The sequence below is a fragment of the Acinetobacter sp. V102_4 genome, assembly GCF_031799005.1.
Classification (GTDB): Bacteria; Pseudomonadota; Gammaproteobacteria; order Pseudomonadales; family Moraxellaceae; genus Acinetobacter; species Acinetobacter calcoaceticus.
The window spans coordinates 171,343-221,946 of the sequence record NZ_JAVQNR010000050.1 but is presented as its reverse complement, the minus strand read 5'-3'; the positions used below and the strand labels follow the sequence as shown (position 1 = coordinate 221,946).

42 protein-coding genes, 1 tRNA gene and 1 pseudogene are annotated in these 50,604 nt (G+C 36.1%); 24 read left to right on the top strand and 20 right to left on the bottom strand.

Annotated features, from left to right (window positions below; translation table 11 throughout):
- Nucleotides 1-76 (top strand) — tRNA-Phe (locus tag RMB13_RS15840).
- 160 nt (nt 77-236) lie between these two features.
- Here RMB13_RS15840 and RMB13_RS15835 read toward each other — a convergent pair.
- The 5 genes and pseudogenes from RMB13_RS15835 to ompR all read right to left on the bottom strand — a co-directional run bounded on the left by RMB13_RS15835 (nt 237) and on the right by ompR (nt 4,744).
- Nucleotides 237-668: a GNAT family acetyltransferase gene (locus RMB13_RS15835; protein WP_004789884.1), complete on the bottom strand. Its 432-nt coding sequence runs from the start codon at nt 666-668 to the stop codon at nt 237-239.
- Between the two features lie 130 nt (nt 669-798).
- Nucleotides 799-2,313, bottom strand: coding sequence for an acetyl-CoA hydrolase/transferase family protein (locus RMB13_RS15830; RefSeq protein ID WP_005044101.1), 1,515 nt, complete (start codon nt 2,311-2,313; stop codon nt 799-801).
- 35 nt (nt 2,314-2,348) lie between these two features.
- Nucleotides 2,349-2,477, bottom strand: a pseudogene (locus RMB13_RS15825) (hypothetical protein).
- Nucleotides 2,478-2,504: 27 nt separating this feature from the next.
- A complete protein-coding gene (locus RMB13_RS15820; protein WP_005038215.1) occupies nt 2,505-3,962 on the bottom strand; it encodes an ATP-binding protein in 1,458 nt (485 codons plus the stop codon).
- Nucleotides 3,963-3,979: 17 nt separating this feature from the next.
- Entirely contained in the window at nt 3,980-4,744 is a 765-nt protein-coding gene (gene ompR, locus RMB13_RS15815; RefSeq protein ID WP_000060753.1) for a two-component system response regulator OmpR, read from the bottom strand.
- Nucleotides 4,745-5,412: 668 nt separating this feature from the next.
- On the opposite strand from ompR, the gene RMB13_RS15810 reads away from it, so the two are divergent.
- Both RMB13_RS15810 and RMB13_RS15805 read left to right on the top strand, forming a co-directional pair.
- Entirely contained in the window at nt 5,413-7,761 is a 2,349-nt protein-coding gene (locus RMB13_RS15810; RefSeq protein ID WP_311085725.1) for a Tex family protein, read from the top strand.
- Between the two features lie 297 nt (nt 7,762-8,058).
- The gene (locus tag RMB13_RS15805) at nt 8,059-10,245 is read left to right on the top strand and encodes a solute carrier family 23 protein (protein WP_311085724.1); all 2,187 of its coding nucleotides are present in this window, start codon (nt 8,059-8,061) and stop codon (nt 10,243-10,245) included.
- A gap of 67 nt (nt 10,246-10,312) precedes the next feature.
- Here the strand turns inward: RMB13_RS15805 and RMB13_RS15800 are convergent, their stop codons facing one another.
- On the bottom strand, nt 10,313-11,203 hold the full coding sequence (locus tag RMB13_RS15800; RefSeq protein ID WP_005038221.1) for an SDR family NAD(P)-dependent oxidoreductase: 891 nt from the start codon (nt 11,201-11,203) through the stop codon (nt 10,313-10,315).
- 274 nt (nt 11,204-11,477) lie between these two features.
- Nucleotides 11,478-12,755: an O-acetylhomoserine aminocarboxypropyltransferase/cysteine synthase family protein gene (locus RMB13_RS15795; RefSeq protein WP_132070491.1), complete on the bottom strand. Its 1,278-nt coding sequence runs from the start codon at nt 12,753-12,755 to the stop codon at nt 11,478-11,480.
- Between the two features lie 296 nt (nt 12,756-13,051).
- Between RMB13_RS15795 and ettA the strand changes: the two genes are divergently transcribed.
- Nucleotides 13,052-14,713 (top strand): energy-dependent translational throttle protein EttA, encoded by a 1,662-nt coding sequence (gene ettA, locus RMB13_RS15790; protein WP_017390934.1) that lies wholly within the window; start codon nt 13,052-13,054, stop codon nt 14,711-14,713.
- A 46-nt stretch (nt 14,714-14,759) separates the two neighbouring features.
- Here ettA and RMB13_RS15785 read toward each other — a convergent pair whose 3' ends face one another.
- On the bottom strand, nt 14,760-15,143 hold the full coding sequence (locus RMB13_RS15785; RefSeq protein ID WP_005038225.1) for a tetratricopeptide repeat protein: 384 nt from the start codon (nt 15,141-15,143) through the stop codon (nt 14,760-14,762).
- Between the two features lie 352 nt (nt 15,144-15,495).
- Nucleotides 15,496-16,188 carry a hypothetical protein gene (locus RMB13_RS15780; RefSeq protein ID WP_311085723.1) on the bottom strand — a complete coding sequence of 231 codons (693 nt, stop codon included), beginning with the start codon at nt 16,186-16,188 and terminating at the stop codon, nt 15,496-15,498.
- 158 nt (nt 16,189-16,346) lie between these two features.
- On the opposite strand from RMB13_RS15780, the gene RMB13_RS15775 reads away from it, so the two are divergent.
- From RMB13_RS15775 to RMB13_RS15755, 5 genes are all read left to right on the top strand, one after another.
- Nucleotides 16,347-16,745 carry a cation efflux protein, CzcI-like gene (locus RMB13_RS15775; protein ID WP_311085722.1) on the top strand — a complete coding sequence of 133 codons (399 nt, stop codon included), beginning with the start codon at nt 16,347-16,349 and terminating at the stop codon, nt 16,743-16,745.
- Nucleotides 16,746-16,799: 54 nt separating this feature from the next.
- Nucleotides 16,800-18,215, top strand: coding sequence for a TolC family protein (locus RMB13_RS15770; protein ID WP_311085721.1), 1,416 nt, complete (start codon nt 16,800-16,802; stop codon nt 18,213-18,215).
- Between the two features lie 2 nt (nt 18,216-18,217).
- Nucleotides 18,218-19,435 (top strand): efflux RND transporter periplasmic adaptor subunit, encoded by a 1,218-nt coding sequence (locus RMB13_RS15765; RefSeq protein ID WP_311085720.1) that lies wholly within the window; start codon nt 18,218-18,220, stop codon nt 19,433-19,435.
- Nucleotides 19,425-22,583 carry a CusA/CzcA family heavy metal efflux RND transporter gene (locus RMB13_RS15760; protein ID WP_311085719.1) on the top strand — a complete coding sequence of 1,053 codons (3,159 nt, stop codon included), beginning with the start codon at nt 19,425-19,427 and terminating at the stop codon, nt 22,581-22,583. The genes RMB13_RS15765 and RMB13_RS15760 overlap by 11 nt, the downstream gene beginning before the upstream one ends.
- Before the next feature lie 132 nt (nt 22,584-22,715).
- On the top strand, nt 22,716-23,660 hold the full coding sequence (locus RMB13_RS15755; protein ID WP_311085718.1) for a cation diffusion facilitator family transporter: 945 nt from the start codon (nt 22,716-22,718) through the stop codon (nt 23,658-23,660).
- A gap of 18 nt (nt 23,661-23,678) precedes the next feature.
- On the opposite strand, the gene RMB13_RS15750 is transcribed toward RMB13_RS15755, so the two are convergent.
- Nucleotides 23,679-24,017: a membrane protein gene (locus RMB13_RS15750; protein ID WP_003653848.1), complete on the bottom strand. Its 339-nt coding sequence runs from the start codon at nt 24,015-24,017 to the stop codon at nt 23,679-23,681.
- Nucleotides 24,018-24,291: 274 nt separating this feature from the next.
- Between RMB13_RS15750 and RMB13_RS15745 the strand changes: the two genes are divergently transcribed.
- The 4 genes from RMB13_RS15745 to RMB13_RS15730 all read left to right on the top strand — a co-directional run bounded on the left by RMB13_RS15745 (nt 24,292) and on the right by RMB13_RS15730 (nt 28,328).
- Nucleotides 24,292-25,239 (top strand): hypothetical protein, encoded by a 948-nt coding sequence (locus RMB13_RS15745; protein WP_311085717.1) that lies wholly within the window; start codon nt 24,292-24,294, stop codon nt 25,237-25,239.
- A gap of 323 nt (nt 25,240-25,562) precedes the next feature.
- Nucleotides 25,563-26,477: a hypothetical protein gene (locus RMB13_RS15740; protein WP_311085716.1), complete on the top strand. Its 915-nt coding sequence runs from the start codon at nt 25,563-25,565 to the stop codon at nt 26,475-26,477.
- Between the two features lie 148 nt (nt 26,478-26,625).
- Nucleotides 26,626-26,832, top strand: coding sequence for an AlpA family phage regulatory protein (locus tag RMB13_RS15735; RefSeq protein ID WP_311085715.1), 207 nt, complete (start codon nt 26,626-26,628; stop codon nt 26,830-26,832).
- Entirely contained in the window at nt 26,829-28,328 is a 1,500-nt protein-coding gene (locus tag RMB13_RS15730; protein ID WP_311085714.1) for a hypothetical protein, read from the top strand. Before RMB13_RS15735 ends, RMB13_RS15730 begins: the two co-directional genes overlap by 4 nt.
- A 72-nt stretch (nt 28,329-28,400) precedes the next feature.
- Here RMB13_RS15730 and RMB13_RS15725 read toward each other — a convergent pair whose 3' ends face one another.
- Entirely contained in the window at nt 28,401-29,549 is a 1,149-nt protein-coding gene (locus tag RMB13_RS15725; protein WP_311085713.1) for an N-6 DNA methylase, read from the bottom strand.
- A gap of 80 nt (nt 29,550-29,629) precedes the next feature.
- Here RMB13_RS15725 and RMB13_RS15720 point away from each other — a divergent pair, with 80 nt between their 5' ends.
- From RMB13_RS15720 to RMB13_RS15700, 5 genes are all read left to right on the top strand, one after another.
- Nucleotides 29,630-31,333 carry a helix-hairpin-helix domain-containing protein gene (locus RMB13_RS15720; RefSeq protein WP_311085712.1) on the top strand — a complete coding sequence of 568 codons (1,704 nt, stop codon included), beginning with the start codon at nt 29,630-29,632 and terminating at the stop codon, nt 31,331-31,333.
- Nucleotides 31,333-32,226, top strand: coding sequence for a hypothetical protein (locus RMB13_RS15715; RefSeq protein ID WP_311085711.1), 894 nt, complete (start codon nt 31,333-31,335; stop codon nt 32,224-32,226). Before RMB13_RS15720 ends, RMB13_RS15715 begins: the two co-directional genes overlap by 1 nt.
- Nucleotides 32,227-32,271: 45 nt before the next feature.
- Nucleotides 32,272-33,036, top strand: a complete 765-nt coding sequence (locus RMB13_RS15710; protein WP_311085710.1) for a hypothetical protein — start codon at nt 32,272-32,274, stop codon at nt 33,034-33,036.
- Between the two features lie 293 nt (nt 33,037-33,329).
- Entirely contained in the window at nt 33,330-33,959 is a 630-nt protein-coding gene (locus tag RMB13_RS15705; RefSeq protein ID WP_311085709.1) for a hypothetical protein, read from the top strand.
- 77 nt (nt 33,960-34,036) lie between these two features.
- Nucleotides 34,037-35,797: a hypothetical protein gene (locus tag RMB13_RS15700; protein ID WP_311085708.1), complete on the top strand. Its 1,761-nt coding sequence runs from the start codon at nt 34,037-34,039 to the stop codon at nt 35,795-35,797.
- 183 nt (nt 35,798-35,980) lie between these two features.
- On the opposite strand, the gene RMB13_RS15695 is transcribed toward RMB13_RS15700, so the two are convergent.
- The 5 genes from RMB13_RS15695 to RMB13_RS15675 form a co-directional block, all read right to left on the bottom strand.
- Nucleotides 35,981-36,361 carry a hypothetical protein gene (locus tag RMB13_RS15695; RefSeq protein ID WP_281836019.1) on the bottom strand — a complete coding sequence of 127 codons (381 nt, stop codon included), beginning with the start codon at nt 36,359-36,361 and terminating at the stop codon, nt 35,981-35,983.
- A 150-nt stretch (nt 36,362-36,511) separates the two neighbouring features.
- A complete protein-coding gene (locus tag RMB13_RS15690) occupies nt 36,512-36,940 on the bottom strand; it encodes a hypothetical protein (protein ID WP_281836021.1) in 429 nt (142 codons plus the stop codon).
- Between the two features lie 9 nt (nt 36,941-36,949).
- The gene (locus RMB13_RS15685; protein ID WP_281836023.1) at nt 36,950-37,606 is read right to left on the bottom strand and encodes a hypothetical protein; all 657 of its coding nucleotides are present in this window, start codon (nt 37,604-37,606) and stop codon (nt 36,950-36,952) included.
- A 9-nt stretch (nt 37,607-37,615) separates the two neighbouring features.
- Nucleotides 37,616-38,134, bottom strand: coding sequence for a PAAR domain-containing protein (locus tag RMB13_RS15680; protein WP_311085707.1), 519 nt, complete (start codon nt 38,132-38,134; stop codon nt 37,616-37,618).
- Between the two features lie 17 nt (nt 38,135-38,151).
- Entirely contained in the window at nt 38,152-38,580 is a 429-nt protein-coding gene (locus RMB13_RS15675) for a PAAR domain-containing protein (protein ID WP_311085706.1), read from the bottom strand.
- 323 nt (nt 38,581-38,903) lie between these two features.
- Between RMB13_RS15675 and RMB13_RS15670 the strand changes: the two genes are divergently transcribed.
- The gene (locus RMB13_RS15670; protein WP_311085705.1) at nt 38,904-39,647 is read left to right on the top strand and encodes a hypothetical protein; all 744 of its coding nucleotides are present in this window, start codon (nt 38,904-38,906) and stop codon (nt 39,645-39,647) included.
- A gap of 177 nt (nt 39,648-39,824) precedes the next feature.
- On the opposite strand, the gene RMB13_RS15665 is transcribed toward RMB13_RS15670, so the two are convergent.
- Nucleotides 39,825-40,184: a hypothetical protein gene (locus tag RMB13_RS15665; RefSeq protein WP_281832641.1), complete on the bottom strand. Its 360-nt coding sequence runs from the start codon at nt 40,182-40,184 to the stop codon at nt 39,825-39,827.
- 156 nt (nt 40,185-40,340) lie between these two features.
- Between RMB13_RS15665 and RMB13_RS15660 the strand changes: the two genes are divergently transcribed.
- A complete protein-coding gene (locus RMB13_RS15660) occupies nt 40,341-40,670 on the top strand; it encodes a hypothetical protein (protein WP_311085704.1) in 330 nt (109 codons plus the stop codon).
- 24 nt (nt 40,671-40,694) lie between these two features.
- Here the strand turns inward: RMB13_RS15660 and RMB13_RS15655 are convergent, their stop codons facing one another.
- A complete protein-coding gene (locus tag RMB13_RS15655; RefSeq protein WP_311085703.1) occupies nt 40,695-41,012 on the bottom strand; it encodes a hypothetical protein in 318 nt (105 codons plus the stop codon).
- 207 nt (nt 41,013-41,219) lie between these two features.
- On the opposite strand from RMB13_RS15655, the gene RMB13_RS15650 reads away from it, so the two are divergent.
- The 3 genes from RMB13_RS15650 to RMB13_RS15640 are packed head-to-tail and all read left to right on the top strand — an operon-like array spanning nt 41,220 to nt 47,416.
- Entirely contained in the window at nt 41,220-46,019 is a 4,800-nt protein-coding gene (locus RMB13_RS15650; RefSeq protein WP_311085702.1) for an RHS repeat protein, read from the top strand.
- Nucleotides 46,020-46,030: 11 nt separating this feature from the next.
- Nucleotides 46,031-47,080: an RHS repeat-associated core domain-containing protein gene (locus RMB13_RS15645; protein ID WP_311085701.1), complete on the top strand. Its 1,050-nt coding sequence runs from the start codon at nt 46,031-46,033 to the stop codon at nt 47,078-47,080.
- A 21-nt stretch (nt 47,081-47,101) separates the two neighbouring features.
- Nucleotides 47,102-47,416, top strand: a complete 315-nt coding sequence (locus RMB13_RS15640; protein ID WP_311085700.1) for a hypothetical protein — start codon at nt 47,102-47,104, stop codon at nt 47,414-47,416.
- A gap of 302 nt (nt 47,417-47,718) precedes the next feature.
- Here RMB13_RS15640 and RMB13_RS15635 read toward each other — a convergent pair whose 3' ends face one another.
- The gene (locus tag RMB13_RS15635) at nt 47,719-48,129 is read right to left on the bottom strand and encodes a hypothetical protein (RefSeq protein WP_272394848.1); all 411 of its coding nucleotides are present in this window, start codon (nt 48,127-48,129) and stop codon (nt 47,719-47,721) included.
- Nucleotides 48,130-48,910: 781 nt separating this feature from the next.
- Here RMB13_RS15635 and RMB13_RS15630 point away from each other — a divergent pair.
- Entirely contained in the window at nt 48,911-49,147 is a 237-nt protein-coding gene (locus tag RMB13_RS15630) for a hypothetical protein (protein WP_202724361.1), read from the top strand.
- 71 nt (nt 49,148-49,218) lie between these two features.
- Here RMB13_RS15630 and RMB13_RS15625 read toward each other — a convergent pair whose 3' ends face one another.
- Nucleotides 49,219-50,442, bottom strand: a complete 1,224-nt coding sequence (locus tag RMB13_RS15625; protein ID WP_311085699.1) for an integrase arm-type DNA-binding domain-containing protein — start codon at nt 50,440-50,442, stop codon at nt 49,219-49,221.
- Nucleotides 50,443-50,604: the final 162 nt, after the last annotated feature.

The following is a 50,604-nucleotide window of genomic DNA, read 5'->3' as shown; positions in this document are numbered from 1 at the left end:
GGCGTGATAGCTCAGTAGGTAGAGCAACGGATTGAAAATCCGTGTGTCCCCAGTTCGATCCTGGGTCTCGCCACCATATTCGAAAAGCCTCATACATAACGTATGAGGCTTTTTTCATGCCTATTGTTTTATCTGAACAAATCATTTTCTTACTTGTGGGTAAAATGAGATTTATCCACAAGCATTGTCACTTATCCCCAAGTTCTTATTATGTCAAAGCTATAACAAGTAAGGGCTTAATCATGTGAACTATCGTTAATTAGACGTTTTCCTAAACATACCGCTTCTACTTCGTCATAGCCGAGCTGTTCATAAAAATTCAGTACATTTAGGTTATCTTTACGCACCAATAATTGTAGTTTTGGGCAGCCCCGAGCAATCAGTCGCTTTTCAAGCTGCTGAACGAGCGCTGTAGCTATTCCTAAGCGTTGTTGGTGGGGGTGAACAGCCAAATAATTAATCCAGCCTCTATGGCCGTCGTAGCCACCCATAAGCGTGCCAATGAGTTGCTCATCTTTAATAGCAACCAAAAATAAATCATCTTGTTGTGAGACTTTTCTGAAAATATCGGTTTCAGGATTATTCCAAGGACGAGTCAGGCCGCAGCTTTCCCATAAAATAACGACATCTTCCAGATCCGCATTTGTAAATTGACGAATAATAAACATATAGATTTCTACTTTTTGTTTTGATGTGCTGAAAAGATAAAATAAAAATTCGGGCTTGAGCAGTATTTTATGAATAATTTAAACAAATAAAAAAGCACCCCCGTAGGAGTGCTTGAATTAAACCAGTTATTTAAGCTGATTTTGCAACTGGTGCTGCTTGAAGCATTTGACCTGTTTCTTCGAAGTTTGCATGCCAAGACAATGCTTCACGAAGTAAATGAGGCGTATGTCCACCTTTAGCACATGCACGATCAAAGTAATCATTTAATGCATCACGGTAAAGTGGGTGTACACAATTGTCGATAACAGCGCGAGCACGTTCGCGAGGTGCTAAACCGCGTAAGTCCGCCAAACCTTGCTCTGTCACTAAAATATCAACATCGTGTTCACTGTGGTCAACGTGACTCACCATTGGCACGATAGAAGAGATATCGCCGCCTTTAGCAATTGATTTAGTCACAAAGATCGCCAAGTGAGCGTTACGAGCGAAGTCACCTGAACCACCAATACCGTTCATCATTTTAGTCCCGCACACGTGAGTCGAGTTCACGTTACCGTAAATATCAAACTCAAGTGCAGTATTAATGCCGATAATACCTAAACGGCGAACCAGTTCAGGGTGGTTAGAAATTTCTTGTGGACGAAGTACTAATTTGTCTTTGTAAGCTTCGATATTGCCAAAAACTTTTTCGCCACATTTTGCAGAAAGTGTAATTGAGCTGCCAGAAGCAAATTTCATTTTGCCTGCATCAATTAATTCAAAAGTACAGTCTTGTAATACTTCTGAGTACATGATGAGGTCTTCAAAGTCAGAATCTTTTAAACCTGTTAATACAGCATTGGCAATAGAACCGATACCTGCTTGTAATGGGCCAAGGCTTTTTGGTAAGCGACCTTCAGCAACTTCTTTGTTAAAGAAAGCAATGAGGTGGTTTGCAATGCCTTGAGTTTCATCATCTGGCGGGGTTACTGTTGATGGTGAGTCATGCGTATCGTTAAATACAATACCAACAATCTTTGCAGGATCGATTTGGATTGCTGATGTACCAATGCGCTCATCCACTTTTGTTAATGGAATTGGGGTACGTGTTGGACGATAGGTGGGAATGTAGATGTCGTGCAAACCTTCAAAGCTTTCGCTTAAAGATGTGTTGATTTCAACAATTACTTTCTCGGCAAAAATAGCAAAACTTGCAGAGTTGCCAACAGAAGTCGTTGGAATAATGCCGCCATCTTCAGTAATTGCAATTGCTTCAATCACTGCAACATCAGGACGTTTAAGCTGTTGGTTACGCATTTGCTCAACAGTTTCAGACAAATGTTGGTCAATAAACATAACTTCGCCATTGTTAATGGCACGACGTAAAGTGTTATCCACTTGGAATGGCATACGACGAGATAAAACACCTGCTTCCGTGAGTTGTTTGTCTAAGTCGTTACCTAAGCTGGCACCCGTAATTAACGTGATTTTTAACGGATTTTTCTTTGCAAGTTCTACAAGTGCTTGTGGAACAGCTTTAGCTTCACCAGCACGAGTAAAACCACTCATACCTACGGTCATTCCATCTTCGATGAATTGTGCAGCTTGTTCAGCACTGATGACCTTGTCATGAAGAGAAGCTAGGCGAATACGACTTAAAGACATTGGACATCCTCAGAATTGTCAAAACATAGGGGATTTTAGCTATGAAAAATTGAAAAGTGCATAGGTGTTAGGCTAAGGTCTAATTTTGTAAATAAATGGTGGTATAAAATATATTTATGATTTTTATTTTATTGATTTTTAATTATTTTATTTGTCTTTGAAATGAGGCTTTTAATAACTAACTGGTTAAATTAAAAGCGCTCACTCAAAGTTTGTTTTATTTTTTCTAATGGATTGATCGAGCTATTTTCTTCAGTGCTTGGTTTCGGGATAGGTAAAGAAATAATAACTTCTAAACCGCCTTGTTCACGGTTATGAATTTGAATTTCACCATGGTGAATATCAACAATACGTTTGACAATCGCAAGGCCCAGACCGCTTCCTTGAACTGTTCTTGCCGAGTTTCCTCTAACAAAAGGTTGCATTAACTCTTCTATTTGATCTGCTGGAATACCTTCACCATGATCGGCAACAGTAATTAAAATATGTTCATTTTCAACTTTTGCACTGAGTTCTATTGGTTCGGCACCATAGCGTTTTGCATTGTTAATCAGGTTGGCAATAAGTCGCTTTAAAGAAAGACTACGTGCCGGAATAATTGGCACATCCTGCATCTCGAAGTGAATATCAAGTGGCTTAAACTGGATAACAAGTTCTTGCAAAAGCATATTGATATTGGTGTCTTTCAATTCTTCATCTGAGCCATCACGCATATAAGAAATGAACTGATTAAGAATTGCATCCATATCATCTACGTCATAGACCAGACCTTCACGTAAAAACTCATCAGGTAACATTTCCGCCGTTAAGCGAATACGTGTAAGAGGAGTTCTTAGATCATGTGAAATGCCGGCCAGCATAATACGTCGTTCACGTTCAGTTTGGTCAAGCGTATAAACCATGCGGTTAAAGGCTTGGTTCACCTGACGAATTTCTAAGGGACCGTGATTGGTATCTAAATAAGGTGCCGTTCCAGCTTTACTATATTCATTGGCAGCATTTTGCAAACGACGTAAAGGGCGGTTCATCTGCCTAACTAAAATCAGAATAATAATAGCTGAAAGTAATGGAACACCAACGATCCAACCAACCAGTAATTCAGGACTATAGTTGGCGTAAGTTTTTAGAGGCTCACGGACCCAGTTCCCATGCATTTCAGGTGTTTGAATCCAGATGCGTGGGCTAGGCTTAAACTGGAAGTAAACCGTAACATCCTTCGTTCCAATCTCATTTGCCAGTTTTTGTTCGATCTGATTGGTAAAAAACTCAGCAATAACTTTATCGCGGACGCTTGGATATTCTTTGGGATTGGTAACGTATTCAATACCAACACGATTACGTAACCACGTATCAACATCAACTTCGTTGTCACGATGGAAAATTCGTATATCTGGATTGTTGACGAGTTCAAGTTCAACTGCTAGATAACGGGCGTGTTGTTGAATTTCAGGTAAATAAAGAGTGCGCCAAAAGAACCATAACGACATAAATAAGCTAAAAAATACCACCAGCAGTACCAGAATGGTGGTACGCATGGCAGCAGAGCGTGGCTTAATCTTGTCGAGAAAACGTTCCCACCGAGTTCGTTTCCGTTCAGAGTAGGTGGCGTAGTCAGTAAAGTTTTGTGGCGCGATTGGTTCTAAACTCACTCTATCTTATCTCAAGCTTATTCCGCACCATCTGGAACAAATACATAACCCACGCCCCATACAGTTTGGATATAACGTGCACGTGCAGGATTATCTTCAATTAAACGACGTAGACGAGAGACTTGAACGTCAATTGAACGTTCCATTGCACCCCATTCACGACCACGAGCCAAGTTCATGAGTTTGTCGCGTGTTAATGGTTCACGTGGGTGTTGTACCAAGGCTTTTAATACTGCAAATTCGCCAGTCGTTAAGGTAACGATTTGTCCTTCGCGTGTCAGCGTGCGGGTAGACAAGTCTAAAGACCATGGTCCAAAGCTCACAACTTCAACTTGTTGGCTTGGAGCACCGGGAACTTCACGAACTTGGCGACGCAATACAGCACGGATACGGGCTAAAAGCTCATTTGGATTAAATGGTTTTGGTAAGTAATCGTCTGCACCAGCTTCCAGACCTGCAATACGGTCTGAATCGCTACCACGCGCTGTTAACATGATAATAGGCGTATCAATATTTGATTGGCGTAAACGACGGCAAATACTCAAACCATCTTCAACTGGCAACATAAAGTCGAGTACGATAAGTGAAAATAACTCACGTTGTAATAAACGGTCCATTTGCGAAGCATCGTGGGCAGTTTTTACAACAAAGCCTTTATCTTCCAAAAAACGTTGCAAGAGGGTACGTAAACGCACATCGTCATCGACCACTAAAATACGTTCGACACGATCCGTTTCGTTGTGTACGGTTTCAGGATGTTCAGCAGGTACAACTAAACTCATGATGTACTCCCTTTTAAAGTCATAATTTATATATTATTGGGTCGGTCAGGCTTATTGCCAGCAAGCCCTCAGTATAATGCTGATGTTCTCGTTAAGACTATGTATCAATTTGCTCAAAATTACAATTTTCAAGGTGGTTTGAAACCAAAAAACAACATCTTAAGCCCATAATTTAGCAAAGACTGATCTAAAAAAACAAATACTTAAATATTTGATAAATTTTTAATAATTAAATAGTAATAACTAATTGTTTCAAATAAGTTATTTTAGGTAAATCAACTTGGTTGTTATAAAGCTTTTAATTGTTGAGGTAAGCAGATGGTTGGGTTGGTTAAAAGATTGGACGAATAAAACCTTGTTGAATCGCTATGTTTTTAGCTTTTGAGGAATGTATCAATATGATCATTTTCTCATAATTTATAATAAATTTTTGTCACTTTCATGACACAAGGCCTACGTTTATATTTTATAAAGATTAAAAAACAGAGCTCAGCCTCAACTTTTTCATACTTGAACTCCTGTTTTTATGTGCTCTAGTAGTCGTAAAAACTATAAATATTCAGAGTCAATACAAAAAAACGTTTTGAATACGCAAACAAGTGTGGATTTTATGGGCTTGGTCTTTATAATCAGTGCTTTTAAACTTTATCCTTGTGGGATCAAACACGATGACTGACTTAGTTCAGCAGTTGGCAAGTGAGCTTGCCGTACGTCCAAACCAAGTAGAAGCTGCCATCCGCTTAATTGATGAAGGTGCCAGTGTTCCATTTATTGCCCGTTACCGTAAAGAAGTAACACAAGGTTTAGATGATACGCAGTTACGCCAATTAGATACTCGTTTAGCGTATTTACGTGATTTATATGAGCGCCGTGAAAAGGTTATTCAGTCATTGCAAGAACAGAATAAATTGAGTGATGACTTGTTGGCGCGGGTGAATGCAGCCGAAACAAAAAATGCTTTAGAAGAAATTTATGCACCGTATCGCCCTAAGCGTACAAGTAAATCTTTTAAAGCAAAAGAAGCAGGTTTAGGACCAATTGCTGAAAAAATTATTGCAGAACAAGTTGACCCGACAGAAGCATTAGCTGGTTTTAGTCACGAAGACTACCCAGATGTTGAAAGTCAGTTAGATGCGATTCAGCACATTCTGATTGATGACTGGGCGCAAAATATTTCACTTACTACAGAATTAAAAACAACTTTTGCAAAAAGTGCCGTTTTAAAAAGTGCGGTTGCATCTGAAGAAAAGAAAGAAGTTGGTAAAAAATTCCGTGACTACTTTGAATTCTCTGAAGGTCTAAACAAATTACCTTCTCATCGTTTATTGGCGATGTTACGTGGTCGTCAAGAAAACGTATTGGGTTTGAAAGTAGATGGTGAAGATGATGCTCCATTGGCGCGTATTGAAACTGAATACAACCTTGAGCAAATTCAACCTCAAGCACGTCAAGATTTCTTAAAGCAAACTGCAAAATTATTCTGGTTAGGTAAGATTCGTCCTCAAATCGAACATTCATTGCTGACAGAAAAACGTCTTACTGCTGAAGCAGAGGCAATGCAGGTGTTTGCTGAAAATCTTCGTCATTTATTATTGTCAGCGCCAGCTGGTAGCCGTACGACTTTGGGTGTTGACCCTGGTATTCGTACTGGTGTGAAACTGGCAGTAATCAGCGATGCAGGTGATGTACTTGCTCACAGCACGATTTATCCATTTGCTCCCAAAGAAGATAAAGAAGGCTCAATCGCTGAACTTGCACGCCTATGCCGTGAATATAATGTAGAGCTCATTGCAATTGGTAATGGTACAGCTAGCCGTGAAACAGAAGCTGTTGTTGCTGAAATGATGGCTGCGAATACTGATCTGAATTTAACACGAATCACTGTAAGTGAAGCGGGTGCATCTGTTTACTCTGCAAGTGAACTTGCGTCGGCAGAACTTCCAGAACTTGACGTTTCAATTCGTGGTGCAGTTTCTATTGCTCGCCGTTTACAAGATCCACTTGCTGAACTTGTTAAGATTGATCCGAAATCAATTGGTGTGGGCCAATATCAACACGATGTGAACCAGACTGGTTTGGCAAAAACACTTGGTGCAGTGGTAGAAGACTGTGTGAATGCTGTAGGCGTTGATGTAAATACCGCTTCACCAGCAATCTTGGCTTATACCGCAGGTTTAAACAAAGCAATTGCTCAACAAATTGTTGAATACCGCAAAGAGCATGGTCGTTTTGACAACCGTCAATCGTTGAAAAGCGTACCACGTTTAGGTGAGCGTACTTTTGAACAGGCAGCTGGTTTCTTACGTATTCAAAATGGTTCTGAACCTTTGGATGCTTCTTCTGTTCACCCTGAAAGTTATGGTCTTGTTGAGAAAATTGTTGCAGCAAAAGCAACAACTGTTAAAGACATCATCGGTAATACTGAAATCATTCGCCAAGTAAAAGCTGATGAATTTGTTGATGACAAATTTGGTTTACCAACAATTCAAGACGTTTTAGCTGAACTTGAAAAACCGGGTCGTGACCCACGTCCAGAGTTCCGTACTGCTAAATTCCGTGAAGATATTACTGAAGTTGGTCAATTGACAGAAGGTATGCAGCTTGAAGGTGTGATCACTAATGTCACAAACTTTGGTGCCTTTGTTGATATTGGTGTACATCAGGATGGCTTAGTTCATATTTCTGAACTGGCAAATGAGTTTGTATCTGATCCACATAAAGTTGTAAAACCGGGCCAGATTGTACAAGTACGTGTTATGCAGGTTGATGTTGAACGTAACCGCGTGAACTTAAGTATGCGTGCTGAAGGTTCTTCACCTGTTAAAGCGCCGCGTCCACCACGTCGTGAGCAAAATACAGAACAGCGTTTTGAGCGTAAACCTCAAGGTAAACGTCCTCAACCGCGTAAAGATCAAGCTGAACGCCCTCAGCGTAGCAAGCAAGATAAACCACAAGAACAAAAGATTGGCGGTTTAGGTGCATTGTTACTACAAGCAGGGATTAAAGGCTCTAAATAAGAGTTTTTAATTGTTAAAAAGGCCTCCAATCGGAGGCTTTTTTTATTGGTTAAAATATATTTTTTAAAAGTTTTTTATGGGGAATTAATAAAAAATCGCAGATATGAACATGAGGTGAATCTTAAGATCAACAAAACGCTGTTAAATACTCAAACAAATATACAACGTTATAGCATAACTCAACTTTAATCATATTCAGTTGTCCGACAACATCAACATTGCCTTGAAGCACTTACTCACTTTCAGGCTGTAATAGTACAACTTTGCTTATTTCTTTTTATTATAAATGGTTGTTTTATGTCGGTTTTAAACCTGAAAAATAGATTTCATTTAAAAGACCTCTTATCCGGAGTTGTCGTATTCCTCGTGGCATTGCCGCTATGCTTGGGTATCGCTTTAGCCTCAGGTGCTCCCATCATCTCTGGTATTATTGCAGGTATTGTTGGCGGCATTATTGTTGGCTTACTGAGTGGTTCTCACATTAGCGTTGCAGGCCCAGCGGCGGGGCTGACTGCCGTAATTCTTGTACAGTTAGAACAACTAGGCGGCAATTATGCCGCCTTTTTATTATGTATTATTTTTGCTGGTGTCCTTCAAATTCTATTTGGATTATTCAAGTTAGGTTTTTTTGCCAACTTTATTCCAAATAATGTCATTTTGGGTTTACTGGCGGCCATTGGTGTCATCCTTATTGCGACACAATTACCTTATCTGTTCGGACTTTCTGATTTTTCATGGAAACAGGTTTGGACATCAACACCAGACGCATTCCTTCAACGTTTTGATGGAGGAGCTGCACTCATTGGTTTGCTCAGTTTATTCTTAATTTTAGCGTGGGATAGTAGTCCACTCAAAAAACTAGCTTTACCTTCTGCCCTGATTGCAGTTGTGTTGGCAGCGGTTTTAAATTTTATTTTGGTGAGTATTGGCTCACCCTGGGCAGTGCAAGTTGATAACCTCATTCAATTGCCGAATATATTACAAGCACCCGACGAAGTATTAATTTTCCCAGATTTTAGTTACTTAGCTGAGCCTATGATTTACACAGGAGCAATTACGCTTGCTGTCGTGGCATCTTTAGAAACATTATTGAATCTGGAAGCGGCAGATAAAATCGACCCTCAAAAACGCTCTTCTCCTCCTAACCGTGAACTCTGGGCACAAGGTACAGGTAACATTATTTCGGGCTTAATTGGTGGAATGCCTGTGACCTCGGTTATTGTGCGTAGTTCGGTGAATGCAAATACAGGCGCGCGTAGTAAATGTTCCACCATTATTCATGGTGTATTGTTGCTGTTAGCGGTTTTGTTCTTCGTGCCATTAATGAATATGATTCCTTTGTCTGTATTGGCTGCGATATTAATCGTGACAGGATTTAAGCTTACTCATCCAAAACTATTTAAACAGCTCTATCAAAAGGGCTGGAAACAGTTTTTACCTTTTATTATTACCTTAGTTGCAATTTTGCAGACCGATCTTTTAATGGGAATTTTAATTGGTCTGTTCACCAGTAGCGCTTTTATTCTCTATGGCAATTTTAATAAAGGTATTCGTGTTTATAGAGAGAAGCGTTTGCATGGCGTAGTGACTCGTATTGAGCTTCCTTCACAAGTCACCTTTCTTAATCGTTCTGCGCTTATTTCGGCATTGGAACATGTGCATAAACATCAACAACTCATTATTGATGCAACTCAATGTGATTCGATCGATCCTGACATATATCAAGTTATTCAAGATTATCAAAGTGAAACGGCCATTAAACGCCAAGTAAATCTTAAACTGGTCGGGTTCAAACAGCATTATCAAGACGTTGATGATGCGGTACTTGATATTGATATTAGTACAAGGGATTTACAACAAAAACTGAGTCCACAGCAAGTCGTGAATTTGCTTAAAGAAGGTAATGAGCGCTTTGTAAGAAATGAACGCCTTCAACGAGATATTTATCGACAAATTCGAGTTACCGCAGATGAAGGGCAACATCCGATCGCAGCAGTCCTTGGTTGTATGGACTCACGTGCACCTACAGAAATGATTTTTGACGTGGGTATTGGTGATCTGTTTAGCTTACGAATTGCAGGTAATATTGCTGGGCAAAAGGTATTAGGCTCGCTTGAGTTTGCTTGTCAGGCTAAAGGCTCTAAAGTGATTGTAGTCTTAGGGCATACCGATTGTGGTGCGGTTACGAGCGCCTGTCAATTACGCTTAGAGCATAAGCAGGTGGCTGACGTGAAGGAAATGCCACATATTCAATATGTGCTTGGGCCGTTAATGCATTCGGTTGATAGTGTATATGACATTATGCAGCCACGTGATCTAAGTAAAGCCTTTATCAATCAGGTGACTGCTATGAATGTTCACTACAACATTCAATACATCATTAACCAGAGTAACGTCTTAAAAGATATGGTTGAGCGAGGTGAGATTGCAGTTGTGGGTGCAATTTATGATGTAAAAACAGGGCATGTTCAGTTTCTTGATTGATAAATTCTTTAATAAAAAAGCGCCTTAAATAAGGCGCTTTTTTATTCATTATGCTATTAACTCAAAATTACCAGTGTTCGCCTGGGAAAATTCGTGCATATGCTTTTTGTGCCCAGTTCAGTTTTTCAGTTTTTTCACCTTTTGCGGCATCAGAGCTTGGGAATAAACGGAAACCAATCGACATGAACATATTGTTGATGCCTGGTGCAACAGAATAAGTCATTGAAGCTAAACGGCCCAAGTTTGTTGCCATACGCTTTGGACGTTTCACAATGGCATAAGCAATTAAGTCAGCAGCCTGCTCAGGTGAAAGTGTTGGTACATATTTATAAATTTTGGTTGGCGCAATCATTGGAGTGCGAACCAACGGCATATAGATTGAAGTAATTGCGATTTTATGTGCATGAACTTCGGCTGATAGACAGCGGCTAAATGCATCAAGAGCGGCTTTAGACGCGACATAGGCAGAGAAGCGAGTCGCATTTGCTAACACACCAATCGAGCTAATATTAATAATTTGCCCATCTTTACGTTGAATCATATGAGGCAAGATATTAAGGACTAAACGTACTGCACCAAAATAATTTAACTGCATCGTGCGTTCAAAGTCATGGAAACGATCGTAAGACTCATGTACGGCACGGCGAATAGAACGACCAGCGTTATTAATTAAAATATCGATGTGATCAACAGTTGCTAAAATTTCTTTAGATACTTGATCAATCGTATCCATATCATTGAGATCACATGGGAAAATTGATGCCTTACCACCACGACTTTCGATATCTGCTTTTACTTCTTCCAAAGTTTCTTCAGTACGTGCAACTAGTAAGACATGAGCACCCGCATCAGCAAGTTTGTTTGAAATCGTTAATCCGATTCCACTCGAGGCGCCTGTCACTAAAATGACTTTATCTTGTACCTTTTCCTGGAACAGAGCTTCTAATTTTTTATTCACAGCATTTTACCTAAGTAGGGGCAGGGACTATTTATTCCGGTATGTAATTTTTATTTTTTACAACCGTAGGTTCATCCAGATGAACTCATAAATATTGTCACTTATCTTAATAGATGTTTAAAAATTGTCTAGTCAGTAAATATATGAAATTTAACAATTTATTTAGAGTAAAAACTCTAAATTAGTATCTTAATCCAGTAATTGTTTTTAGTCCTATCATGAGCAGAAAATAAAAAAGCCTCTGTTTCCATAGGCTTGTTAGGTAGTTCAAAAGTTATACAGCTGAAAGTGCTTGTTCTAAATCGGCGATTAAGTCATCGATATGCTCAATACCAATCGAAAGACGGACCATATCTTCACTTACGCCAGCAGCTTTAAGTTCTTGTTCGTTGAGCTGGCGATGAGTTGTCGTTGCAGGGTGGCAAGCTAAACTTTTTGCATCGCCAATATTTACGAGACGAGTAAACAGTTGTAGTGCATCGATGAAACGAGTACCACCTTCGCGGCCATCTTGAACACCAAAAGACAAAATTGCAGAAGGCTTACCTTTTACATATTTTTGAGCCAGTTGGTGCTGCGGGTGATCTTTTAGGCCTGCATAATTCACCCATTTTACTTTTGGATGGTTTTGCAAATATTCCGCAATTTTTTGAGCATTTTCAGTATGGCGTTCCATCCTTAAATTTAGAGTCTCTAGACCCTGTAAAATTAAGAACACACTTAAAGGGCTAATTGCTGCACCTGTATTGCGTAATGGAACTACACGTGCACGGGCAATATAAGCTGCTTCACCTAATGCTTCGACATAATTAACCCCGTGATAACTTGGGTCAGGCGTGTTCAAAACTTTAAAGCGTTCCGGATATTTACCCCAAGGGAATTTACCGCTATCTACAATCGCACCACCAATGCTATTGCCATGACCACCGATATATTTTGTAAGAGAATGAATGACGATATCGGCACCATATTCAAATGGTTTCAATAAAGCAGGAGTGGCAACGGTATTGTCTACAACGACTGGAACACCATATTCATGAGCAATTTGAGCAATGGCCTCTAGATCAATAATATTTCCGAGTGGGTTGCCAATCGACTCAACAAAAACAAGCTTGGTTTTATCATCAATTAAGTTACGTAAGCTTTCAGGCTTTTGGTAATCAAAAAATCGGACCTCAATACCTTGTTTCGGTAAGGTGTGAGCAAATAGATTATAGGTCCCGCCATATAAGGTTGAGACAGAAGCAATATTGTCTCCCGCTTCGGTAATCGTTTGAATAGCATAGGTAATTGCGGCCATACCAGAAGCTAATGCTAAAGCTCCAATACCACCTTCTAGAGCAGCAAGGCGCTGTTCAAGCACAGAGGTCGTTGGGTTCATAATACGGGTATAAATATTACCTTGAACCTTTAAATCGAAAAGATCGGCACCGTGCTGGGTATTATCAAATGCATAAGATGTGGTTTGATAAATAGGGACTGCAACAGCTTTTGTGGTCGCCTCTGGTGAATAGCCTGCATGAATGGCTAAGGTTTCATCTTTATAAGTCATTATTACTTCATCTTCGTGAGTTAAATATTGAGCGAGTCTAGCCTAAAATTCATCTTGAAAATTGCAGAAATTCTGGTTTGTTTTCTAATTTTAGGAATAAAGATAGAAAAATATACGCTGAAACCTTGTATAAATCTTATACATAAACATTTTGCAACTTATTGAAAAAGAAAATTGTTTGATAAATCCGTACGATGGAAATCATAACTTCAAGTCAAAGAGGTTTTCAGCGTATAATACGCGCGATTATTTATCGCTTATTGCGATGTACTGGTTTTTCAATTGAGGAGTCCTGCGTGGCCCAATATATTTATACGATGAACCGAGTGTCTAAGATGGTTCCGCCAAAGCGCGAAATCTTAAAAGACATCTCTTTATCATTTTTCCCGGGTGCCAAAATTGGTGTGCTCGGTTTGAACGGTGCAGGTAAATCTACCTTGCTTCGTATTATGGCTGGCGTAGATAAAGATTTCTCTGGTGAGGCTCGTGCACAACCTGGAATTAAAATCGGCTATTTAGAGCAAGAACCACCGCTAGATCCGACTAAAGACGTTCGTGGTAACGTTGAAGATGGCGTGCGTGAAGCTTTAGATGCATTAGAACGTCTTGATCAGGTTTTTGCAGAATATGCAGATCCAGATGCAGATTTTGATGCGCTTGCAAAAGAGCAGGAAAAATTAGAATCAATTATCCATGCTTGGGATGCACATAACCTAAACAACCAGCTTGAAATTGCTGCGGATGCTTTGAATCTTCCAGCTTGGGATGCAGACGTATCATTACTTTCAGGTGGTGAGCGCCGTCGTGTTGCACTTTGCCGTTTATTGCTCTCGAAACCAGATATGTTACTTCTGGACGAACCGACGAACCATTTGGATGCAGAATCTGTAACTTGGTTAGAACGTTTCTTGAAAGATTTCCCTGGCACTATCGTTGCGATTACGCATGACCGTTATTTCTTGGATAACGTGGCTGAGTGGATTCTTGAACTTGACCGTGGTATGGGTATTCCTTATCAAGGTAACTATTCTTCTTGGTTAGAACAAAAGAATGCTCGTTTAGAGCAGGAAAATAAACAAGAAGAATCTTTTGCTAAAGCATTGAAAAAAGAACTTGAATGGGTTCGTTCAAATGCTAAAGGTCAGCAAAAGAAAAACAAAGCACGTATGGAACGTTTTGAAGAGCTTAACTCTAAAGAATTCCAACAACGTAATGAAACATCTGAAATCTATATTCCACCTGGCCCACGTTTGGGTAACAAAGTTGTGGAAGTGGAAGGCATCAGTAAATCATTTGATGGTCGCTTGTTGTACGAAAACTTAACGTTTACCGTACCTCCAACAGCGATTGTTGGTATCGTTGGTCCAAACGGTGCAGGTAAAACGACTTTATTCCGTATGATGACCGGCGAACAGCAACCTGATACAGGTACTGTGACCTTAGGTGAGTCGGTTAAAGTTGCTTATGTTGGTCAGATCCGTGACACTCTAGATAATAATAAAACTGTTTGGGAAGAAGTTTCTGGCGGTTTAGATATCTTAAAAATCGGTGATTACGAAATCGCATCACGTGCTTATATCGGCCGTTTTAACTTTAAAGGTCAAGATCAGCAAAAACGTGTAGGTGAATTGTCTGGTGGTGAGCGTAACCGTTTACAACTTGCGAAGATCTTACAGTTAGGTGCAAACGTAATCTTGCTGGATGAACCATCAAACGACTTGGATATTGAAACTTTACGTGCGCTTGAGGATGCAATCCTTGTATTCCCAGGTACGGTAATGGTGGTATCGCACGACCGTTGGTTCCTTGACCGTATTGCGACACATATCTTGTCATTTGAAAATGAACAGCCAGAATTCTACGCAGGTAACTATGCTGAATATGAAGCATATCGCCAGTCACGTTTAGGTGACGACGCTGTTCAAAAACGTACGAAGTACAAAAAAATTAGTGGTTAATTGCTACTAAATTTAAAAACCAGCCTAAGGGCTGGTTTTTTTTGTTTTATGAGAAAGCTAGTTTACTAAATGCTTCTTGTAGGCAACGTTCAGCATCGGGGTGACCTTGACTTGCTGCTTTTTGTAGCCATTTTTCAGCTTCACGATAATTTTTATCTAATCCAAATTGACCATTTAGATAACCAATACCAAGTTTAAAAGAGGCATCAGAGCTACCTCGTAAAGCTGCTCGTAAGTAACACCACATAGCATTTCGATCATTCGGGGTTACGTCTAACCAGTTTTGCATACGTTCATGATCTTGCTCGGCAAGTTCTTCAAAACGTAAGCCTTGTTCAATTTCATCAACCGCTTGCGAATGCATATCGGGAAGTAAGTGTTCAAAAGCAAACAAGTGATTAAGCCCATGCTTGATTGATTTCATATTCATGATAGTCTCCCTTGTTCCTCAATTTGATTGAATTGACTCACACTTTTAAGCTAGTCCCTTATATTGAAATATTATGTTTTTTTTTGTAAATGTGATATAGCGCATTTGGATGAAAAATAATGAAGTTTTGGCTTACATAAAAGTTACACGTGTTTTTATGCCAGCTGAAATTAGCTTGTTATATTCTCTAAAGAACTAGGTTTTAGAAACTAGAAAATAATCTTTATTTGAGATATTCGTTTTTTATTTTCTTTATAAAATCTTATTAAAATTTATAAATATCAAACAAAAGAAATTTTTTTAAACAAAACCAGCCTAAGGGCTGGTTTTTTGTCTTAGGAATCTCAGTACTTTATTTATTAAAATCACCATGTAAATCTGCCCATATTAAAGAGGGTGCAAAAACAATTACATCAAAGGTCATTGCTAAAGGGTACAAAACCTTGCGGGTAGCACGCTTGAATGGATGTTTTGTAGTTGTTTCAATTTTTTCCTGTAATTCCACCACGTATGGAGTTGCTAGCTTTTGTTGAATATCTTTTAGGTCTTTAGCTTCATAAAGTTGGCCTTTGAAAAAAATATTAATATAGGGATATGGGGTATTTTGTTGAGCTTGGAGCATGGCAAAATTCTGTTTAAAACCCAAATCCTTTAACATATCTTTCTGTTTTTCATTTAGATTTCCCATGCGTGTATTATAGCGAACTTGTATTACTCCGTGAAAATGATTTGGATCATCCATAGTGAGCACAAGTGGAGAGGGGATATTAAGCGTTCTTTCGGTGGCTGGAATGGTTTTAATAATTTTTAGAAACTCTGCGCTACCATCAGTCATTAAATAATTATAGTCTTGACCTATAAATACTAATCCTTGTTCCTGCTGATTTTTAACTGCCTGTCCTAGGGCAATAATTTGATCTGTTTTTAAGGTATTCGTCTGAACTTGGGTTGTTTCATTGGGTAAGGCTGATGATAGCATTGACGTTGCACAGCCAGTTAAGCCAAGGCAAATTGTTAATATAGATGCAGAAAAAAGCTTGTACATAATGATTACTCAATAATAAGTTATTTTTGTCTCGCCTAACGTGAGATAAGTTCTAAATTAAAAGGTGGGGATTCGTGATTGGAGGTTTTGTAATTTTATTACATGCCTAGTGCCTGTTATAGTGGCTTTGTTCAACTTTTTAGCTTAATGGTGCGCTTTTGCCACGTTCCGCAATTTTTATGTCCATCTTGTTTAGTTTGCTCATATTCCAGAGTTTATGGAATGTGGCAGCGGCATTTTGTGCGCATGAAAATCAGGAAAAAGCATTGCATCATTTCGGGCATCATGCGGCTTTGAATGTATATCAATCTTCACATCAAACGCATACTGAACAGAACGATGCCCGAAACACCTCTCATAAAGCTCCTTTAAATTTGCAAGATCACCATGATCATTTGCCTTCATGTTTTCATGTTGTGATGACTGAAGTTGCAAAACAAGCTGAAGTACCTGTAGTCCATGTACAGGAACTCTCACAAATTTATCACTGGTCTAATTCTTACCAGTCACCCCATCTTACTGCTTTAAAACCTCCTCCTGTTTTGACCCCGCTATAGGTGGGGTAGCCAAAATAAGCCCACCGCATCTTTTATTTATTGCGGGGCAAAAACATGTCTTCTATTTTTTCAACTCGAGTGAGTTCTACTTGTCACTTAGAGAGTAACGTTAAGATAACGTTAAAAAAAGTTTTAACTATCTCAAGCCTGTCTATTGCCATGCTATTGGCTGGGCAAGCAGTGATGGCTCAGTCTGATATTCAACAAGAACGCTATATTCAAAAAGCAGCGTTTACTTTTGAGCAAGCGTTAGAACAGGTACAAAACTATCAAAATCAGCAAGGTGTTTGGCAAGCACAGCAGCAAATGGCTGAGGCTAATTTAAAGCAAAGTCGTTTATGGGCAAATCCAAGTCTTTCCATTGAGCAAACAGGTTTCCAGAGTGATCAAGAAAAAGAACTCGCGATTGGAATCTCTCAGCCTTTAGATATTTTTGGGCAGCGTAAGGCTGCACAAAATTTGGCAAAAGTAGAAATATCAAAAATTGATTTGGCTGAGCAGCGTTATCAAGCTGAACTTGGATTAATCGTTAAATATTTTTGGTCGCAAGTGGCTTTGCTTGAGCTTGAAAAGTCTCTCATTGGCGAGCAGCTCGAAGTGAGCCAAGAAAATTTACTAGCATCGGAAAAACGTTATCAGGCAGGCAGTATTGCTCAAGTTGATGTAGACCGAGTGCGTATGTCTCACTTGGAAAATCAGCGTTTATATCAACAAGTCGATTTAAAACTCCAAGTTGCGAAACAGCAATTGGTGAATTTATGGGGTGGTGGTTCAAGTCAGTTTCAGCTATTCCAAAGTCCAAACCAATTATGGGCGCTGGCAGTGAATGTAGAACCAAACCAAGATTCACAAAATAATTTATTGGAGCGCTCTTTCCAGTTAGATTCTCTTGCACAGCAAGCCAATATTCAACAGCTTAAAGCAAAAGCAAGACCACAACCTACCGTAACTTTGGGTGTTAATAACACTCGCTCTCCAGAACAGAGTACAGATAACCAAATTCGTTTAGGTGTGGAAATTCCTTTAAATCTTTTTAATCGCCAGCAATACGGAATCAAGATTGCTCAGGCCAAACAAGAGCTATCTCAACGTCAGCAAAGCTTTTATCGACAGCAAAATCAGGTTGATATTGAAACCCTAATGTCAGAGTTAAAAGGTTTACGTATCCAGTTTAAACAACTCAATGATCAGCAAGTTCCTCTTGCAATTCAAGTTCAGCAAAAAACATTGCAAGGTTTCCGTTTGGGTAAGTTCGCCGTTACCGATGTTCAGCAAGCGACCATGCTATTGCAAGACGTGCGCTTACGTAAAGTCGAGCTATTAAAACAGGCTTGGCAAAACTCAATTGAAATTCAAAGTTTGCGTCTCGGGTTAGAACCAGAACAGATCATGGCGAAAGATGCCTTAATGCAACTCAATCAACGTGCTTGGCAACAAAGTCAAACATTCCCAACTCAGGCAGGAGAATAATAATGTCGACAAATTTAAAGAAAAATTCTCAATGGCTTTGGGTCGGGGTGATTGCTGCAATCACTGCACTATTAATTGGTTTACTGGTTTTAAATTCAAAAAATAAATCTAATTCTTCCGAAGCATCGGAAGGTCACGGGCATGCTGAAGAAGAGGGTGAAGAACACCATGAAGAAGATGAAAAACCATTGATGCTCACTGCTCAACAAATGCAGGAACAAAATTTAAAAATTGAACAGGCTGAATTAGGTGAAGTTGCTCAGCTTCAAACTTATCCAGCCAAACTGGTTGTAAATACTGACCGTCAAGCTCATGTCTCACCAAGTTTTAGTGGTCGTGTCGAAGCAGTCTATGTTGAATTGGGACAACAAGTTAAAAAGGGTCAGGCTCTCGCAAGCTTATTGGTTCCAGATCTAGTCGATCAACAAGCTAATTTGCAAATTGCACAGTCTAATCTTGATTTAACGCGTCAGGACTATGAACGTGAACGTAGCTTATGGTCTCAGGGAATTTCTGCTAAACAAGACTATCAAAGAGCTTATAACGCTTACCAGCAAGCTCAGATACAAGTTAAAGCAGCTCGCTCGCGCTTAAGTGCATTCGGCGCAGGTTCCGGTTCAGGAGGACGCTACACCTTAACAGCGCCAATTGCTGGCATGGTGAGTAATAAAGATATTGTAGTGGGAGAAAACGTACAGCTAGCAGACCAGCTTTTTATTATTAATCAACTTGATCAGTTGTGGCTGGAGTTTATTTTACCAAGCACCGCAAATATGAATGTGCAGCCAAATCAGCAAATTGAATTTAAATCGTTGCAAACTGGGAATGTATTTACTGCACAGGTTCAAAGCTTAACAACAGAGGCTGATGCTCAAACAGGGCGCTTACAAGTCCGTGCAAAGGTCTTAGCAAATAATAGTGAATTACGTCCAAACCTAATGGTTAACGTTGAGCTAAATTCAGGTTCAACGCAAAAAGTGATACGTGTAAAAGCACAAGCGATCCAGCAAGTTGAAGGTAAAGACGTTATTTTTACTCCAAAAATGGTCAAAACAGGCTTTGAGTTTGAACCTGTCACGGTACAGTTGGGGCAACGTTCTAAAGATGGTCAGTGGGTCGAAGTTGTAAAGGGTATTAATACAAGCCAGCGCTATGTTGCAGAAGGCAGCTTCTTGCTGAAATCCGAACTGGAAAAAGGAGAGGCGGAGCATGGACATTAATAAACCTGAACTGCCCAAACCCGAAGGGTTATTTGATCGAATTATTCAGTTTGCCATTCAAAATGCTATTTGGGTCATGCTATTTGTGCTGACGTGGATTGGAGTCGGAATCTGGAGTTATCAAAAGCTTCCTATTGATGCGGTTCCAGACATTACCAATGCTCAAGTCCAGATTAATACTCAAGCAAATGGATATACGGCTTTAGAGGTCGAACAGCGGATTACCTATCCTATTGAAAATGCGATGGCCGGAATTCCTAATCTGGAACAGACTCGCTCTATTTCCCGTTATGGACTTTCTCAAGTCACCATCATTTTTAAAGATGGAACAGATATTTATTGGGCAAGACAACTGATTAACCAGCGTTTACAAGAGGCGGACGGACAACTACCCGAATCAGTTGATCCAGTTATGTCTCCTGTTTCAACGGGATTAGGTGAAATTTACCAATGGGTCGTAAAAGCAAAAGCTGGTGCTAAAAAAGCTGATGGTACAGCCTATACAGCTATGGATTTACGCGAAATTCAGGATTGGATTGTACGTCCTCAATTACAGCGGGTGAAAGGCGTAGCCGAAATTAACAGTATTGGTGGTTACAATAAAACCTATATTGTTTCTCCTGATTTAAAACGTTTGCAGCAGCTGCAAATTTCAATTAATGAATTTCAAACTGCTTTGCAAGAAAACAATGAAAATCGCGGTGCAGGTTTTATTGAAGAAAACGGAGAGCAGCTCACTGTTCGTGTGCCGGGCATGCTAAGTAGTGTTGAAGATATTCAAAACATTACTGTAAGCACTAAAAATGGTTTACCAATTCGTGTGGCAGATGTGGCGAATGTCTCTATTGGGCATGATTTAAGAACAGGCGCTGCAACTTACAATGGTGAAGAAACTGTTCTTGGCATTGCCATGATGATGATGGGGGAGAACAGCCGTACCGTTGCTCAGGCGGTTGATGCCAAAATTAAGGAAATCCAATCTACCCTACCTAAAGGTGTAGAAATCGAAACGGTTTATGACCGGACGAGTTTGGTAAATAAAGCAATTGCAACAGTACAGAAGAACCTTGTAGAAGGGGCGATTCTGGTTATTGTGATACTGTTTATTTTCCTTGGAAATTTCCGAGCAGCTTTAATTACTGCCTGTGTTATCCCACTTTCGATGCTATTTACCCTGACAGGTATGGCTGAACAAAACATTAGTGCCAACCTGATGAGCCTAGGAGCGCTTGATTTCGGGATTATTGTAGATGGTGCGGTTGTTATTGTAGAGAACTGTATTCGACGTCTAGCAGAAGCACAGCATGCTTTACATCGACCACTTACACGCACTGAGCGATTCAAAGAAGTTTTCCTTGCAGCAAAACAGGCCCGCCGACCGCTTATTTTTGGGCAAATGATTATTTTAGTGGTCTATTTACCTATTTTTGCCTTATCTGGCGTTGAAGCCAAGATGTTCCATCCAATGGCAATGACCGTGGTTATGGCGTTATTGGGTGCCATGATTCTTTCTGTGACATTTGTACCTGCGGCAGTTGCTCTTTTTGTTACGGGTGAAGTGAAAGAAAAAGAAACACGTTGGATGCTGCTTTTAAAGCAGAAATATCGAGATATTCTCGATCAGGCTTATCAACTTAAGATTGTGGTTCTTAGTTTTGCATTAAGTATTTTAGTGCTCACAGGTGTGTTAGCGACCCAAATGGGCAGCGAATTTGCTCCCCAGTTAAGTGAAGGTGACTTTGCTTTACAGCAAATGCGTTCACCTAGCACTGGACTCGAGCAGTCTCTTCGAATGCAAGAAAATACCGAAAAGCTCATTTTGAAAAACTTTCCAGAGGTAAAAGCTGTTTTTGCGCGAACAGGAACGGCTGAGGTTGCAACTGACGTGATGCCACCTAATATCTCTGATGCGGTCATTTTGCTTAAACCTCATGATCAATGGCCAAACTCTAAAGAAACGCTAGATGAACTACGTTCGCGTATGCAGGCTTTCTTGGCGACATTACCGGGCAATAACAGCGAGTTCTCTCAACCGATTGAACTACGTTTTAATGAGCTGATTTCAGGCATTCGTAGCGATATTGGCGTCAAGATTTTTGGCGATGATATGCAAGTGCTTAATGAGCAGGCTCAGGCATTTGCTCAAAAAATACAGACGATTTCTGGTGCTACAGCGGTTAAGGTAGAACAAACGAGCGGTTTGCCTGTGCTAAGTATCGAAATTAATCGTCCTTTGGCCGCGCAATATGGATTATCTGCCAAAGCCATTCAAGATATTGTGGCGGCAAGTGTCGGTGGACAAAATGTAGGGCAGATTTTGCAGGGCGATAGACGGTTCGATTTTGAAATTCGCTTAGAGGATCAGCAACGTACCATTCAAAATTTAGCCCAACTTCCGATTCAATTACCAAATGGCGGTCTAATCCAGCTTCAAGATGTCGCTAAAGTTGAACGTACCTCAGGCTTAAATCAGGTAGGACGTGAAAATGGTAAGCGCCGTGTCATTATTACCGCTAACGTAGAAGGCCGTGATTTAGGATCATTTGTTCAAGAGCTAAGAACAACGCTCGCAAAAGAACAACTACCAGCAGGGTATTGGTTGGAATATGGTGGTCAGTTTGAAAATCTAGCTTCAGCTGCTGCACGAATGAAAATTGTTGTTCCATTAGCGCTTGCTATGATTTTCATTTTACTCATGGCTGTATTCCATAACATTAAAGAAAGTCTGTTGGTGTTTAGCGGCGTTCCGTTTGCTTTGTCGGGTGGCATTATCGCACTTTGGCTGAGGGATATTCCACTTTCAATGTCGGCGGGTGTCGGTTTTATTGCCTTATCGGGTGTTGCTGTTTTGAATGGTCTGGTGATGCTGAGCTTTATTAAAGAGCTTAGAGAAAACTTTGATATTCAAACTGCAACTTGGAATGGGGCGATCTTACGCTTAAGACCCGTTCTAATGACGGCTTGTGTTGCTTCGCTTGGTTTTATTCCAATGGCTTTGGCAACAGGAACTGGTGCAGAAGTGCAACGACCTTTGGCAACGGTTGTTATTGGTGGCATTATTTCATCTACGATATTAACTCTGGTTTTATTACCAGTAATTTATCGATGGATGAATGAAAGCAAGGCGAAAAGCGCTGAGCATTCATAATGTCATCGATTTGAGATATCTTTTTTGATTACAGAACTTGAGTCAAAAAAGTGTTTGAAAGAGGTAAAAATAATAATGCATTCATTGTTACTTTTACCTCACCATAAAGATAAATAATAAGGAGTCCGCAACATGAGTGGACAACATGATCATAGTCATGCCGTAGTCACTGAAGGTAATGCTAAAAAATTAACAATTGCCTTAGCTCTTACTACAACGTTTTTAATTGTTGAGGTAATTGCAGGTTTAATCACGCAAAGTTTGGCATTGCTCTCTGACGCTGCACATATGTTTACAGATGCAGCTGCTTTGGCAATTGCTTTGGTTGCCATTCAAATTTCAAAACGTCCCGCTGATAATAAGCGTACTTTTGGCTATCAGCGCTTTGAAATTTTGGCAGCTTTATTCAATGCGCTCATGCTCTTTGTGGTGGCAGTTTATATTTTATATGAGGCCTATATCCGGTTTTCTAAGCCACCTGAAATCCAAAGTGTGGGGATGCTCATTGTGGCAACGGTTGGCTTAGTAATTAACCTCATTTCAATGAAAATTTTAATGTCGGGTGCTAACTCTAGTCTAAATGTTAAAGGTGCTTATCTAGAGGTCTTAAGCGATGCATTGGGTTCGGTAGGAGTGATCATCGCGGCAATAACGATTTATTTCACCAACTGGTACTGGATTGACACGCTTATTGCCGTACTCATCGGCTTTTGGGTATTACCAAGAACATGGATTTTGCTTAAACAGAGCATTAATATTTTGCTCGAAGGTGTGCCAGAAGAAGTGGATATTGAGAAATTACGTACAGATCTACTTTCTTTAAATGGCGTTGAAAGTATTCATCAACTTAAAGTATGGGCCATTACGTCTAAAAATATTCATTTAACGGTGCACTTGTTTGCGCCAGAAGCAGAGCGTACAAGGCTTTATAATGAAGCAGTTGAAATGCTATCTCATGAACATGGGATTGCAGAGGTTACTTTGCAAATTGAAGATGACGAGGAGATTAACTGTCAGCACACTGCCCAGCATGCTCCCCATGAACATGCTGGCGAAGCACATTCACATCAGCATTAAACTGATGTGAATAATTGATTAGATTTCCCACTCGTTATTGCAGTCACGGCATTTCCAATGTTTTTGTGACTGCATAAATGCTTGCATAGACAGTTTAAAGTCTGGTAAATCACGCCAGAACATAAAACCTGCCCCTACAGTCACAACAAAAACAACTACTGTTGCAATTTGAAGAGAGCTGCTTGCACCATTGCCAAAAATCCACATAAAAATGCTAATAATAACCAAGAGTAAAAGCATAAAAATTGCAGGAATTAAGATAGCAAGGCTTTTAGGAACTGCTGGTTTTGCGCTGTTAATGCCTTGGCTTACAGGCATAATTTTAACACTTTGACATTGAGGGCAACGGTATTGCATAAGAACTCCACATTCAGTTTGAATCTATTCTAACGGAAATGTCGAAAAAGAAAAAAATTTGTAAGATATAGATGAAGTGCTTTGAGCTAGCAAAAAATTAATTTTGAATAAACAAAGAAATACAAAAAGCAGATGATTTATGCGTACACATAAAAATTAAAATAATATTGTAGAGCATGCTAATCTACAGAAAAATGAAGTGTGATTAGCACTATAAATGAGCTTAAATACTCATAAATAGGATGTGAAATAAATATAAAAAGGAGAGAGGGACTTGGGTCAACAAGATGACAATGAGTCGAAGCCTACAACAACAGCATCGGCTGTAGATAACCCAGATACCGCAAAACCGTCATTATCTCGTCGATTACTGCATAAGACATTGCAACATGCCCAAGATGCGGTCGGGTTCGCTAGTGATACGACACGTAATATTGCAGGGGTCGCGGATGCTGCATTAGATGCGCTCGACCAAGTGACCACTCACACCAGACGTGGAGTTGTTGGAATGACAAATCTGGCGGCAGGCACTGTGAGAGATATGGTGTCTGAAACCAGTGAAACTGCACGTCAAGTCGCGTTGATCATGGCACGTACATTTTTGGGGAAGAGCACCTTAACGTTGTATTTACCGGAAATGCTATTAAACAATCAAATTCGTAAGCGCATAGATCGTTCTGAAATTGATGATATTAAAATCAAGTGCAGCAATGATAGTTTCCAAGTCGAGATCGATGGGCATTATCATCGTTTCATGTATCGTTTAAGTTTAGATTTTAAAGTATTGGAATGTCGTATTGGGCAGGAAAAATTTTTGCGCCTACGTCAAATGGATGAGAGCCTTGATGTCCAGATTCGCCATGGGGGAACACTATCAAACTGGGCTGTGCGCCGTATTGGTCGAGTTGGTTTTGAAGTGGTGAATATGTTACCGATTCCATCACTGATTAATCACTTGATTGGCGATATTCCTGGCATCCAGCGCGATGGTCACCGTATGTGGTTTATTGACCTAGAGCAAGCAGGATTTATTGACTTTATTAATAACCGTTCATGGATGGTTGAAAAGCTTTTGAGTTTGACTGATTTTAGTATTTTACCGGGTTTGAATATTTTGAGAGAAAGCCGAGAGTTGGTCCAGCAATTGGTAGATCAATTTGAAATTAGAGGGCTACGGGTACAGTCGGGTCGCCTTGAAGTGCAAGTGGGCATTGCGAGCTAAGGGAGCATATGAAAAGCTAATCATTGATTGGTTTTTCATTTTTAAGGCAAGAAAAAAGCCACTGACATTATGCAGTGGCTTTTTAGAATTTGGCGTCCCTACGGGAATCCTTATTGATATGTTAATTTGTTGATTTTAATTAAAATAAAATATTGAAAATTAATTTGATACCGTTAAATATACCGTCAAAAAAGCAAGCTATAATTTTTATTATGGTTGGGATTTACTTTAAAAATTATCCCTTTTTCTAGGATATTGATTGTAACAAGAATGTTATCTTTTGTAATCTTGAACAGCTTGTTTCTAAAAATCTTGGAATAAAAATGAATGATGTTGAATTGAATGTTGAAATATTCCCTAACAGTGAAAAAGATAAGTACTTAAACATCAACGATTGTATTGAGCAGTTGAAAATCTCAAAATCAGATTTTGCTGAATTGATCATACAAAATTCACTAGAGCCAAAATTTCACTGGTCGGGATATCTTGAAACTCAAATGACTATAAGCTTACTTGAGTACACTCGATTATTTGATAGCAAAAAACTGAAAACTTGTTCAATAGATGAATGGGAGGATATTTCTATAAGTACAGAGAAATTCACCCTTGATGGTTATGTTAATTTTGAAGGATACATATCTATTAAAAGAGCAGAATATTTCGTAGTGGAGTTATTGAAAAGTGGGGAATCGAAAAAGCTCAGTATCAAAGATATGTGCATAACTGCTAATTTCACACGTGATTCAGTTGTTACTCTCATAGACCATAAGCAGGCTCTTTCTAAAGAAGCAGAATATGGTAAAAAAGAATTGAATAATAATGAGATTTATACAATTTATTCAGGTTCACCCAGTCAAGAGTTAAAAGTAGAGGATTGTAAGTTTTTGAAAGAGGATATTTTTCAAGTTATTAAAAAGAATAGAGAAATTGAAATTGAGTTAAAGGATAATGAGAGAAACAAATATAGTGGTAAAGAGCTATTTACGATGATTGTCCCAAGTATTATTCGTTATATTCGGGAAAGGGACCAAATTAAGGATAAGCCTCAGCAAGACGATGGTGTGGGTGGTTTGAAAAAAGCAGTTGAAGATTATATCGAAGGTGATGAATCATTGAAATTTCTTACCAGTAATTTTAAGAAGAATTGGCAAACAGTGATAAATGAAAAAAAAGAGGGTCAAGGTAAAAGTATTTTGGATAAAATTTTTGAAGAAGAAATAAGAAATACAAAGGTTTGAACCTTGACCCTTACGTCTGATTATTTTGCAATCAGGATCAACGTAGATAACATTGATCTAATAATTGAATATGGTCCTCAAGCCAATAACGGCAGCCACAGAGGACTTTTGAATGCAATCAAGTATTCAACAAAATGATAATGTAGTAGTGGATTTTACTACTACTAAGCTACCTAAAACTGGCTATATCAGCCTAAACGATATGCTTCCACATCTACCTATCAAACGCTCAACCGTTTGGAAATGGGCTAAAGATGGTCGTTTTCCTGTACCAGTAAAGATTCATACGCTGACTCGTTGGCGTTGTGAGGTTATCCAAAGTTGGTTGAACCAGTATGGAGGTACGGGAGTATGACGATGCAGGAGTTCAATAATGAAAAAGGCTATCAAGAGATAGCCCATTCACCTGATGAGCAGAATGGCAGTTCTTCTCATTCAGATTCTGATCAAATTGCGAGTCAATCAGTACTACATCTTAGCACTGTGATTAAAGGAGGTGAGATAGAAGATTGTAAAACAGATGATCTAGTTATTGAGGGTGGGGAAAATCAAGTTGATATTCTTACTTGTGCTAGTGGATCAGCGGGAAGTGTTGGAAATATTGTACGAGATGCTCCTCAATCAGAGGTTATCCAAAATGAATTGCGAGGGCTTCATCATTTATTTAAGGTTCGAGGGGGAGAGTTTTTATATCTAACGCCACAAACTTTTTCAGTACTTTTTTGTTGGTCTGTCTTAACTCGATTTTTATCCCTTTACGATGAAATGAATGCTAAAGATTTGTATTTTGCTCCTATCTTGATGATCAATGCTTCAGGATCTGGATATGGCAAGAGTACACTTCAAATGTTTCTAGCTTGGGTGAATGGTGTTAATGCTAATGAACGTGTGGCTAATGCTACTCCTGCTGGATTAGTACGGATGACTTCATCATCAAAAGGTCACCCTGTATTTGCTGATGAAGTAGATGTACTGAGAAATGTCAAAGACTTTACAGAATACTTTAATAGCGGTTTTGAGCGAGATGGGCCAGTTACTGCTCGTGCTAAAGCATCTAAAAGTGTTTTTGGTTTTAAGTGTGTTTCAGGAATCAAGATTACTGAAAAGCTAGAGGCAGCAACAGTTTCACGTTGTATTGTCATTGAAATGCAGAAAGTGCCTAATGGGGTAAATCTCAAGAAGTACAAATATGTCGAAACGCTGGATTTAGTCAGCCTTTCACATGCAATTGATGAAGTTATCAAGGAATATTACGATGAAATTTTAGAGTTCATTCAAATATTGAGTGTACCGTTAATTGAATATATTGATAACCGCTTAGGTGATGTGTGGGAGGACTTACTAAAAATTTCTATCTTGCTAGGAGAAGATATCTATAACGATGTTACAAATTTTATGCTTCAGTCTGGTTTGGTGAAAGATAAAATTTTGGAAGTTACAAATATTGATTTCACTAAGGTTAAGTATCCTACGCCACGTGAAAAAAATATTCCTCAAAAGCTTGTAGCATTTGATGTGACAGATAAAACTACATGGGGGAACGTACCTACTAAAGTATTTGTAAAAGCCTGTGGGGGTTATCTAGTAGCATCTGATGATCTGCGAAGAGGTATTCGCTCTATCGAGTTGGAACGATTTCAGGAAAAGCTTAAGCTTGCTGGAGTGCCAATTACATCACGACTTATTACGCGGGCATTTAATGCTGAAACTGGTGTGCCAGTGGTCGATAAAAATGTTGATGGTAGTAGTGGTTATCTATTTACAACATTGGATTCGATTAATCTAACACCAACTGAGCATCTAATTTATGATGGAATAATCCTTTTACTTAAAGAGAAGCAGCCTTTATAGGCTGCTTTTTTTATTTTTGAAAATTTATAAAAAGAATTTTAACGAGGGATTTAGGCTTAATATATTACTAAATTAAAACATAAAGTCTTGTAAGTCACTCTTAGTAATATAGCGTGAGCAGACACCACGAGCTAATGATTTTAATTTCTTTTGTCCAATCTCAGAACTTATATATTCATAAAAAAATAAACCAAGAGATTTATCCTTAAATTGTATTTTGTACAAACAATCTGATATTTCTATTGGCTCGCCTTTATAAATTGTGGATTTTCCAATAACGCGAGTACCAACTCGACAGACTAGAATTTCTAAGGTTTTAGAATATTCTTTATCTTTTTCAAGAGTTAAATTTGAGACTGAAGAAATATTTGTTGTATGTAGATAAGGTAAGCCTTGTTTTACTAAATCTTGATGTGTTTTTTTTCCACGTTGAATAATTGCAACATCTCCTAAACGTTTCAATTTTGAATTTGAATGAAATTGCTCTAAGTAAGAAAAGTCCATTCTATCTTTAAGAATATGGCTAGGAATAGCTTTTAGATGAATTACTTCTCCATGTTCTGTAATTCTACTTACTGGAATATTTCTGTTAACTTCTTCAATTTTACGAATGAATAAAATATGGGTTTTAGCTTCAGTTAAAGAAAATGGTTTTCCTGTAATCTCAACAATTCTTTCAATTTTCCATTTTTTTAAAATAGCCTCTCTAAATTTTACGAACCGCTGACCTGAAATTAGAGATTCTGGTAAAATAATTGCTAATATTCCGTTTTCAGAAACTAGAGATAAGTATTGACAGATGAATATTAACTCAGCTCTTATAAATTTTTCTTTTTTAAAATCTAAATCTAAATAATCTTGCAAAAGGCATTTGAGTGAATCATTAAGCTCCACTTTAGATAAAAAAGGTGGATTACCAAGTGCTAAATCGAACTTTTCATTTTTCAAAAAGGAAAGCGATTGAGTTGAGTCATGACAATGAACTTTTAAATGATTAAAAGTTTTTTTAAGAAACTCGGTGTTATCAAAATCAAGATCAACAGCCGTTATTTGACAGCTTGGAACAATTTCATTAAGTGGAATAATTAGATCGCCTTGTCCAGCGGCTAATTCAATTGCATTTTTAGGAGTTGTATTCAGTAAACTTATAGCCATTTCTATCATTGGTCTTGCAATAGAAGGTGGCGTATAAAATTGTCCTAACGCAATTTTTTTGTTCATGACCCAATTAAACTCATACATCTAAGGTAGAATGATAGCTAAATGCAAGCCATGGTACCAGCATTTTTTGAGGATATGTAATGACTGTTGAAGACGAATTAGAGTACAGAGCGGATCATATGACGCTCGAAGAGTTAGAAAGAATAACAGCAGAAACAAAATTCTATCAAAATGTTGTTAATAAATTATTGGCTAGGGGATCAAAGCTGATTGTTGGCCCTAGAGGTGTTGGTAAAACACATCATATGAAGATCGCTTATAAGCAATCTTTAGTAAATTCAAATAAACCTTTACCAATTTATGTAAGCTTTTCAAAGTACTTGCGACTTGAACCTCTCAAGAATAAGTCTACTATTGCGATTCAATATTTTCATTGTTGGGTTTTGTCTAAAGTTTTATTGGGTGTAAAGGAGGCAATAGAAGCGATAGGACTAACAATCGAAGATAACTTATATGATATCAAATGGGACGATATTAAGTTATTTTGTGATCAAATTGAGAAGCAACAAATAAGAGATTGGCAAAGTGATCTCTTAGAAAAAATTTCAGTTCAAATGGTGTCTGACTATATAGAAAAAGTTTTATATGAAAGTGGAAGAAAGCATTCTATTTTACTTTGTGATGATGCTGCATTAGTCTTAACAAAAGATTATATGATCGAGTTTTTTGATATTTTCAGAGCATTAAAATCTGCAAAGGTATCTCCTAAAGCCTCTGTATATCCTAATACAGAATTTGGACCAAGGTTCCATGTGGGACAAGATGCAGAAAGTATTTCTTGTTGGCCTTCAATTACAGATAGTGAATATGAGAAATTATTTGAAGATATTTATAATAAGCGTTATTCAACTGAGTTAAAGGATGACTTAAAAAAATGTTTTATGTATGCCGCTTTTGGTGTACCAAGAGCTTTTATAAACTTAGTCAATCAGTATAATAATAGCACAGGAAGTAGTATTCAAAATAAACTTAATAGTGTGATTGGTGAACAGGCGGACATTATACTTCAAGAGTTTAAATCTTTAGCAACGAAACAACCACAATATAAAAATTATGTTCAAATAGGTTATGAAGTCTTTTTAAAAATTATATATTCAATGGTAGCTGAGAATAAAAAATCTCTATCTGAAAATAAACAGCAAATATATTTAGGTATACTTCAAGATTATGAAAAAGATAGTAAATTAGCAAAAGACTTATCAATTATAATTAGATTGCTTGAAGAAACAGGGCTTTTAGCTAGAGTAGCTGAAGTGAAACATGGCTCTAACTCTTCAGGAAAACCCCGTGTATATGATCGATTCATACCACACTTTACTATTTTAATTAGGGAGGGAGCATATCAAACTGGTCGCGCCGGTGCGATTTTTAACTTTTCTGAATTACTAAGTTATCCAAAAGAAAAACATCCGTTAAGGAAGAATTCTTTAGCAGAATTCATAGAAAATGATCAATTATCTAATCTAAAATTGGATTTACCTAAATGTGGGAAGTGCGGAAATCCTAGAAGTGATATAGATCAAAAATTTTGTATGCATTGTGGATCGGAGCTTATAAATAAGTCTACTTTTGAAGAACTAATTTCAAGAAAGGTTAATGATCTACCTTTATCGGCATGGTTAAAGAGAAAAATTATTGAAGAGACACGTATTGAAACCGTAGAAGATATTATTTCATCTACTAATCCCACTCAGGAATTGCGCAAAGCGAAAGGAGTAGGAGAAAAAAGAGCAATGAGAATTATTGAAGAAGCTACTAAGGGAATGGAGGAGTTTTTGTACTAATGGCTAAAAGACCTGCTCCTCCTTATTTAAAAATTAACGGAGATACACGTGCTGCTTCTTTAGATACAACAAGTTTATTTGGAAGTACTTCAGAAGAAAACTCAATATCACCTATCGATATTTTTATTAAGAAAAATAAATATTACTTAATAAAATTAGGTGCACTAGAAAGAGATCATTTAATCGATCCATCTAATATTGAAGATATAGATATTTATAACCTTTTTTTGCTGGGTTTAGTATCTAATGTGGAATCTTATTACCGTAGAGCTATACGGAAAGTTATTTTGATTGATGAAAGATCTTATAACTCTTCTATGGAAGAACAACTAACGTATGCTGCTGCATTACATCACAATGTAGATTTGTTGCCAGAGGCATTACTAGAGGGTTGTTCTTTTATATCATATGAGAATATTAAAAATACTGTAAATACTTATATTAATATTGGTGTTAATAAGCAAAAACCAGAGCAGCGTGAATTAATCCAATGTTTAGAAATGTTTGAGCAATTATGTCATTTAAGACATTGTATTGTACATCGAGCAGGCTTATTAGGGTCAAAAAATGCTATTAAATTGGGTATAGATAAGCATAAATCTTTTTTTGAGAAACCAATTATTTTAAACTTAAGCTTCTTACAAGAAGCTAGTTTTATTTGCTTGAATTCTGTAAAAACATTCAATGATTTTGCTTTTAACTCATTGATACATAGGTATATTGATGATAATAAGAGTGAAATTAGTTGGGATTATAGAAGAGATAAAGTTTGGTTCCTGAAATATTATAAGTTATTTGAGTCAGTAGAAATTAATAATGATTTAAAAAGCTTGTCAGTAAAAACTCATACATCTAAACAAGTGTATGATGAACTAAGAGAATATTATGCATAATTAATTATATTATTATTTAAATTTAATATTTCCTAAGGCCGATTAATGAATAGTTTTTTTCACATTTGTTTTGCTTATTTTATTTTAATATTTGTAGTTTCAATTGTTGGGTCCATATTTTATAAGATTAAGTGCGGAACTATACCTCCTTTTAAATGGTTTAGTTCCATTATCACTCTTACTGCAACAGTCTTAACTCCCATATTAGCAATTGCAGCATATGATAGCTGGAAAAAACAACATATTATTAACCAACAGGAAGCGATTATTGTTAGAGTGTTGGATCAACTTGATAAAGTAGATATAGCAGCGAAAGATTATTTTAAACCTATTCATATATCTTTCGTAATCAATGATAATGAAAATTATAAAAATGAGATATCTAGTTCAAAGATACAATTGATTTTTGAATTAAAAAAATTAGAAACTTTATTGGAAAAGACCAAAGAAATAGATTTGAGTTGTTCTGATAAGGAAAAAAATAATGTAATTAAATTTGAGGAATTAGTAGATAAGCATTATGAATACTTAAAATTTAATACAGAGCCATTTCCAGAAGAAGATAAACAATTTAAAAAAGCACTTCTTAAAAATAATGAAGTAAATTTATTTATTTCTTTTGGAAAAATAAATATTCAATGGAATGATCTCTCTAATGATATTAGGTCAGTAGTATTAGGTTGGTCGGGGGTTAAATTATTATCAAATATTGATGAGACTAAAAGAGAAATTTTATGTGTGAAAAGTAAATATGATCATGATAAGTATGCTAAGGAGATATTTGAAAGGGCATTCATAACTTTAAATTAAAAATAATAATATAGAAAATATTAGTTTTTTATTTCATAAAATAAAACTATTGACGGTTACAATCACTAACAATTATCATCTAGTCGCTGACCACATTGTCAGCCGGTCGTCGCAGACCGCTGTAATACCGCATCAGAACTATTTCTTCTGAGGAATGTTCTCGTGTGTAACTATCGTCCCTCGCTCGTTGCGGTAGGACGAGTGAGGGACACCTTCGGGTGTGCTTGTGTATTACCAAGTCTGCGAACCCTTGCTCGTTCTGCCACCATAATCAACGAAGGGACTTTATAATAATGAAACCTAATAAACTAACTTTAGGCGTTATTGCCTGTGTATTAGGCGTCTCTATGTATGCTCAGCAATTGCATGCAGGGAATAGCTTACAAGTACCTAATAATGGCAACAGCAAAGATATCCAAACCCATAATCTAGCCTTTATTGATGAACATCAAAAAAGGGTTGATCGTCCTCCACAGCTTGTGCCTTCTAATTTATATAATTCAACGAACACCTTTACCCAAAGTGAAAAGGGATACGCCCCTATACCTTATGAATCAATTTTGAGAGCTGTCAATTATGGGCAGATCGATTACTGGGTAGAAAAAGGGATTCGTGCTTATCAACCATCAGAGAAAACAGAAAAGTTTTTTACATGGAAAGTAAAAGGAACGAAACTTTTTGGTTTAGATGTTATTGGCATTGAGCGCGGTGTTTGTGACATAAGTGGAAATGATAGATGTGGTGATGCAAGTCATACCGTCATTATCTTTGACGCTAGCATGGATAAAACAAGAAAAGAAATCAAAGAAAAAACACGTATTGATTATGGAAATTTAACAAGCAATCAAAAGAAATCATATCCATATTTAGGTTCAATTAATTTTGAAGGTAAAGAAAAATCCGCTTTATATTTTTTAAATTAAAGCCTTCAGCGGTATTGATTTTAAATTGATTTCTAAAAATATTTCTAATATTTATCAGTATGATAAATGGGGTTGTTATGAAAAATATAAATGCGGTTGAACCAGTTAGTTTAATTATTCAAAAGCCACCATTGATCAATAGTCCTGTCTTTTTAGGTGCTGTGATTTTTTATACATCCATTATGGGCATTGGTTTTTTAGTAGAACCAACATATGGTTTGATAGGGCTGTGCTTAATCGCCTTAATTTCTATTTTTAAAATTCTGTTTAAAAACTTTGCACTTATTGTGGGTATGATCGTATTGGGGGTGGTTTGTACGACTATTCCATTTTTACTCATCATTTATATTCCTATCCTAATATTCTTCTTCATTGCGAGATTAGGATACTTCATTGAGCATTGGCGCGTAGTTCTGGTTGGTCTAGTTGTTTATTTCTTGCCTGTATTTATCCTTGTACAAGGAATGAAATCACAATCTTTCTTGATATTTCTGATTATTCCAACAATTTTATTTCCGATCGCAATTCATTACTTTTATAAGAACTATGATTACACAGTAGGGAAAATATTAGAGTTATTTTCAGAAGCACCTATTTTGATCATATCAATCTTATTGCCATTTCTGAAACTAGGCTTTTCGGTCGGTGATGCACCTGTAGCGGTGGAAAGTCATGTAATACCTGATGGGCATACAGTGCCAACAGAAGCTTTAGCAGCTAAACCAATTAGCCCTGTTATGACACCCCTTGTAAATAATGTACCAGTGGGCATAGAGCATGTTGCTATTGATCCAGTTACCCCAGTCATTGTACCTAGTTACATTAATCCAAATTTCAATTTAGATAGTTTTTATCAAAGTTTGTCACAGAGTCATCACTTGTTTGGTCAAGCAGGTAGTGAAAATATTATGTCATTTGGAGATAAGGTACAGATTGGTGTAGGTTCAGATCATATTTCATTGGTCAAAGATGGTTTTCATGTCAATGTTTTGAATAGTGAAGGACATCAAATTGGAACGATTGAAAATAATTTATCAGGTCACGGCGTACTAGAGATCAAAGATACCCATGGTATGAAAATGGGAGAAATTGAACTCTCTCAAGAGCAAAATACAATTGTGTTTAAAGATGCTCATAATCTTGTAGTAGCCAGTGTTGATCAATCTATTCAATCAGATTTATCTAAGAGCTTCTTACAAGCAGAACTTGATAAAACACAAGCTGCTTTAGATCAACTAGGGAAAGAGCAAATTCCTGTAGACCAAATTGATCACGCTAATAGTATTAGTCTTGCAATGCTCTCTATTCTGGCAGTAGCTAAAGGTAAAAAGAATATAGATACTGCTCAAGCAGCAATAAAAGATGTTAGTGAAACTACAACAGTTTCAGGTTTAAAACAGGCAGATTTGAAACCTCTTCACCCAATGACATTTGCAACATTTATTGAGAAAAATTGTTCAAAAGATACTCGTAAACATGAAAAAATATTCTTGCCTGAACGTTTTAATAAAATCGCAAATGGAGATTGGAAAGGGATTTTAGAAAAATATAAAGTTTCTAAAGAGGAAATAGGATTTGTCGCATCTACACTTTATCTTTATAAAGACTGTGACAGTCTAATTATTACTAAAAATGATGTAATTCATGCACGAATATCAGGGCATGAGCCTATTAGTTATCATCTATCTCAAATTGAAGGTATAAAGAAGGGAAGTTTTATAGAGGAAAATCATTTGGATGATCAGAAAATATTTTTAATTCAGTTTAATGAAAGTTGGATGAAGCCAATTTTTAATGAATTACATGAGTTATTTTTGCAATATCGAAAGTTGAGTTGAATCGGTTTGTAATGAAATACTTGATGGTATACGTTAGATGAAATGTGTTCCATCAAGTATTAAAACTTTCAATTTTCCTAGTTGAATTTTTGTATTAGGTTTCTGTTTTAGATGTGGAAAATAGTTGAATCGGTTTAGGGAGGATGGAACTTTTAATCAAAATTAAATTTTTAAATTTACTAACTAGTCTAAGCTTTCTTTTTCTTCAAGTCTTTTCTTAAATACATTTATACAAGATAGATAGTTTATTTCAGTAAACTGAGTAATGGCTTTATCTTTTAAAGGCTTGGTTGAGTACAGTTGAATAGAGTACGCATTTTCAACAAGATCGAAAACTAAACGACTAACAATATCCTTGTATTGAGGATCTTCTATCTTATTTGCTGTTTCCATCAATTTATCTAGGGTCTCAGAAGGTTTGTAACCCATTTGGCGATAAGTTTGAGCAGCAGAGGCCACGCTTTCCATCAAGCCACAACTATCCTGAGCTAACTTGTAATCAACTTCGGAGTGAACTGAAATACCAGTACAAATTAAAACTAAAAATAAAGTTAATTTTTTCATGGTTGGTGATAACTCAGGTGGCAGATAAAAAAAGCTCTTCACTTGGGGAAATGAAGAGCTATAAACTTTAAATACGTATATAGTATATAAAGTAATCTATTGATTTTCAATACAGAACCGTCTGTATCTTAAATTGGCTAGAAAATGTCTTTATAAGCTGTGACATTTATTTGTAAAGCCTTGATCATCCTTTTTGTCCTCTTGAAGGTAGATATTTTTATCTTTAACGCAAAAACCAAACGTTTGTAAGATAGTTCCTTCTTTTGTAATTATTAAATAGTAAGCATGATTATCTAGAATATTTTTCTTCTTATAATCTTCGATTGTGATTTTCTTAAAACCTTCATAATTTTGATATTTTAGAATATTTTTATAAGTTAAACCATCTTTTTCAAAATCTTCCAAACTGTTAACTTGATAAGCTAATATAACAATATCTTTATCATTGAAACTAAATAATAGATTTTTTGACTCAATTGAGCCAGTTAGTTGGGGTTCACTTTTTAAAATAGAGCACCCTGAACTGAGTAAAATTAAAGATGAAATTAAAACTAACTTAATACTATTTATAAGAGCCATATTTTTAACCTAGCTTAAAGCTTCCTCAATTTTAGTTTTATACAATTCTATGACTTGCGCCAAATTATGATTTTTAATTTTAGCTTTATTGTTCTTACTTAATAAAGCCATACCACCATGCTGAATAGCCCAGTAGTCAGAGACCATTTCAGCTTGCTGTTCTAAATTATAATCAATAAATTTCTTGGGAAGAGTTTCAACTAAGTTGGGCATTATTTTTGAAGGATATTTTTTTGTTTCAAAAATATCGTAGTCATTAGGATTACTATTCTTTAATCTGGCACATGCCTGAACTGCACCAGCATGAATTAATACTTTTAGTTTCTTTTGATGCTGCCACACATGTCCCATTTCATGAAGAAAAATTTTCTTAAAATCGTCAGTTTCAGTACTATAATCGCTTTTATATAATTTTTGCATTACATAAACATTGCCATTAGGTGTCACTAAAGTATCAACATCTTGGGCATCAAATGGAAAATAACTACCTAGGTATATTTTAATTTTAGAGCAATCAATACTATTTTTATATACTGATTGTACAAGCTTAACCTCGCCAGAAGTAAGTGGTCGATTGGGTATGCTGATTTTTACTTCTTGAATACTTCCTTTTTTTGTATTGGTAAAAATATCTGATAGTGTTTTCTTTTGTTCATATAATCCCATAAAAAAGTCCTATAGTTCATCAAAGTAAATAATATTATCTTTTAATACTAGCTCAATTTCAGTAATGGATTCCTTACCATCCGTGTAAAACCTATCTGTTTTACCAGTGATATCTAAATTTGTATTTTTGAAACTATCACCAATTTTGACTCGACAATCAAAATGTTTAAATAATTCATCCGTTTCATCATTAAAAGTAATTTTTAATTGTTCATCATATTTTTGGTTTGGAGTATTACTATCCTTTCCAGAATAAGGACTACCACTATCTCCTACAACATGAGACTGTTGTGGTTGAATAGTCGCTCCACATGATAGCTTATCACCTGCATACGCTACTGGCTTACCATCCATAATGATATGGTCATGGCTTTTAATAACTACAGACCAACATCTGCATTTAGGACACATATGACCATCACCAGCTCTAACAAACAAGTTTCCCATTTGAGAAGTTCTCATTTGAGTAGATGGAATAACTCCACCATGATCTGTAATCGCATTATGAATTGCAAAACCTTTAGCCATGATCTACTCCTTAAAAATTAGTCATGACTCAAAAAGTTTTCAGGTAAGGGCTGATCTTTGTAAATTCTGATAGCAATAGTAGTATTTGGACTATCAATAATTTCATCACCATTTTCTAAGCGACTATCAACTAGTGCTACTGGTGACCCCTCAACAACACATGCAGTACCAGCACCAGATATAATCTTAGAGGTTGTGCCATCTGCATAAATGACTTCATCACCAACACGGGCAATAGATAAACCACCAATTTTTCCTACATTAGAAGATGCATTAACTAAACCCCCATTTTTAGATTTAGCACCATGTACAGCAATGTGGTAGATAGCATGAGGTTTGTTATTCCAATAAAGTTGTTCAGCATTAGAAATCTGTTGAATATCATTTTCTGAAAGCTTTTCTAATTGTTCAATAGGAAGGTCTTTTAAAAAAATAGGGCTTGTCATTATGTTTCCTAATCTAATTTTCAATACGATAATATCAAAACTCACTCAAACTAAAAAATAAGTTATATGTAAATAATAGTATTGGTGTTAAAAGAATATTATTTTATTCTCTTCAGTGAGAAGGGGAATATATTTTAAGGCACTATTAGTACTATATCATTTATGAGCATTATTGAACTTTCGTATAAATTTAAGATTTTCATTAAGATATTGAAAATAATGTTAATTTTAAAATAAATTGATATGTTTGATATGGTATATCAGTAGTAATTCAGTGCATAATTTCATATCTTTGATAGACCTACTTTTAGTAAATTAATTGTATGAAAAAAGAGCTAATTAATAAAATTCTAGTAGCATTTGTAGTTTGTATGATTGTTAGTCTCACTACTTGTGGGATTGCTTACTTATGGGACAGAAGCATTGTAAATGTTTCTTTTGTAAAAGATGTATTTTCAATAGTAATGAGTGTATTAGCTCCTTATGCAGCAGTTATATTATTTACTGATTGGAAGGCTCAAGCTCACCATGGGAGATCATTAGATTTATTGATTGAAGTACGAGCTTCTTTTTCAGCTTTGCATAGATCAATTATGCGTTTAAAATTGAATGATCACTATACAATATTGCTTAATATTTATAAGAGAGCTGATTTTAAAGATTTAATAGATATGAGAAGAGAAGAATTCAGAGGTGAAGTTGATAAATTAACAATAGCTTTAGATGAGTTAGATAGAAAAATAAACGGTTTACATTTAGTCTCTGGTCGAGAAGATAATCCATTTAAACCTGTAACTGATGAGTATTTTAAGATTACTTTTTCCCTTAATGATCTTTATGTAAGCTATACTCATAGTATGTTAACTGCTTATTCAAATAAATTAAAATACTCAGATTTATTAAAGGATAGAACTTTTAAAATTAGATTTGTACAGTTGAGATATGTGGGGAGTGAAGATGTATTCCTTGGAAATATATCTATACCTGATTTTATGTCACAACAATACTTATCTAAACTTAATGATGATGTAGATAAAATCACAAAACAATTTAAGATGGACTTATAAAATATACACTCTCTATAACAGAAGAGAGTGTATTGATAACATGAGTAATGAAATATAAAATTTATTTTGATTTAGTTGGAATTTTAATAACTCCAAAACCTTTACGTCTTATACCTTCTTTATCATTAATAAGCCCTGCATGGTGATAACTAAACTATGGATTTCTATATTTAAAAATCAACTATAATCTTGAAATAGATATAAAATTTCCTTTTGAGCATCAGTTTTACAATCTGTACTTACTCTAACAGTTATAGGTTTTCTGGTTTGAGCAGCTGTTAAAATTAGAGCATACCAGTTCTTTGAATGAGGCTGACTTACTTTAAAAGTATAGTATTCATTATATCCATTAGTTTTTTTTGCACAGGTATCATTGCCATTTAGTCGAAAAAAGTAGGTGTCGCCGCTTAGATAAATTCTTTCAATTGTACCAATTACATTTTGGTCAGAATTCGTGGCTGCAAAGGTTGAAGTAGAGATAGCCAAAATGAAAAGAGAAGAAAAAAAAGAAAGTAGAAATTTCATTTGCTTTTTCATGATAATTCCTTATTTTTATATCTAGGTTAAGTGTGTTGTCTAAAATCTAATCTAATTAACTAAAAGTGTAAATAGGTTTTCTTAGTAATAAAAGAAGAGTAAGAATAAACTAATAACTTTTTATTCTTAATAAATTAAAATTAGTCGAGGTGGGTTATGTATAGAAAATTTTTGTGCTTTATATTACTAATAGTTGTTGGGGGAAGCGTATGGGCAGGAAATGCTAGAGGTAAAATAACAAGTATTATTGTAAGAGATTCTGATGGGCTAGTATATGTAAATGTAGAAGGTAGAACTAATAAACCCAGTTGTGCTACTGGGAATTACATGATTATTAAGAATGAAAATTCCGCTACAGGAAAAAGACAGCTTGCACTGTTATTAATGGCTCAAGCAGCAAATAAAGTTATATCTGTAACAGGCTATGGTACTTGTTCTCGATGGCCTGATGGTGAAGATATAAATTATATCCTAGTCGAAAAATAGTTATAACATTCTATTGCTTATGATTTAGCTAATTCTAATCATAATAATCGGCACTGCATATTCGGTTGAAGCACACAAATAGTTATCTTGTGTGTATCTAATTGAGACGGTTTTATTCATAGCAAAAGCTTGCATAGCAGTGGCTAAAAATGGACGCGTTGAAGGGCTACTCCAAAGCCCAATTTGCTTAAAATAAGACTTTCCATCACTACTAAGAAATTCAACTAAAACATCATTAGCTTGTGTTTGAATAGTTTTTACTTTATAGGGGCCACAATTAGTTACTGCTAGGGCAGAAGTAGAAAAAATACATATAGAAAGAGAAAGAACTATTTTTTTCATGGCTATACTTTCATGTATTGAATTTGGTTACTTTAATATATATTATCGTTTAATAAGTGTACAAGTATTTTAAATTTAGTTTCACAATTCTAATATTGAAGAAAATAATATTAAATAAGTTTTTAATGCCTAACTGTTTGATATTAATTTGAAAATAATAATTTTAGAGTTGTTTGATAATGAATAAGCAGTTCTAGGGACATAATCATGAGAATACTAATAGGTTTTGTATTTAGCTTTTTTTGTTTGATTATCCATGCCGGACAAATAGACTGGGCTGTTGCAAAAACTTCATTTCCTAGTGATCAAAGTATTGGTGATACAGGGCATGAAAAGACACCTAATGGTTATGTAGATTTAATGAGTGGTAACTTAATTTATGATACCCCTGAAGTAATATTAAAAGGTGATAGAGGGTTAGATTTTATACTTTCTAAGTCTTACGGAAAAGTGAATAATGGTTTTCGTGCTATGGGAAACTGGGAGTTAGAAGTTCCTAGAATAGTAATGAATACGGGACCATCTACTATTCTAAAAGGAGATATAGATGGAAAGGGAATTTGTGAGGCCAATGGAGATGCAACAAACAATTCATCTGGACGGCCTAGTTTTACAGCATCTTTATTAAATACTTCATTTAAAAATAAAATTGAAGAATCATATGTAAACCAAGTAAATTTAAACTTAGCGAATCAAACTTTAAATTCAATTGTCTACTTAATTGGACAGTTTGGAGCTGATACAGGGGATTCGAATGCCCAATATAATTATCAACAGGCTCAATCTGCTCTATCAAAGTTACAAGCTCAACTCTACGATGCATTTAAAACAAATGTAAATGCAATTTCGATTAGTAGTACTGAAGCAAACACAGAAAAAAGTAAATATAAGCAGAGTTTAGAAAATGTCTTGGGCACTGGTCAGGTACAGATCCAAGTCAATGGTACATCCTTGACAACTGGTAATATTAGTTTTGTGTTAGATGATTTAGCCATTAATTCTAATTTTACTGTGAAGACAAATAACGTAATACTTGACACAGTAATAAGACAAGTTATTGTTGGATATCTCTATTATCATAATATAATAGTAGCAAAGTCTAATGAAGTGTTGAATGGAATTTACTCAACAGTATCGCTTAATACATCTTCATATGTTGACTCAAGACAAAGAGTGATTAGTCTATATCTTCCAGGCCAAAAGAATATTATTTTTTATCCCGTTAATGAACGTGTAACTGGATTCCCTAAGTCCGCTAAGTATGTATCTCAAGATAACTGGTTTATTAGCTGTGCTGAAAGTGGAAAAGATTTTGTTGTACGATCTAATAATGGTGTTACTTACTATTTCCCTAATTCTAATCGAGAAAATCAAACAGGATTTACTTCTTTCTTTGCAAATGAGTATATTCCTGGAAAAGTAACTGTCTATGCTTCAAAAATAGAAAATCAATATAAAGAAGCTTATATTTTAAACTATTTTAATAAGCGGACTAACACTTTAATTTATAGTGGTTTTAATACTTCTAATAAACTTTTTCTAAAATCTGTTCAACATACATTAGATGACAAGCTTATAAATGCTACCTCACCAGAAATTAGAATTGATTATGTAAAAAGGTTAAATACAACGGAAAATACAGATGAAAGTCAATTTGATAGTGTAAAAGGAGATATCCTCTTAAAGAAAATTTCTCGATTCATCAATGGTGGCTATAAAGATTGGGTTTCTTATGCCTATTCATCTGGTGCTAAAGCAGGTACGACTTATAAGTTAAATGATTCAATTCTATTAAATGGTAATATTGGTAGTTTCCAGGATGAGAACGCTGCACTCTTTTATTTAGATACTGTAAGTTATATATCTGGAGATAAAGTATCTTATGCATATGGAGGGCCATATCGTATTGTGGGCAATATAAGTCCGTCCGAAATAGGTGGTATAACCGCACAAGATTTTCTTTGGTTCTATAGTGATTTGACAGCCATTAAGTATTATAAGAATTCTAAGAGTGGCTTAGTTAATGCACTCTCTGTGGATTGGATTTATGAGTTGGTGAATAGCTCAAGACCAGGTTTTACAGAAGAAAAATCTTTTAAAGTTACAAGTTCTAAATATTCTATAGCAAATGCTAATTCATATGATGTGACTTATAGCTATAGCCGAGATGACTCTACACATGAGCAAACAACAGTTGTTACTAGCAAAGATTCTGTAACTGGACTTTCAAAGGCTTATACTTATGTAATGCATGCATTTTTAGGTGGTGGTGCTGAGAACTTCTTACATGGGCTTTTGAAAAAAATTAAGATAGGTGATCGAGAAGAAAATTATACATGGACAACCCTATCTTTGATTGGGCAAAAACCTAAGACTATAGATGATAACTATACTGATTATGAGGATGTTCGTTTAGTGCGCCTTGCTAGTAAAGCAATTAGTCATTTTGGTGAGTATAAAACTACCTATAGTAACTTTGACCAATATGGGAATGCGCAATCAGTTCAGATGACTGGATTGAATGGTGCGAGTGTTATTCAATTTCCTGCAACAACGGCTACATATTTTAATGCTAATGCTGCAAGCGATGATGTAAATACAGGAAATTTGCCTTGGATTGTCGGATTACCTAAGCAAAAAATATCAGGTAGTTTTACGTTACAAACTACTGAATATGATGCACAAGGAGCAATACGTAGTAATACGCAAGCTGGTCGTGTTACCAAATATAAATATGAAACGGTATCATTCTCAACATGTCTTGGAAATCTAGCAAGCTTTCAATGGTCAAAGTTTGTTAGCTGCTTATCAAATTATGTATTAGGTGATCAGCATGTAGGTTTACCAATTGAAGTTGATGTCGGAAATGGTAAAGAAATTACTCAATTTGCTGGTTACAAAAAGGGTATTCCAACTCAGATTAAACTTGCAAATGGGGCAACAGAAACAAATATTGTAGATGACTTTGGAAATATAACTCAACATACTGATGCAGATGGGGTTCTTTCAAGAAAACAATATGATGATGCTGGTCGATTATATATAGATACACCAATTGTTGGGTTAAATTACTCTACATTCACTTATGATGGACTAACTGTTTCTAGGGTTGTAACTGGTGGCGGGCAACTGAGCCGAATAGAAAAATATAATGGTGATGGTTTACTGATTTCGAGTGAGGATAAGATATCAAATAAATCTATTATTAACTCTAATAAGTATGATGCATTTGGAAATCTGACATTTAAATCCAATCCTGGCTTTAGTGCTACGACAGGGGGGACTACAAGCAGTTATGATGTCTTTGACCGTCCAATTACTATCAATGATAATGGTAGTGTTGTGACATATTGCTATCAGTCCTGTGGAGGAAAAACTGGTGCGATTGTGCAAACAACAGATAGCTTTGGTACCACAGAAACTAATCTACTGGCAGCAGGAGATTTTAGTACTGATTTAAAAACACTGGTTGCCCGTAAAGGTACAGATGGATCAGTTTTTCAGACAACAACTGAATTTGACAACGCAATTTTAAAACCAAAAGTTGCCGTATCGGGTAGTTCTACACAAAGTTATACTTATAACTCTAATACAACTTTAGCAACTGAAAAAGATAATAGTATTAGCGGACAAAAGACATTTAAATATGATGATACTGGTCGGGTTACTTCAATGACCCATCCAGATAGTTCAGTTGAAACGATTAAATATTTTCAATTAAATGACCTCATCGCGTCCCGTACATGGCGAGAAGTTGAGACGACTTATAGTTATTCTCTTGCTGGGCGTTTAAAAACAACGAGTAATGCAAATACTAGTGAAGCATTTGATCTTGATGCATATGGCCGTGTTATAAGCCATACACAAACAATCAATACTAATGATGCCCATAATTCATATGTCGTAAGATATGGCTATAATCAATTAAACCAAATTACTTCAATTCAATATCCTAATGGTAAATCTGTAAATTTATCTAATCAGAATGCTTTAGGGGAAGTAACATCAATACCAAATGTAATACAAAGTTTGAATTATAATGCACGACAACAACTTACAACTGTGCAAGCTAATACCGATACTTTATGGTCATATACCTATAATGATAGTGGGTTGCTGAATAATATCTCTGCTACGAGTCTGGAAAAGTGTGTCCTTAATATTGATTATGGTTATGATAAATTGAACCGAATTAATAAGCTTTCAGACAAATGTGGATCAGTTTATAACGCTACAATTGACCGTTATGGTACAGGTTTGATGAATACTGTTGAGCTAGATCAAGCACGTTACCAATATAGTTATCGTAATGATGACATTACTAAAGTCAATATCACTTCAAAAAGTTCGACTGTTGCTCCCGCTATTTATACGTATAACTATGTAAATAATACTTCCCGATTAGCAAGTGTAAGTGGTTCAACTTATAGCTTTACTTATGATGCGATGGGTAATGTGACAAATGATGGTGTGCATACTCTAACTTACGATAATTATAGTCGCCTCAATAAGAATGGTAATGAAACCTATCTTTATAATGCTGATGGACTAAGAGTCCGTGCTGTAAGGGATGATGGTTTAACAGATTATATTTATGATCTTGATGGTAATTTATTATATGACATAAATTATAAATCTGGTTATAGCCGAGCTTATGTCTATGTAGCAAGTAAGCTGGTAGCGACTTTAGAACGCTATCCTGATGCTAATAAAGGTTTTGACTTTGTTAATGATTTTGAAGCTGCCGAATTAGGATTAACAGATCTATTAGGTAGCTATACAGACACTGATAATGATGGATTACCTGATTATTTAGAACGTTTTATTGGATCTGATCCTAACAATCCTGATACAGATGGAGATGGACACAAAGATGGTTATGAGTATCGCTTATTAGGTGCGAAAGGGGTATTGAGCTCCTCAGTTAAGCCAGATGTTGCTGATCCTAATGAAAATCTTGCAGCATGGATGACTCCAATATTAGCCTTGATTCTGGAAGATGACTAAGGAGAAAGCAGATGAAAAAAAATATAAATACTGCATTACAAAATACTTGGCTAAGTACTGTTTATTTGATCGTATTGAGTCTTGTATTACTTGTTAGTCAGTTAGGTTTTGCGAAAGATCGAATTCAATATCATGTTCAAAACTTTGATGGTTCAACTTTAAAAGTAATCAACGAACAAGGTGTAATTAGTCAGTCGTACCAATATGCACCTTTTGGTCAACAGCTACAGTTAAAGAAACCAAGTAACTTAAAGAACCCAAGAGCATTTGTTGGTGGAGTACAAGATGCGAATGACTTGGTTTACTTAAAGCAAAGGCACTATAACCCTGTATTAGGACGATTCTACCAACCTGATCCTGTAACATTTATAAGTGGAGGGTATGGGCAGACTAATCGTTATCAGTATGGTTGGAATGATTCATATACTTTTAAGGACTCTAGTGGCGAGATTCCTTTACCGATTGTAACTGGGGCTATCGGTGGAGTAATGGGAGGAGGTGTATCAATATTTACCCAGATATATAAAAATAAGGGGCTAACCGTAAATTGGAGAGAAGTTGGTGTGGCTACAACTGTTGGAGCAATTGCAGGAGCCGTATCTCCATGGACGGCAACTACAACTATTGGGGCAATCGCGACAGGTTCGACAGCAAATGTATTACAATATGGGATTAATCAAAAACTTTCTAATCAGATGATTACACAAAAAGATGTTATAATTAATGCAGTAAGTGGAGCTATTGGTGGCGGTATAGGTGGGTCAGTAGTATCAAAGTTAAAAATACCTACAGCTAGTTCACCATTTATCTCAAAATCATTAGCAAATAAAATTAATAATAATCAATTATTCTATGCTAATGTTGGGGATCAGACTCTTTATAGAAATATTTTAGCTAATATGGCGAGTAATGATATGTTTAATTGGGGAAGCCATATAAATTATAATTTTCTTAATAATAGTCAATATAGTAGTTACTATAAAGGCAATATGGGATATGACCCCGAATTGTGGACTTCTGGGGGATTGTATCTTGAAATATCTAAGCCTGCTCCTAAATAAATATGTAGGGATTAAATTTATATGTTGGAAAATTTCATTTTAATAGTTTTTCTGGGAGTAACTATTGGTTGGGTAGTTGGTTTATGTTATGAGAAAGTATTTATTCTAACTTATGGGGGGATGGAGAAAGTTTTTTCTAAAATTTTCTCCATTAACATTTTTTTTAAATTAATTTCATTGCTTTTTTCATGCGTAATAACTCTTTTATTTTTTTTAATAGGAATGTTGTTTTTGCCAGTTATTCCTGATGCTCTTTGGAATAATTTCTATATCTCCTTCTTTATGGGAATTGTAGTGGGTGTGGCGATGAAAGGTATAGTCTTTAAAAATAAATAAAATATAGGTAAGATTATAGGAGTAGCTATAAATTAAAAAACAATATGATTTTATAACTGTTGGTATCGATTCCTTCGGTTAGATAATATTTGAATTTAGCTTGAAAATTCTAAGTCACCGTTCATCATATTTTCGTTGGAACTTTAATAACTCCAAATCCTTTATATCTTATTCCTTCTTTATCATCAACTTTAGCTAAATAACTATATCTGTACATTGCATCTATGAATTGTTCTTCCGTTCTTAAGTAATGTACAGGGAAGTTCCTACCTTCTTGATAAGCAATAGTCCATTTAACTTCGTTAGCTTGTCCGTTCTATTATTAATTCTTCTTTTCGCACTCCATCCAACATAGCACACTCATATATCATCTTATAAACAGTATAGTAGCTACGGTGTACTTCAGCGTTGTAGATGAACATACAATGTAAGTGATGATTATCATTTTCTGATAATTCAAAGCTATAGAGATGTACTAAGCCTTCATCTTTAAACTTGGCTTTTAGACGGCGGTTAAACTTCTCAATACTAAAAGTATCCTTGTCTGTAAGTCCTATAGTGATGTGCATTGCTCTAGGCTTTGAAATGTTCTTTAAAGACCAAAGCATTGAAGAGTGTATGGTTTCTAGTGAACTCTTTCTTAGTGAGTAATATGGATTTACTTCATAGCCTTTGAATGTTGTGGTTTTTAATAGGTATTTTGGATTAATCATTTATAATTTCTCTTATTAGTTTATTTTTGAGGTGATGACGTGTAGGAGAATAGATAGAAGAAGTATATATATCTATATAATACACGTCATAGATTAACTACTATAAAAATCATATAGGATGGGGTTTCTATAGAATTGAATGAGCTTTTATGCTCACTAAAATATGGGGGTATTTTAGATAAATAAGTTACAATGATAGAAGAGGTGAAATCATAGGGAATTATTTTTATTAATAGTTAATATATATTAATGGTGAGTGGGTGTCAAATTGATAGAATTATGATAATTAACTAAGAATGAAAACTAATATACATATTGTAAGCACTATAAGCTTCATACAGCCATTTAGTAATGTTTGATATATCATTTAATACCTTTATTTTAAAATTGCTCTAAAGTGAAATGAGAGCAATATAGAGTATGTTATATTTTTAGATCAAAGCCCTAGTATGATATAGCCTAAGTGTATGAGCATATAAACTACGGGCGATACCTGGTTTTTGCCCCCGTACCCCATATACTCCGTTTTTGAGGGGGAGTTATTTGTGGTCGAGTATCCTCTTAAAGATTAAATCGTATTCAGGGGAAAATATACTCCACGCCCTCTGTATCTTTCATTGTGTACCCAGTGTTTACAGTCGGTTGGATACTATCATTCATCATTACTCTATCATTGTGTCATTTAAATCATGTTTTAGTTGTTCGTAACGATGAATAATAGTTTAATAAAAAAACATATAATTTCTTATCAGCATAATTAGAATCAATTTTAGAGGTATCTATGACAAATAAAATTCATGACACTGCTCTTTCTCTTCTTAATGGTAGTTTAAGGCATATTAGAACTATGATTGATAGGGGGAATGATAGTAAATATATTTTAGCTGACTTAAGAGAGCTTCAAGCCAAAGCTGACTTTGCTAGAGATTTAGAGATAATTTCTGATGATGAGCATCAAGAGATTAAAGAAAAATGGTATCACTACCGTGAATTGTTGGATATTATTAATCAGGAATAAATCAAACCTCCTAATGAATATAAATCATTAGGAGGTTAAATCTTCAATGAAAATATTCTTAATCAAAATTATTATTCTTTTTGTAGTAATTTATTGGTCAGATAATCAGCCCATATTTGTAGCATAGCTTTTCTGTTTTTCACGTGCTTAGTGCGATTATAGGATTCTCCATTAGCATCTCTTACTTTGTGTGCAAGCTGTCTTTCAATCCATACTGGTTCAATATCAAGTTCTTCCTCAAGTATTGTTCTTGCAGTAGCTCGAAAGCCGTGAGCAGTTTGCTCTCCTTTAAACCCAATACGTTTAATTGCCTCATTAACAGTACTTTCACTAATAAATGGCTCTTCCCCTCGATTGCTTGCAAATATGTATTCACGATGTCCTGTAATCGGATAGAGCTGTTCTAGTAATCCAATAGCCTGTGTTGGTAAGGGAATAATTAAATAACTTTTAGGCTTGCTGGCATCTTGCTTTAAGGGATATATGTTTAATACGCCTTCCTTCTTGTTGTAGTCAGACCATTTTATAGTTCTAATTTCTGTTGGACGTGAAAAGATAAATAAAGAGATTTTTACAGCGCATCGAGTAATAAATGTCATGCGAGTATCTGTGTCATCCCAGACGGTTTTGATGAGTTCCGCAAGGGTAGAAGGTTCTGTAATCGCTGCAAAGTTTCCACTAATTGGTTTAGGAAGTATCACGTCATGCGCTGGGTTGATCAATATGAGCTTTTTCCGTCTGGCGTACTCAAGTATCTGCTTAACTGAAATGAGAACCTTACGGGCTAATTCAAGCGCACCACGCTCTACAATACGGTTTGTTACTTCACTTTCAATAATCTCAAGTGAAATTTGAGATATGGGCATATCCCCAATAAAAGGTAGAACATCTTTATTTAAACGACGTATAACTTCACTATCTTTCTTTCCTTCTTTTTCTCGTAGTTCAAGCCAATCTTGAGTAATAAACTTAAAAGCGTTAATCATGCTTAATTTAGCTTGTTCTCTCTTGCTGTCCCGTTCACTGGCTGGGTCTTTGCCTTCTGCAAGTTGTAGCTTTACTTCATCACGGCGCTTTCTTGCTTGTTCTAGAGCAATCGTTGGATAGACTCCTAGTGCAAGTGTATTGCGCTTTTTTGTAATTGGATTGGTATAATCCATACGCCAGTATTTGCTACCATTTTTATTGATCTGTAAATATAAACCATCGCCATCGGTATATTTATTACTAGTAGACTCATCAAATTTTAAATTTTTTACTTTTAAGGCTGTTAGTCTATTTATTGCTCTAGACATGACTGTTTTCCCCTAACGGTATCGCAACGGTATTAAGATATACCGTTAAATATACCGCTTAGAGTGGTAGATTTGGGGGAAATAATGTGAATAGCTATAGACAACAAAAAAAACCTTGAACTTAATAAATTCAAGGGTTTGTGTACTACTGTAGATCACAGT

Bases quoted from the DNA above. Each gene is read 5' to 3' on its own strand.
- RMB13_RS15835 (WP_004789884.1), bottom strand. From the start codon at position 668: ATGTTTATTATTCGTCAATTTACAAATGCGGATCTGGAAGATGTCGTT.
- RMB13_RS15830 (WP_005044101.1), bottom strand. From the start codon at position 2,313: ATGTCTTTAAGTCGTATTCGCCTAGCTTCTCTTCATGACAAGGTCATC.
- ompR (WP_000060753.1), bottom strand. From the start codon at position 4,744: ATGAGTTTAGTTGTACCTGCTGAACATCCTGAAACCGTACACAACGAA.
- RMB13_RS15810 (WP_311085725.1), top strand. From the start codon at position 5,413: ATGACTGACTTAGTTCAGCAGTTGGCAAGTGAGCTTGCCGTACGTCCA.
- RMB13_RS15805 (WP_311085724.1), top strand. From the start codon at position 8,059: ATGTCGGTTTTAAACCTGAAAAATAGATTTCATTTAAAAGACCTCTTA.
- RMB13_RS15795 (WP_132070491.1), bottom strand. From the start codon at position 12,755: ATGACTTATAAAGATGAAACCTTAGCCATTCATGCAGGCTATTCACCA.
- RMB13_RS15785 (WP_005038225.1), bottom strand. From the start codon at position 15,143: ATGAATATGAAATCAATCAAGCATGGGCTTAATCACTTGTTTGCTTTT.
- RMB13_RS15780 (WP_311085723.1), bottom strand. From the start codon at position 16,188: ATGTACAAGCTTTTTTCTGCATCTATATTAACAATTTGCCTTGGCTTA.
- RMB13_RS15770 (WP_311085721.1), top strand. From the start codon at position 16,800: ATGTCTTCTATTTTTTCAACTCGAGTGAGTTCTACTTGTCACTTAGAG.
- RMB13_RS15765 (WP_311085720.1), top strand. From the start codon at position 18,218: ATGTCGACAAATTTAAAGAAAAATTCTCAATGGCTTTGGGTCGGGGTG.
- RMB13_RS15760 (WP_311085719.1), top strand. From the start codon at position 19,425: ATGGACATTAATAAACCTGAACTGCCCAAACCCGAAGGGTTATTTGAT.
- RMB13_RS15755 (WP_311085718.1), top strand. From the start codon at position 22,716: ATGAGTGGACAACATGATCATAGTCATGCCGTAGTCACTGAAGGTAAT.
- RMB13_RS15750 (WP_003653848.1), bottom strand. From the start codon at position 24,017: ATGCAATACCGTTGCCCTCAATGTCAAAGTGTTAAAATTATGCCTGTA.
- RMB13_RS15740 (WP_311085716.1), top strand. From the start codon at position 25,563: ATGAATGATGTTGAATTGAATGTTGAAATATTCCCTAACAGTGAAAAA.
- RMB13_RS15730 (WP_311085714.1), top strand. From the start codon at position 26,829: ATGACGATGCAGGAGTTCAATAATGAAAAAGGCTATCAAGAGATAGCC.
- RMB13_RS15725 (WP_311085713.1), bottom strand. From the start codon at position 29,549: ATGAACAAAAAAATTGCGTTAGGACAATTTTATACGCCACCTTCTATT.
- RMB13_RS15720 (WP_311085712.1), top strand. From the start codon at position 29,630: ATGACTGTTGAAGACGAATTAGAGTACAGAGCGGATCATATGACGCTC.
- RMB13_RS15715 (WP_311085711.1), top strand. From the start codon at position 31,333: ATGGCTAAAAGACCTGCTCCTCCTTATTTAAAAATTAACGGAGATACA.
- RMB13_RS15710 (WP_311085710.1), top strand. From the start codon at position 32,272: ATGAATAGTTTTTTTCACATTTGTTTTGCTTATTTTATTTTAATATTT.
- RMB13_RS15705 (WP_311085709.1), top strand. From the start codon at position 33,330: ATGAAACCTAATAAACTAACTTTAGGCGTTATTGCCTGTGTATTAGGC.
- RMB13_RS15700 (WP_311085708.1), top strand. From the start codon at position 34,037: ATGAAAAATATAAATGCGGTTGAACCAGTTAGTTTAATTATTCAAAAG.
- RMB13_RS15695 (WP_281836019.1), bottom strand. From the start codon at position 36,361: ATGAAAAAATTAACTTTATTTTTAGTTTTAATTTGTACTGGTATTTCA.
- RMB13_RS15690 (WP_281836021.1), bottom strand. From the start codon at position 36,940: ATGGCTCTTATAAATAGTATTAAGTTAGTTTTAATTTCATCTTTAATT.
- RMB13_RS15685 (WP_281836023.1), bottom strand. From the start codon at position 37,606: ATGGGATTATATGAACAAAAGAAAACACTATCAGATATTTTTACCAAT.
- RMB13_RS15680 (WP_311085707.1), bottom strand. From the start codon at position 38,134: ATGGCTAAAGGTTTTGCAATTCATAATGCGATTACAGATCATGGTGGA.
- RMB13_RS15675 (WP_311085706.1), bottom strand. From the start codon at position 38,580: ATGACAAGCCCTATTTTTTTAAAAGACCTTCCTATTGAACAATTAGAA.
- RMB13_RS15670 (WP_311085705.1), top strand. From the start codon at position 38,904: ATGAAAAAAGAGCTAATTAATAAAATTCTAGTAGCATTTGTAGTTTGT.
- RMB13_RS15665 (WP_281832641.1), bottom strand. From the start codon at position 40,184: ATGAAAAAGCAAATGAAATTTCTACTTTCTTTTTTTTCTTCTCTTTTC.
- RMB13_RS15660 (WP_311085704.1), top strand. From the start codon at position 40,341: ATGTATAGAAAATTTTTGTGCTTTATATTACTAATAGTTGTTGGGGGA.
- RMB13_RS15655 (WP_311085703.1), bottom strand. From the start codon at position 41,012: ATGAAAAAAATAGTTCTTTCTCTTTCTATATGTATTTTTTCTACTTCT.
- RMB13_RS15650 (WP_311085702.1), top strand. From the start codon at position 41,220: ATGAGAATACTAATAGGTTTTGTATTTAGCTTTTTTTGTTTGATTATC.
- RMB13_RS15645 (WP_311085701.1), top strand. From the start codon at position 46,031: ATGAAAAAAAATATAAATACTGCATTACAAAATACTTGGCTAAGTACT.
- RMB13_RS15640 (WP_311085700.1), top strand. From the start codon at position 47,102: ATGTTGGAAAATTTCATTTTAATAGTTTTTCTGGGAGTAACTATTGGT.
- RMB13_RS15635 (WP_272394848.1), bottom strand. From the start codon at position 48,129: ATGATTAATCCAAAATACCTATTAAAAACCACAACATTCAAAGGCTAT.
- RMB13_RS15630 (WP_202724361.1), top strand. From the start codon at position 48,911: ATGACAAATAAAATTCATGACACTGCTCTTTCTCTTCTTAATGGTAGT.
- RMB13_RS15625 (WP_311085699.1), bottom strand. From the start codon at position 50,442: ATGTCTAGAGCAATAAATAGACTAACAGCCTTAAAAGTAAAAAATTTA.